The sequence below is a fragment of the Photobacterium sanctipauli genome (genome assembly GCF_003026495.1).
In the GTDB taxonomy this organism is placed as follows: domain Bacteria; phylum Pseudomonadota; class Gammaproteobacteria; order Enterobacterales; family Vibrionaceae; genus Photobacterium; species Photobacterium sanctipauli.
The window spans coordinates 1-52728 of sequence record NZ_PYMA01000027.1 but is presented as its reverse complement, the minus strand read 5'-3'; the positions used below and the strand labels follow the sequence as shown (position 1 = coordinate 52728).

The following is a 52728-nucleotide window of genomic DNA, read 5'->3' as shown; positions in this document are numbered from 1 at the left end:
AGTAATGAATGAATTGACTGTGCCGAATCTTGCGATTCGATTTGGTCACTCAGTTTCATTGATAAATCTTTTGACTATCATTTCACGAGTGCCCACACAGATTGCATGGTCAAATTGTTAAAGAACACTGACTCAACACTTCGTGTCGGTCGAGGCTGCGTATCTTACACCGCCAAAATCTCATGTCAATAACAAATTTCAAAAAATATTTTCAAAACTCTTTACTGACAAGGCTTACAAAAGTAAAAGGTGTTTTTTAAAGACCTAAAAACGATTTCGCAAGCAAGGCCGGCAATTCTAATTATTTAACCCTCACTGTCAAGCAGGAAACATCAAATAAAATTCACCAGACAAACCACCAACAAGTTATCCACAACTTGTAAATAGCTTACTAAGAAGCGCGTCCCTGTTGGTGAGGCGGCATTATAGGGAAGGTTTAACAGGAGGCAACTATTTTCTTTGTACTTTTTTATCGACTGCAGACAAAACAAGCATAAAAACGATAAAAACAACAGAAAACAGTCAACATTAATGGATAATCAGCACCACCCATATTTCAGCCGTAATTGTAAGCTTAGCTAATAATAGCGATGGTGCTGAGAAATTTAACAGAAAAGGTAAATTAGATTAGAGTGAAACAGTAAAAAACGGGTTCAGTAGCTCTTCCCGATGATAACTCAACACCTCTCCAGCAATATTCGTCACCTTCGCCCCTGCACTTTCGGCTATGCATTGTCCTGCTGCTGTATCCCACATCATCGTAGGCCCAAGTCTTGGGTAGTACTGCGCTCGTCCTTCAGCAACCAAGCAAAACTTCAATGATGACCCAACCTCAGCTAGCTTATGAGGGCCAATTTGTGTGAGAAAATCAGCTAACGCAGGGCTTGGGTGTGAGCGGCTTCCAACAACCGTTGGGATCTCAGCAGAACGTACACGTATTTTTTCTTTGCCAGCTTCACTCACCAGCCATGCCTGCTCACCATTCCCCAACCAAGCTTTACTCAGGGCCGGCGCATAAACAACCGCAAGGACAGGCTTCCCATTATCAATCAAAGCAATGTTAACGGTGAACTCTCCATTTTTACGGAGGAATTCTTTTGTTCCATCAAGTGGGTCCACCAGCCAAAACCTTTCCCAACTCTTTCTTTGCTCCCAACTAATAACGGCAGACTCTTCCGATAGAATAGGGATCTCTGGCGTCAGTTGGCGCAAATGCTGAACAATAACTTCGTTGGCCGCTAAATCAGCTGCCGTCACCGGACTTTTATCTGCTTTCTCCATAACGGCGACATGATCATGGTAATGCTCCATGATCACCTCGCCAGCTTGCAGCGCTATGCTATGAAGCGACTCTAATAACTTATCCATCCCCTTTCCTTGCTATTGGTTAAATGACTTGTTGTTTTCTCAATGCCTCAATACATATTGAGACCAGCGATTCGATATCATGCTCACCAGCAGAAAGGTGTATTTCTGGCTGTAAGGGCTTTTCATACTCTGAATCAATACCAGTGAACTGCCTGAGCTCCCCTGCTCGCGCTTTCTTATATAGCCCTTTGGGATCGCGTTGCTCACAAACATCGAGAGGCGTATCGACAAACACTTCAAAGAACTCTCCAGTAGGCAACAAGTCACGAACCAACTGCCTTTCTTGACGATGAGGTGAGATAAATGCACTTAACACAATTAACCCCGCATCGGCCATTAGCCTAGCAACCTCGCCAATCCGGCGGATATTCTCTCGTCGGTCTTCTGCGGAAAATCCAAGATCTTTGCACAAGCCATGGCGAACATTATCACCATCCAGCAAGTATGTATGATATCCCAATTCCGCAAGTCGGGACTCTAAGGCACCAGCGACGGTTGACTTCCCTGCGCCACTTAGCCCAGTAAACCACAGCACACAAGGCCGCTGCTTTTTTTGAGTGGACCTATAGGCTTTATCTACCTGATGAGTATGCCAAACAATATTTTCATTATCATGAGACTGCACTACCGAGCTCATCATCAACTCCATTTGTATCAATTATTAAAAAGGGAATAGCTGTGGGATCAAGGTTAAAACGACAATCGAATAGACCAAAGAAATAGGCAGCCCAACCCGAAGGTAGTCTTTCAGCTGATAGTTTCCAACGCTATAGACGAGTAAGTTTGTCTGATAACCATAAGGAGAAATAAAACTGGCACTTGCGCCAAACAGGATAGCCATAATGAATGGCATCGGATCTACCCCGTAGCTAATCGCTAAGCTATAAGCTATCGGAAATGACAGAGCCGCAGCTGCATTGTTGGTGACGAGTTCAGTTAACACCAAGGTTAATAGATAAACCGCAATCAATGCACCGTATATGCCAAAACCATTAAACGTGGACATCAGCATGCTCCCCATTCTTTCCGACAGCCCGCTTGATAACATCAATTGGGCCAGACTCAATGCAGAGCCAACAATCACCACTATATCTATTGGGAAGCGGCGCCTCAGTTCAGCAAAAGAGATTATGCCCGTAAAAATAAGCAGCATCAGATAGGCAGCCAAACCATTTATTATTGGAAGAACCTCCAATAACGCTGAGGCAATAACCGCCAAGAAACCAAGCAACACTGTGATGCTCTTGCGCCCATCTAGCTTTGCACTCGAATCAAGGCCATTCACCAAAACAAATTCACGATTCAGTTGCTGCTTTTTACTTTGGAACTCTTTTCCTGGCACAATAACCAAGGTATCACCAGCGTGGAGCTCTATATTGCCAAGCCCACCCGCCAACCTTTCATGGCCTCGACGTATGGCCACGACGACGGCATCGAAGCGTTCTCTAAATTTCACATCTTTTAATGTGCTACCCCGAATACCGGCTGATTGGCTTACTATCACTTCCAACATAGATTGGCCGTTGAGATGATGCTGACCAAACAATGTTAATCCTTTTATTTCCTGAAGCGTGGTGACACTTTCAATATCACCGCAGAACAGCAATCTATCCCCGGCCATCAATTGTGTATCGGGACACACTGGTGCTATGGTTTTGCCGTCCCTGATGATCTCAGCCAAAAACAATCTGCGTAACGCCCTTAAACCATTCGCAGCAACGCTTTTTCCCACCAACGCTGACCCATTTTCTACTTTCGCTTCCAAAAAGTAAGGCAATTCATCCTGGCTATGGTCATCATATACAGGCAATAAATAGCTTAACGGGATCAAAATCAGCAAACCCACGACCAATACCGCTAGCCCTATTGTTGTCGGGGCAAAGAACCCCAGGCTGGGCAACCCGGCATCCTCCACAAAGCTATTGATGATCAGATTGGTCGAAGTACCAATAAGGGTCAGTGTTCCGCCTAAAATCGCGGCATAGGATAATGGGATCAGCAACCGTGATGGTGCATGTTTTTGGTTACGCTTGATGGCCCCTATCAGCGAAACCACAACCGCAGTGTTATTTGTGAATGAAGACAAAAACGCAGTTGAAAGCCCCAACTTAGCCACCACGGTCGATTGTCCACCGCGAGATATCTGCGCCCCTACCCAGCTTATCAGCCGTGTTTTTTCTAAGGCGATAGAAACAAGGATCAGTAGCACCAATGTCAGTAGTGAGGAATTCGTGAAGTTGCCCGCCAGTGTCGGCAAATCAATCATTCCAGCCTGAAATCCCACAAACGCCGCACCAGCAAATAAATATGCTGGCTTGATTTTTGTTGTAAGAAGGCAGGTTACTATCGCCACCAGCATGGCGAGCACCATTCCTTGTTCCCATCCCATCATGATTACCCTAGCAGATTGCTAATATCCTTCGCATCCCAATGCGGGAAGTGCTTGCGGATAAGGGCATTAAGCTCAATTTCAAACGCTGAAACTGAAGGATTAGGCTGCGATTGCTCGGCACTCAGGGCTTCACGGATCATACCGGCACCAACTGTTACATTCGTTAGCCTATCGATAACAATGAAACCTCCGGTATCAGGGCTATCTTGGTAGGCATCGACAGCGATATTCTCTGTCAACGCTACTTCACACAACCCAATACCATTGAGCGGTAAGGATCCTGTATCAAAAGTATCGAGGTTATTGATGTCGACTTGATAGCGTATCGCCTGAACACTACCCACCGTCTTCTTCCCTGCCACTTTTATATCGTATTGGCGGCCGACCTCCAGTGGCGCTTCTGCCATCCATACTATATCCGCAAGCAATTGGTTACTTAGCGGCACAACCTCCCCGCTTGAAACAAGCGTGTCACCACGGCTGACATCTATCTCATCGGCAAGAGTCACGGTGACCGCCTGTCCCGAAAATGCGGTAGGCAAGTCGCCATCAAAAGTCACAATACGCTCGACAGTCGAGCTCTTACCTGAAGGCAACGCTGTTATGCTATCGCCAACGCTAATTTCACCGGCAGCAACCGTGCCTGCAAACCCTCTGAAGTCAAGATTCGGGCGGTTGACATACTGAACCGGCAAACGGAAGCCCACAGTCCCATTGCGGCTAGCAATATCGACCGACTCCAACAAAGACAACAGTGATTCACCGTTATACCAAGGTGTTTGTTCACTCAGGTCAACCACGTTATCGCCTTCTAAGGCAGAAAGGGGCACCAATTTAATATCGAGTGACGGGTTAAGCTTTTCAGCAAAGGCAAGGTACTCATCACGGATAGACTCAAAGCGAGATTGCTCAAAGCCAACGAGGTCCATTTTATTGATCGCCACAATGAAGTGACGGATCCCCAGCAGGTTAGCAATGAACGAGTGACGACGAGTTTGATCAAGCACGCCTTTACGGGCATCAATCAAGATGACAGCAACATCACAAGTCGAGGCCCCGGTTGCCATATTTCGGGTGTACTGCTCGTGCCCTGGCGTATCGGCAATAATAAATTTACGCTGCTTGGTCGAAAAGTAGCGATAGGCAACATCAATGGTAATTCCCTGCTCACGCTCAGCCTGCAGGCCATCAACAAGCAAAGCTAGATCGGGCTTGTCTCCTGTCGTACCGACTTTTTGGCTATCGGCATGGATAGCTGCAAGTTGATCTTCATATATTTGTTGAGAATCATGCAGCAAGCGGCCAATCAGGGTGCTTTTCCCATCATCTACCGACCCGCAAGTAAGGAAGCGGAGCAGTGACTTGTTCTGGTGCTGGTCAAGGTATGCTTCGATACCTAACTCAGCGACTTGTTGTTCAATAGAGCTGTTCATTATTCTCTCCTTAGAAGTATCCCTGACGTTTTTTCAGCTCCATCGAGCCAGATTGGTCGTGGTCTATCGCCCGCCCTTGGCGTTCACTCGAAGTCGCGACAAGCATCTCTTCGATGATCCCAGTTAGGGTATCCGCCTCAGACTCAATAGCCCCCGTCAGTGGATAGCAGCCTAGGGTACGGAAACGCACACTTTTCTGTTCGATCTGCTCGCCAGGTTTTAGCTTCATTCGGTCATCGTCGACCATGATCAGCATGCCATCACGCTCGACGACAGGGCGTACTGCCGATAAATAAAGAGGAACGATCTCGATACCTTCAAGGTAGATGTATTGCCATATGTCCAGCTCCGTCCAGTTTGATAATGGGAAGACACGAATACTCTCCCCTTTATTAATCTGGCCGTTGTAGGTCTTCCATAACTCTGGGCGCTGGTTTTTCGGGTCCCAGGTATGGTTTTGATCGCGGAAGGAATAAACGCGCTCCTTGGCTCGGGATTTTTCCTCGTCACGCCTCGCCCCACCAAAAGCGGCATCAAAGCCATACTTATTCAAGGCCTGCTTCAACCCTTGGGTTTTCATAATATCGGTATGCTTTGACGAGCCATGGGTAAACGGGCTTACTCCCATCGCTAACCCTTCCGGGTTTTTATGCACTAAGAGGTCAAAGCCATACTTTTGCGCCGTCCGGTCACGGAATTCAATCATCTCGCGGAATTTCCAATCCGTGTCCACATGCAACAGCGGGAAAGGTATTTTCCCCGGATAGAATGCCTTACGTGCAAGATGCAGCATCACAGAAGAGTCTTTGCCAATTGAATACATCATGACGGGATTATCAAACTCTGCTGCCACTTCACGGATAATATGAATACTTTCCGCTTCCAGCTGCTTGAGGTGGGTTAGTCGTTTCGGGTCCATTACTCTCTCCATACTAAGCCAGCTTTACTACAGACGGTTCAACACTGCCGTTGTGTAAATGCTGCTCCTGCTTACCGAACCAATGTAGTTTTTCTGAAAGTGTGACAACTTCACCCACAACAATGAGGGAAGGTGAAGCGGCCTGTTTAGCGAGTTCCGCCAGCCCACTTAGCTGGCCTTTAAGAATTTTTTGCGTTTGTTGAGTACCGCGCTCGATGATAGCGACTGGGGTAGTTTCATCTCGCCCATGAGCAATTAGCTGCTGCTGGATATCCGCTGAGTTCATCAGCCCCATATAGATGACAAGGGTTTGGTTCCCTCTCGCGAGAGTCGACCAGTCAAGCGCGCTGCCATCGGATTTAAGGTGGCCAGTGACAAACATGGCGGTTTGCGCATAGTCACGGTGGGTCAGCGGAATACCGGCATAAGCGGTGGCACCGGCCGCCGCGGTGACACCCGGTACCACTTGAAAAGGAATGCCAGCATCAAAAAGCACTTCCAGCTCTTCGCCCCCTCGGCCAAAGACAAAGGGATCGCCTCCTTTTAAGCGGACAACACGCTTGCCTTGGGCGGCATATTGCACAATCAGCTGGTTAGTTTTTTCCTGAGGCACACTGTGGAAACCGGCTTTTTTACCGACACACACCAATTCAGCATCACGGCGAACCAACACCATAACCTCATCAGACACCAAGTAGTCATATAGAACGACATCGGCTTGTTGCATTAATTGCAAGGCGCGCAGAGTAAGCAACCCCGCGTCTCCCGGCCCTGCGCCAATCAACGCAACTTCACCTGCCGTTTCGATACCACTAGATAGTTGCTCCAACTCCTGTTGTGCCTGCGCCTCTTGCCCGGTTGCAACAAGAGAAGCAAAGCGGCCTGAAAAGGCCTGCTCCCAGAAACGCCGGCGAGCAGAAAACGAACGCACTTTCGTGGCAAGGCGCGAGCGAAAACCACCCGCAATCTCGGCCATACGTCCCAAGTGTTGAGGCAATAGCGCTTCAAGCTGTTCGCGCACCAAACGGGCTAAAACCGGTGCTCTACCAGAAGATGACACCGCCACCATGATTGGCGAGCGGTCAATAATAGAAGGAATGATGAAACTGCAGCGCTGGGTATCATCGACAACATTGACTAACACCTGGCGTTGGTTGGCCGATTGATACACCAACGCATTGATAGCTTTGCGCCCTGTCGCGGCAATCGCCAAAAAGATGCCATTCAAATGCTCAGGTGAAAATTCACCGCCAATATATGCAACTTGCTTTGTCTCTATCGCATATTGAAAGTCCGGCGATAGCTCATCGGCAATAACCCTGACGTCGGCCCCTGCACTCAGCAACATTTTTGCTTTTCGCCAAGCGATATCGCCACCGCCCACCACCAAGCATGGGCGTCGCTTCAAGTCCGCAAATATTGGTAAATATTCCATTAATCAATGCACCTACAATTCCGTGATAGATGCACTATAGTTGTGGCCAAATATTACCTGAAATTCTTAAATTTCATTTTTTATACCAAAAAGTTTAACCACCAACGCCAGATTAGTAACAATTTGACATCACCTGAAAAAAACACCTAAAACCGGTGTCAGTGGCCCCATTTTGGCAGCAGAAAAGGCTGTATTCCCTCCTTGTTAGGCCAATTTCACTTATCTTATGCCTTTTTCGTCTACCTTTATGAGCAACGAAGATTGCCGAGAAAAAAGTCAGAGCGCACAAGAGCGCTGCTTTTTTGAAGAAAAAACGAGAGACCAAGCACATTCGTGCCAATAATGTACGTAACAATCGCCCCATTTTTGTTACTTTATGCACGCTTTCCTGTATCTATCATCGTGGAGAAAATCATGAAGTTATCAGCCAAACCATTGTCGCTAGCGATTTTGGGCGGCATGCTAGCCATCGCAGGCCCAGCTACTGCAGAAACCATCAAGCTACGTATCGTAGAAACCACTGATATTCATACTAATGTCATGGACTACGACTACTACAAAGACAAGCCAACTATGAAAACTGGCTTGGTACGTACTGCAACGCTAGTAAAGCAAGCACAGTCAGAAGTCACCAATAGCATTCTGGTTGATAACGGTGACCTGCTTCAAGGTAGCCCAATGGGCGACTACATGGCCGCAAAAGGCCTGGAAGTTGGTGAGATCCACCCGGTTTACAAAGCCATGAACCAGCTTGACTATGAAGTGGGTAACATTGGTAACCACGAATTCAACTACGGCCTAGAGTTCCTTGACCGCGCGGTAGCCGGTGCTGACTTCCCTTACATCAGCTCAAACGTTTATGACGCGAAAACGGGCGAACCGCTGTTCCAGCCTTACATCATCAAGACCCACACCTTCAAAGACACCGACGGTGCCGAGCACGAAGTGAAAGTCGGCTATATCGGCTTTGTTCCGCCACAAATCATGGTGTGGGATAAGAAGCACCTAGAAGGTAAAGTTGTCGCGAAAGACATCAAAGAGTCAGCTGAGAAGTATGTACCACAGATGAAAGCTGAAGGTGCAGACATCATCGTTGCGATCCCTCACTCGGGTGTTTCATCTGACCCATACAAGGCAATGGCTGAGAACTCGTCTTACTACCTAACAGAAGTTGAAGGTATTGATGCAATTGCCTTTGGCCACTCGCATGCGGTATTCCCAAGCGAAGGCTTTGCTAACTTACCAAATACCGACATCGAAAAAGGGACTATCAACGGTATCCCTGCCGTCATGCCAGGCCGTTGGGGTGACCACGTTGGTGTGATGGATCTTGTTCTAAAACAAGACGGTGAGAGCTGGAAAGTAACTGGCGCCCAGACTGAAGCACGCCCAATTTTCGATATGGCGAACAACAAGCCACTTGTTGATGCTGATGAAAAAATGGTGAAAGCCGTTGAAGCTGACCACAAAGGCACCCGCGAGTTTGTTAACCAGCCAATCGGTAAAGCTAGCGATGTGATGTACAGCTTCCTTGCGCTAGTGCAAGATGACCCAACAGTACAGATCGTTAGCCTTGCTCAGCAAGACTATGTTGAACGCTTCATCCAGGGCGACCCAGATCTAGACGGTATTCCAGTCCTATCTGCTGCTGCGCCATTTAAAGCCGGCGGCCGTGGTAACGATCCAACGAACTTTACCGAAGTTGAATCTGGTCAGCTGACCTTCCGTAACGCTGCAGACCTTTACCTATACCCGAATACGCTAGTCGCACTTAAAGTGACAGGTAAAGATGTGAAGAACTGGCTTGAGTGTTCTGCCGGTCAGTTTAACCAGATCGACCTAAATAGCACCGAACAGCAAGGCCTGATCAACTGGGATGGCTTCCGTACTTACAACTTCGACGTGATTGATGGTGTTAACTACAGCATTGATGTTTCTCAGCCAGCTCGCTTCGATGGTGACTGTAAACTGATTAACGACAAAGCAGAGCGTATCCAAAACCTAACGTTCAACGGCAAGCCTGTTGACCCAGACCAGCCGTTCATCATTGCGACCAACAACTACCGTGCATACAGTGGTAAGTTCGCTGGCACGGGCGAGGACTTCATCGCATTTGCTGCTCCGGATGAGAACCGCACCGTGGTTGCCAACTACATTAGCCGCGTAAGTAAAGAAGAAGGCCAAGTAGTACCAAGTGCAGATAACAACTGGAAATTTGCGCCTCTGAAGAGTGATAAGGAACTGAACATCACTTTTGAAACATCGCCTAGCGAGAAAGCGACGAAGTTCATCAAGGAGAAGGCACAATACCCAATGGAGAAAGTGGCTACTGATAAGATGGGCTTTGGTATCTACCGCATCGATCTTCAGAAGTAACCTCCTCATTACTTTTACATTCAACAATACCGCAGCATTCGCTGCGGTATTTTTTTGTTATGCTGATACCAACATTCCATTTTCATGGCCAAACGATGAAATCAGCCCTGACCGCCTTCTTGCGCCAGCACGGCGCCACCGACCACGAGATAGAGCAAGCCACTAACCAAGGCGAGCCCCTCGAGCTTCCTACTCGCCATATACTACTCAACCAAGGTGAAGAGCCCACCTATTGCTACTTCCTCCATGACGGTATTTGCCATGCCTGCTACCTTACCCCCGAGGGAAAGCAATTTAGCAAGGAGTTCTATTGGGATCAGGATGTCCTGATTGGTTTCGAAAGCCTGCTTGGCAATATGCCTTCACCGTTCTTACTGGAAACACTTAACGCCAGCCGGCTGATAGCCTTACCCATTGCCTTGCTTAAGGAATGGCGCCAACAGCACTCTGTCTTATACCGCACCCTGCTAGAGCGCCAATTACAGTTCAAAGAACACAAAGAGCGTTTCATGCTTATCCACAGTCCGGAAGAACGCTACTTGCTCTTTACCAGTAATTTTCCCGATCTAACCGAGAGACTGAGTGACTACCAGATCGCCTCCTACTTGGGGATCACTTCCACCAGCTTGAGCCGAATAAAGAAACGCTGCCAGCAACAAAATGACGAGAATTAAGCAGTACCTATTGCCTTTTGTTAATGAAAGGCAGCTAACAGCGGCTTATGATGGATAAAAAACGCTATACAAGGAAAACACATGCAATGGCAATGCCTGAGCTTCGAGCAGCTCGATACCCAACAACTCTACCAATTACTTAAGCTACGTTCGGATGTTTTTGTCGTCGAGCAAGAGTGCGCCTACCCCGACCTCGACAACCATGATTGCAATAATGGCACTTATCACTTGCTAGGTATTCGTGATGGCGAGCTGGTCGCCTACCTGAGATTATTGCCACCCGGGCTAACCTATGAGGATGTCAGTATCGGCCGGGTTGTAACTGCCGCTTCTGCTCGTGGCGATGGCCTTGGCCACCAGCTACTCGCCCAAGGCCTTATTGAAGCTGAACGACTATGGCCAAGCCACAGCATTGAGATTGGTGCCCAGTCCCACTTGCAGCATTACTATCAGAAATATGGCTTTACCGCCTGTTCTGACGAATACCTTGAGGACGGCATTCCCCATATCGATATGCGTATCGAAAAAGCCATTTCAACCAAGAACCTCGGCGCCTAAAAAAAGCCACATGATGTGGCTTTTTGTATTGCTTAAATCAGCAGTGAAGGTTACTGGCTTCTGGCAAAACTGCCATCCGAGCGACGGAAAAACATAATGGGATCACCACTGCGCCCTTCAATCTGCAGGGCGTCAAGATCCCCCTTGGCCGTTTGCTTGTAGCGCAATAGCTGACCCGCCTTCACCCGGCTTAACGGCTTATCATCACCTTCTATCGCCGCGACTGCGTACAAGTCGGCAAGCGGCAGTGCATGCTCACGAAAGATATTCGCAAGGGTTTGCCCCTTCTTCACTTCCACCTGCTCCCAGCTCAAAGGTTTTGACTGCACTTGTTGTGCTGGCTCAGGCTTGGCCTCCCGCACGGGTTGCGCCGTAGGGCGCTTTGGCGATGGCGGCTCTGGTCGCTCTCCGACTGCCACCGGTTCGGGTTGCTGCTTATTATCTAAATTAAGCACGAGTTCACGGCGTACCGTTTCCCCGCTATTGCTATTAGGCAATGGCGGACTTGAAGGCAGTAATGCCAATACCACCACCACAGGCACCAAAACGGCCAGTGCCCGACGGTGTAGTTTCGGCAGTTGCTGCCACTTCGACTCCAGCGGTGCAAACTTTGCTCGTAATGTCGCCCCGGCTTGCTTCAGTGCAGCCTTATCTAAGGCGATACGGGGAAAGGTAAATTCTTTTTTCTTCGAACGGCGTTTGGCCTGTCCCATAAACACACTCCAGCGTTTTCCATCTCACGCTATAAACAACATCTTGCCACAAAAGTTTACCCCAAGGGGAGGAAACTGTTATCCTGCTTGCTTTATTTACTCTAATTAAGAGATGACACCATGTCTGACGTTAAACTAGATACAGTTGAAACTAAAGCAAGCTACGGTATCGGTCTACAAATGGGCCAACAGCTAGCACAAAGTGGTCTTGAAGGCCTAAACGTTGCCGCTATCGCAAAAGGTATCGCGACTTCTCTAACTGGCGACATGCCAGAAATCGAAGTTGACGACATCAACAACGCTCTTCGTGATCTTCACACTCGCGCAGAAGCTGCTCGTCAAGAGCAAGCTAAAGCAGCGGCTGCAGACGGCGAAGCGTTCCTAAAAGATAACGCACTACGTTCAGAAGTAACAGTAACTGAATCTGGTCTACAGTACGAAGTACTTGTTGAAGGTACTGGTGAAATCCCAACTTCAGACAAGCAAGTTCGCGTTCACTACCACGGTGAGCTAACCGACGGTACTGTGTTCGACAGCTCTGTATCTCGCGGCCAGCCTGCTGAGTTCCCAGTAACTGGCGTTATCGCGGGTTGGGTTGAAGCGCTACAGATGATGCCTGTTGGCTCTAAGTGGAAACTATACATCCCACAAAACCTTGCATACGGCGAGCGCGGCGCAGGTGCTGCTATCCCTCCATATGCTGCACTAGTATTCGAAGTAGAACTACTAGACATCCTGTAATCATATCGCGGTTACTTGAAAAAACGGTGCTTCGGCGCCGTTTTTTATTTTAGGCTCCACCGCCCCATCCAACCGGCAGCACTTTTACTTTTTTATCTTGCCTATCATTATTTTGCCCACTTAGCCCATTCCTAACTAGACTTAACCTAGAACTCGCTCCAATTTCTTAAACGCTTTCAAGGAGGAATGGAATGGCACATCCTGCGCATTGGTATCAACGTATCTTGTTGGCCGCAACGGTTATCGGTACACTCACCGCCCCAATATCTAGCAGCGCTTTCAGCCTGTCTGACTTATTCGGAGGAGGTGATGAAGAAGCAGCACAAACCGCAGAGGCAGCGAACCCACTGACCTCGTTACTTAGCAGCCAACTGGGTATTACCCCAGAACAAGCAACCGGCGGTGCGGGGGCATTGCTGTCTATTGCCTCTAGCCAACTCGGTGGCGATCAAGCCTCGGAGCTCGCCAAAATCATCCCAGGGGCTGACGCCCTTGCCGATAGCCTTCCTCCCGGTATGGGTGCCTTACTGGGCAACATGGATACGATCAACCAAGTATTCAGTGCACTGGGGATGGATCCAAGCATGGTGAGCCAGTTTATTCCGGTTGTCATGCAGTTTCTTGGTGATCAAGGAGCCAGTGCCGGCTTAATGGAAAGCCTTGGCAATATCTGGAATCCAGCCAAAAGCTAATACCCCAGGCAACTAAGGGCGACTTTAAGCAAGGAAACAACGACTTGATCGCTGGCGAACAATACCCTGAGTCACCTTACGCTCTGTCATTATTGTGTGAAATTACTCGTTTATTACAGCAAATTCATTGTATTAACGAAAAACGCCTTACCACAGGGTAAGGCGTTTACTGTAAGGCGGTTAAACCAGCACTAGATCCCAGAGCCGTCCGACTCTACGTCACTTTCGTGCAGCCCACACTCACGCTTTAAACCAAAGAAACGCGTCTCTTCTTCCTTCATACCCGGCTCCCACTTCTTGGTGGTATGGGTATCGCCAACCGAGAGGTAACCTTGGTCCTTGAGCGGATGATACGGCAAGTCATGCTCAGCCAAGTAGCCATCGACCTGCTCGTTGCTCCAATCAATAAGCGGTAGAAACTTAAACAGGCCGTTTTGGATAGCGAGCACAGGGAGTGTTGCCCGGCTTTGTGCCTGCTCGCGGCGCAAACCCGAGAACCATGTGCCGACCGCTAGCTCATCCAACGCGCGACGCATCGGTTCCACTTTATTCAGTCGATTATACTGCTTGATCCCCTCCAGCCCTTGCTCCCATAACTTGCCATACCTTGCTTCTTGCCATTCGGGGCTTAGCTCAGCACGATAAACATGCAAGTTGAGGGACAACCGCTCAGTCAACTGATCAACAAATTGGTAGGTTTCCCCAAACAGGTAGCCGGTATCAGTGAGGATCACCGGAATATCGGCTTGCTCCCGGGTAACCAAATGCAACATCACCGCTGACTGAATACCAAAACTCGACGCGAGTGCAGCTTGCCCCGGCAAGTTTTCCAACGCCCAACGCACACGCTCAGGCGCTGACATCTGTTCGAGCTCAGCATTGATTGGCGCCATCGCCAAAATTTGTTCCACCTTGCTCTTGCCCAGCAAAGCCGAAAAGTCTGTCTTAGGCATAGAAGTCCCTCTTGGAGACGAGTACTGGTTCAATAATGCCAGCCCGTACCGTAAAGTCGCCAAAGCCTTCGTCCTGCTCTCGCTCATTTGCCCAGCGACCAACCAAACTGTCAATTTCAGCCAAGATGTCTGCAACAGTAATGTTCTCGCGGTACATTTTAGGCACGCGGGTACCATTACGGTTACCACCCAAGTGCAGGTTATAGCGACCAGGCGCCTTACCAACCAAGCCAATCTCTGCCAACATTGCCCGGCCGCAGCCATTAGGGCAGCCCGTTACCCGAAGGATAATATTGTCATCTTCCGGTAGCCCATGCTTCTCCAGCAGTTGCTCCACATCAGTCACGAATTCCGGCAAGAAGCGTTCAGCTTCAGCCATCGCCAGCGGACAAGTAGGCAACGCCACACAAGCCATGGAGTTTTTGCGCTGCTCAGATACGCCATCGTCGATCAGGCCGTGATCACGGGCGATCTTTTCGATCTTGCTTTTATCCTTTGCCGCCACGCCCGCAATGATGATGTTTTGGTTTGCCGTCATACGGAAATCCCCTTTATGGATTTTCGCAATTTCCGCCATCCCAGTTTTCAAAGGCTTGCCCGGGTAGTCGAGCAGGCGACCGTTTTCGACAAACAATGCCAAGTGATGCTTGCCATCAATACCCTCAACCCAGCCCAGGCGATCACCACGATCGGTAAACTCATACGGGCGGCTTTCCTCAAAGGCAATGCCGGCACGCTTTTCTACCTCGGCCTTAAAGACATCAGCACCGACACGATCCAGGGTATATTTAGTTTTGGCATTCTTACGGTTGGAGCGGTTACCCCAATCTCGCTGAGTTGTCACCACCGCAGCGGCTACGTCCAACGTCTTGGCCAGCGGGATAAAACCAAAGTCGTCGGCACGGCGTGGATAAGTAGACTTATCACCATGGGTCATCGCCAAGCCGCCGCCCACCAATACGTTAAAGCCAACCAATTTGCCCTTCTCGGCAATGGCGACAAAGTTCAGGTCGTTGGCATGCACATCCACATCATTCTGCGGTGGGATCACAACCGTGGTCTTGAACTTACGCGGCAAGTAATTGCTACCTAAAATAGGCTCTTCGTCCGTTGTCTCAAGCTTTTCGCCGTCTAGCCAGATCTCGGCGTAAGCACGGGTTTTCGGTAACAAGTGCTCACTGATCTTCTTTGCCCACTCGTAGGCTTCTTGGTGCAACTCTGATTCAACCGGGTTGGTGGTACACAATACGTTTCGGTTCACATCACCTGCAGTGGCAATTGAATCGATACCAATGCTGTTAAGCGTTTGGTGCATCAGCTTAATATTGGGTTTTAGCACCCCGTGGAACTGAAATGTCTGACGGGTCGTCAAACGAATGCTCCCGTACAGGGTATGCTCCTCGGCAAACTTGTCGATAGCCAACCATTGCTTTGGCGTGATCACCCCACCCGGCATACGGGCACGCAACATCACATTGTGCAAGGGCTCAAGTTTTTGCTTGGCGCGCTCGGCACGAATATCGCGATCATCTTGCTGGTACATGCCATGGAAGCGAATAAGCTGAAAGTTATCAGCTGTGAAGCCACCGGTGATCCGATCGCCCAGATCTTCCACAATCGTGCCGCGTAAGAAATTACTTTCGCGCTTCAGGCGTTCGTTATCTGATAATTTTTGCTCGCTCATTAGTACACATCCTTTTGATAACGCTTGCTCTTACGAAGCTCATTGAAGTATTGCTCAGCCTGCTCCCGGCTGTATTGCCCTTGCTGCTCGGCGATAGTAACCAATGCATCATGGACATCTTTCGCCATACGGTTCGCATCACCACACACGTATAGGTGGGCACCATCTTGCAGCCACTGCCACACACCGGCAGCATGTTCTAACAGGCGGTGTTGGACATACACTTTCTCTGCTTGATCACGGCTGAAAGCCACATCCAACTGGCTCAAAACACCAGACTTCAGGTATTTCTGCCATTCAACCTGGTACAAGAAGTCCTCGGTAAACGTACGATCACCAAAGAATAACCAGTTCTTGCCTTCGGCATCGCGATTCTCACGCTCTTGGACAAACGCGCGGAATGGGGCGATCCCCGTCCCAGGACCAATCATGATCACCGGCGTATTGTCGTCTTCCGGTAGCTTGAAATGTTTGTTCTCTTCGACAAACACTTTCACATTGCCACCTTCCTCAAGTCGCTGCGCCAAGTAGCTCGAAGCACCACCCTGTCGGGTTTCTTGGCCCTTGTCGTACTCCACCAAGCCGACAGTAAGGTGCACTTCTTCGCCCACTTCTTCTTGGCTTGATGCAATCGAGTACAAGCGAGGAGTAAGGCGACGCAGTAAGCCGCTAAGCTGCTCAGCGCTTAGCGTCGTTTTCTTCTCACCAAGCACATCAACCACTTGGGTATTGGCCGCGTATTCCCGCAACTTGTCTTTATCTGCCACCAGCTTTTCAAGCTTCTTACTGCCCGATAACTCGGCAAAGCGCGTCACCAACTGCGGGTTAGCAGCCGTAATTTCATAGCTGTTAACCAAAGCGTTTAACAGCGAAGTGGCCGAACCATCAACTTCAACCGGCTCTTCGCCCGTTAAGCCAACCTTGGCTGCTACAGCTTTCGCCAGCGCAGGATCATTGTCGTACCATACCCCCAATGCATCGCCAGGCTGGTAAGTGATCCCGGAGCCTTCCAAGTCAATTTCAACATGGCGAACATCCTTACCGGAGCTTCGTCCGGTAATTTTCTGGCTTAGCAACAAACTGGCCTCGTAAGGCTTCTGCTTAGTGTACGAAACCGACGCAGCACTTTGGCCTACCGGTAGCTGAACAACCTCTGCTTCGTCACCGCCGATGGTTTCCGCGACTTTATCCAAGGCTTTGGCGCGCCACTCAGCGGCCGGTGCATCGTAGTCAACATCACAGTCCAAACGGTCAAGCATCGGCTTCGCGCCCAACTTACCCAGGTAGGCATCAAAATCCTTGGCCGTTTGGCAGAAAAACTCATAGCTCGAATCACCCAAGCCAATAACGGCATATTGGAGGTTGGGTAATTTCGGCGCCTTCTTCGACTGCAAGAATTCATGCAGTTCAATGGCATCATCCGGTGCCTCGCCCTCGCCATGGGTTGACGCCACGATAATCGCGTGGGTCTCCTTGGCAAGGTTCTTACCTTTATAATCGCTCGCGGCAAACAGCTCAGCCGCAATACCCGCGGCATCGGCTTCTTCTTTCAGCGCTTGGGCAACACCCTTGGCATTCCCCGTTTGCGAGGCATAAATAATAACCAGCTTACCTGCCGGACGAGCGGCAATGGCCGCAGCAACAGGCTGCTGGGCTGGCACAGACTGGGCTGGCGCCTGGTTTTGGCTTAGCCCCCAAAAATATCCACTGATCCACGCCATCTGCTGTGGCGAAAGCTCGGCAGAAGCCTGCTGTAACTGATCGAGTTGTTGATCATTGAGCGGGCTTGCCAAAGCTGAGGTTTCCTTTAGTAACATGACACGACGATCCCTATACATTGCGTACGGGTTAGATTAGCTACTGAATGAAATAACAAGAAAGAATAGATAAGAATGTTTTATAACGATTTGTATGAATCGAAATAAAAAACTGGAGCCAGTGACTCCAGTTTAGAAAGGTCGCTCCGAGAATGGAGGTTAGAAGGTATCTGCGATTCTGACTTGGTGGAAGCCCACCTCAAACGCACGCTCCGTTGCTGTATCGATGTCGTGGTAGCACTTCTCACTACCGGCTCCGTCGGTCAAAGGAACAAATCCTCCCCGACGGTGGCGAAACTCTACTATCCATCCATTCGCCTGTATCGAAGGCTCAATCACGGCTTCTACGATATCACTGGATGAGTAAAGGTTCTGCAATTCAGTTAATGTCATAAGCCACTTCCCGATCGTCTTACCCCTTTAAAAATGGTACAAAAATCGAGAAACAGGCAACAAAAAAGCCACGATAAGTCGTGGCTTTGGAATAGAGATTTAGCTATTTGCTTGATTAGATGTCGATTTCAACACCCAAGAACCAGCCGTCAGTTTTGAATTCACCTGCGCTGCTCTTCACGAAATCAAAGTCGTAATCCATCACACGGTAGCCACCGCGTAGGTTTAGATCCGCTGCCACCAATGGGATGGACCACTTCATACCTAGCTGGCCATCGATAGTGGTTGTGCTGTCGTATTTGCCGTAGTTTAGGTCACCAAATACAGATAGGAAGGTCATAGGGATACCCACTTCCACGTTACCGTATAGGCTCGGCTGCCACTCGCTGAATGACTCACCAGCAAACTTACCTGAGTTGAACTTAGTCATGTTCACACCGATATCGAACGCAACTGCGTCGTTATCCAGGATTTCGTAGTACGCGGTGTAATCAGTCTGGCCGAAAGATACGTTGCCGTTATCCACATCAGTGTAGCGTAGACGCACATTTGGGATCAGTGGGATGAAGTGCTCAAGTGCAATGTAGTATGAGCCTGATGTGTTGCTATCAGAAGCGATTGCACCGTTATCAATTTTCGCATCAGTAAACCATGCATCAGCACCGGCTTTTACCCCTAAAAGCGTTGCTGCCTGAGCAGGTAGTGCTGCTGACAGAGCGACAGCTGCAGCAACCGCAGAAAGCGCTAATTTTTTCATTTCGAGTCTCCGCTCATTATTAGTATGTTCAAACGGCGAAGACTATACCAGATGCTGTTCAAAAAAACTGCTCTTAGGACATGATGCAAGTATTTTCAATGTAAAAATTTATATCCCTTCCTATTCAGGAAACGACTATATAAATAACCTTGATTTAACGAAAATATTTCTCACGATGACGCTTTTCCGCATTGCGTTCGCGGTAGAACCAAATCACCACCGCAATCAATATTAACCAAGGTAACATCTTAAACATCACCCCAATCATACCGGCGATAGCCATCACCACAAACCCTGCCGCCACGGCCAGCACCATACCAATCATACTGATACCGGAAAAAAACAACACAATCGCAAAGGCGATCAAAAATAGTAGTTCAACCATCTTATGTCCCTCTCTCAACCCAATATAGAACCTTTATGACTACCCATAGAGAGTGCACGAAATAGGCCAACCTAGAGAAAATACTAAAAGCTGTTAAAAATCAGGCATTAAAAAAGGCACATGATGTAATCACATGTGCCTCCTTACTATAAGCATGGTCTTTTTAGCCAAACCTAATGGCTAAGATGACTAATATTTGGTGATGTTAAACATCTAAATGAGCAGGGATTTTCGCCATTGCTTGCTCTAACACCTCAATACCAGCGCCCGGCTTATGGGCATTCTCACTGATATGTCGACGCCATTGGCGGGCACCCGGCATATTCTGGAATAAACCCAGCATATGGCGAGAAATATGGCCAAGGTACGAGCCATTTGCCAACTGGCGCTCGATATATGGATACATGGCTTCCACAATCTCACGGCGCTTTTTAACCGGCTTATCAGAGCCAAATAGACGCTGGTCGATTTCAGCCAATAAGTATGGATTCTGGTATGCCTCGCGCCCTACCATCACACCGTCAAGGTGCACCAGGTGCGCTTCGATTTCTTCCATGGTTTTCACACCGCCGTTCACTGCCATTGTCAGGTGCGGGAAGTCACGCTTTAACTGGTAAACACGCGGGTAATCCAACGGTGGGATTTCACGGTTTTCTTTCGGGCTCAAGCCACTTAGCCAAGCTTTACGTGCATGGATAGTAAAGTCCTGGCAGCCGCTTTTTTCACTGACTGTCGAAATGAAATCGGTTAGAAACTCGTAAGAGTCCTGATCATCAATACCAATTCGGGTTTTCACGGTAACAGGAATATCGACCACTTCGCGCATTGCCGACACACACTGGGCGACCAAGTCAGCCTCACCCATCAAGCAAGCACCAAAGCGGCCATTTTTTACGCGGTCAGATGGGCAGCCCACATTTAGGTTCACTTCATCATAGCCTCGCTCTTGCGCCAATTTGGCACAATGCGCCAGATCAGCAGGGTTCGAGCCGCCAAGTTGTAGTACCAACGGATGCTCTTCTTCGTTGTAGGCAAGGTAATCGGCTTTACCATGGATAATCGCGCCGGTTGTCACCATTTCAGTGTACAACTGAGTGTTCTCACTCAATAGGCGATGGAAGTAGCGACAGTGGCGATCGGTCCAATCGAGCATTGGCGCAACAGAAAACCGGCACGCAGGGTGCTCAACTTTCGCTGCAACTTGTGCTGCTTGTTCATTCGTTACCATCACGCTATCTGTCATCTGAAACCTCGTTGTTGACCCGCTTTACCTGCATCGCTTGGCATCCATTGTGATACCAAGTGTTCATACTGCCCTGCTTTTCCGCATCTAGGGCGAAATATAGCTCAAACAGAAAAGAGAGCGGATTCTACCCTATAACTCACACGATCCCAAATTTACAGTAAAAAGATCACTATGTGATTTTTGCTTTCACAACTAATCGTTAAAGGCGTACTTATACAAGTAAAAAGAACATCATAGGCAGATAATTTAATACAAATAAACCATTTAAAATCATAATATTAAGTAGGTGAAACTCTGTCATGTACAGCTAAAATACCTTTTTTACACCAATAGGCTAAATAGTCTGTACACCGTATTAGTACCATTTATAAATCAACTAATTAGCGACCGCACGATCCTTCTATTCATACATGCCAATAGCAATATGGTTAAAAAACACAAAAAACCTGTACACGCCATACCGAGTAAAAACAACATGACAGGCTAATCGAATTTAACGCTTTGATTTTAAAAACAAAAAAACCATGCGTTCAGCTTTTTTAGTTAATAGGCAAAAACATCCCAAAAGCTGTACACGCCTTTTCAACCCTTAATAATCAATAACTTATAGCCTTAAGCCATTACTCACAATCAACCACGAACAACAAAAAGCATGAATTACACCTATTCGCTGTACAATAGTGATGAGACTAGGAGCTATTATTTGACGTGATCTAGCACCCGCTTTTTCCCGTTAATCGCGCTAGAAAACCTATAACTAAGGTACGTTTAGCCGTGAATATGCTAGAATGCTGTACTTATCGCTTGTTTTTTGAGGTCATATGTCTAATCAAACGCAGCTGCTGGAAAAAGCACAACAGCTATGCGAAGAAAGGGGAGTAAGGCTGACACCTCAAAGGCTGAAAGTCCTTGAACTGATCATCACTCACCATAGTTCGATCAGTGCCTACGAACTCCTGGATCTACTTCGGGAAACCGAACCACAAGCGAAACCGCCGACGGTTTACCGTGCCCTCGATTTTCTCCTCGCTCAGGGTTTTGTGCATAAGGTCGAATCAACCAACAGCTACATTGCTTGTTGTGTTCTCGGACATGCGGATCATTGCTCTCAGCTGCTTATTTGTGATGAGTGCGGCACGGTAGAAGAATGCCACGATGATGGATTGGCGAAGTTGCTACGCCAAAAAGCGGAACAACATGGATTTGAAGTGTCGAACCATGTTGTTGAAAGCCATGGCATTTGCCAGCAATGCAAAAGTAAGTGAATTATTTAATTTAAAGCAGTCGTTATAAATTATGCGAGCAGAATTCGTAAACCCCTTCTTAGCGTCACTTTTGAATGTTCTCAAAACAATGGCGTCCATGGAGCTTGCTCCACAAAAACCTCGATTGAAAAAAGATGAAGTCGCCCGCGGTGATGTTTCTGGTTTGATCGGCATGATTGGTCCGCAAACAAAAGGCTCAATGTCTATTACGTTTGACGAAGGGTTAGCCTTGGAAATCATGCAGCGTATGTTGGGTGAGCGCCCACATGGCGTAAATGAGGAAGTCACTGACATGGTTGGTGAGATCACCAATATGGTCACAGGCGGTGCCAAGCGTATCCTGTCTGACAAAGGCTATGAGTTTGAAATGGCAACCCCGGCTGTTGTTTCCGGGCGTGGCCACACCATTACCCACAAGTGCGATGGCGCAATCATTATCATGCCTTTTGACTCCGAGTACGGCAAAGCCTTTATCGAGATTTGCTTCGACGGTTAAGGTTGCCAGCACTGCCAAGGGGCAATCTCAGCCGGTGTTTTCCGGCTGATTGCCTTGATAGCTAATATCAAGTTTATCACTTTGATTTTTCTGTGAAGTTGCCACAATTATCGGACAAAAAACTACCAACTGTCATACAATCGATCTAGACTGACTATGCTGGATAAGCATCTGAGCTCGTATGTTTTGATGCCCCTTGCAGCGTCATTTTGCTTGCCTGCTCAGGGCCAGCAAGGAAATATCTCATTCAAAGGAAAGATCGTAACATGAACAAACTGACTGGAACCGTTAAATGGTTCAACGATGAAAAAGGCTTTGGCTTCATTTCAGGTGCTGACGGCAAAGATGTATTCGTTCACTTCAGTGCTATTCAAGCTCAAGGCCGCCGTACCTTGCATGAAGGCCAGAATGTTGAATTTATCGTGACAGATGGTCAGAAAGGTCCACAGGCTAGCGAAGTTGTTGCTTTGTCTTAATTGCCTGCAAGGTGCCAGCTATAAAAAAACGCCGCTATGCGGCGTTTTTTATTGGCAAAAGGGAAGCAGGGCCTCCCTTTGTCACAATCGGCGATACCTTATGCACGCCATTGTTTGAATGCGTTGATCAAACCGTTCGTTGAGCTGTCGTGGCTAGCAATCGCCTCGTCACCGCCCAGTTCAGGCAAAATGTTGTTTGCTAGCTGCTTACCGAGTTCAACACCCCACTGATCAAAGCTGAAGATATTCCAAATCACACCTTGGGTGAAGATCTTGTGCTCGTAAAGCGCAATCAGCGAGCCCAGTACCGCAGGGGTCACTTGCTTCACCAAAATAGAGTTGGTTGGGCGGTTGCCATCAAATACCTTGAATGGTACTAGATCGGCAACTTCTTCCAGTGACTTACCAGCAGCCACGAACTCCGCTTCCACCTGCTCTTTAGTTTTACCGAATGCCAAAGCTTCAGTTTGGGCAAAGAAGTTTGCCATCAACTTAGGATGGTGATCGCTTAGTGGGTTGTGGCTGATTGCCGGCGCAATGAAGTCACATGGGATCAGCTTGGTACCTTGGTGGATCAACTGGTAGAACGCGTGCTGGCCGTTTGTGCCAGGCTCACCCCAGATGATAGGGCCAGTTTGGTAATTGATTGGGTTGCCGCCACGGTCAACGCACTTACCGTTCGATTCCATGTTGCCCTGCTGGAAGTAGGCAGCAAAGCGGTGCAGGTACTGGTCGTACGGCAAGATAGCTTCAGACTCAGCACCGTGGAAGTTGTTGTACCAAATACCGATTAGGGCAAGGATAACAGGCAGGTTCTGCTCAAGCGGCGCCTCAGCAAAGTGTTTATCCATCGCGTGGGCACCATCAAGTAGCGCCACAAAATTGTCGAAGCCAACAGCCAGGCTAATTGACAGGCCGATTGCCGAGCATAGCGAGTAACGGCCACCGACCCAGTCCCAAAATTCGAACATGTTGTCGGTATCAATACCGAACTCTGAAACCGACTTGGCGTTGGTTGACAGGGCCGCGAAGTGCTTAGCAACGTGTGCTTGATCGCCTGCTGACGCTAGGAACCAATCGCGGGCAGAGTGCGCGTTGGTCATGGTTTCTTGCGTGGTGAATGTTTTTGACGCGATTAGGAACAGTGTCGTTTCCGGGTTAAGCGGCTTCAGCGTTTCAGCAATGTGCGTACCATCAACATTAGACACAAAGTGCATGTTCAGGCGTGTTTTATATGGCGCCAGCGCTTCAGTCACCATGTAAGGGCCAAGATCCGAACCACCAATTCCGATGTTCACAACATCTGTGATTTCTTTCCCTGTGTAACCTTTCCACTCACCATCAACGATGCGAGCCGTGAATGCTGCCATTTTCTCAAGGACGGCATTCACTTTCGGCATGACGTCTTCGCCATCTACCATGATAGGTGTATTGCTGCGGTTACGCAGTGCAGAGTGCAATACCGCACGGTCTTCAGTCTGGTTGATCTTCTCACCGCTGAAAAGCTCACCGATCGCTGCTTTCACTTCCGTTTGCTCGGCTAGAGCAAACAGCTTAGCCATGGTCTCTTCAGTGATTAGGTTCTTAGAGTAATCAAGCAGGATATCGCTGCCAAACTCGGCAGAGAACTTTGCAAAACGCTCGCCGTCTTGGGCAAACAGTTCGCTTAGCTGAAGATCTTGAGCATCTTCAAAGTGCGCAGTCAGCGCTTTCCACGCTTCGGTATGGGTCGGATTGATGTTTTTCAACATGGTGAAGTTCCTGATTTTTAATTGTTAATCCATTAGCATTGTCAAAATCATCCAAGCTATGGATCCCCGATCTAAGTGAATGTTGTCTAGTGTAGACCAACTAAAGCAGTCGGCTAAATTTTTGTAATTTTACAACTTATGAATAATTATGACTTGAAGCGGCGCTTACCTTCATTGCGTCAGGTCACGAAAACCAAGAGTAAATGATTGGGCGGAATAAGTGCAACAGATCCGGTAGAGATTACGCTTTTTACGCTATCACAACCAAAAGGGAAGCAACCATGTGGTACCAGAAAACTATCCAGCTCCGTGCTCGCCAACGCGGATTTCACCTTGTTAGCGATGAAATTGAACAACAAATTCCAGAGCTCGACCAATTCAATGTCGGGCTGGCACATATCTTTATCCAGCACACCTCGGCCAGCCTAACCCTGAATGAAAATGCCGATCCGACGGTACGCAGCGATATGGAAGCCCATTTCAATCGCGCGGTGCCCGAGCGTGCCCCTTACTACCAGCACACCTATGAGGGTGACGACGATATGCCGGCGCACATCAAGGCCTCGTTGCTCGGCAACAGCGTTACGCTTCCAATTTGCAATGGCCAATTGGCATTGGGAACCTGGCAAGGCATCTACCTAGGGGAACACCGGGACCATGGCGGTAGCCGCCGCTTGGTGATCACCTTGCAGGGCGAATAGCAACCAAAGAAAAAGGCAAGCGTTCACACGCTTGCCTTGATAGGGGCTTAGAAAGGCTGGTTTATCATCACCCGGAACAGGCTGTCTTCACTGCCCCAGGCCATTTCGGTTCTCACCACGATACCTTCGACCTGAAAACGAATGGCAGCACCGGCACTCCATTTCATGTCCTTGTGCAGCTCGGCCAAGTCATACTCATCGGCTACCCGGCCAACGTCGACAAATGCCACCCACTGCCACCAAGGCACGTCATACCATTCGAACACCGGCCATTCTTCCAGCGGCTGCCAATCCGGCAGCACGCGGTATTCCATGCTATAGCTCAGGGCAGAACGATCGACAAAGCGCCCACCAGAAAAGCTTCTCAAACGGTATAATCCGCCAAGGCGGGTACCGGCATACGCCGGGGGACGACGAAACTCCTCTTTGCCGTTAACCGTTTCAGTCTTGTTCCAGCTTGGGGTGTCGCCGGTATAGAAGTTAAATGCAAAGACCTGCTTATCAATCAACTCACCGAAGTTGCCAAGATCCCAGAACCAGCTTTGGTTCAGCTCCCACTTCCACCAACTGGCATGATCCGAACTGCCCGGATCGACCGACACACTGAACTGGCTGCGGCTACCCTTGGTTGGGTTACGGCTGTTATCACGGTTATCCCAATCAAGGCGCGTTTCCAGCCCCCACACACTTTCCACTTCGCTAAACCCAGCCGTCGCAGACGTATCCGCTAGATCTCGCGATTGATAGAACGGCCTAAACTCGATGGACGTCACCCCGCTTTGCCAAGGCGTGCTACCTGTGACTTCGCGAAATGGCCGGATAGCAGCCAGCATCCCCTCATCTTTTGCCGCTCCCAGCGGAAAGATATAACGCATCGACAGTCGATACTGCGACTCCGTGGCATCCGACACAATCTTATCATCCGCACTGGAGTCATTACTGGTGGCATCCCCCAAGTAATAATCAAACTGCTTATAGTCGGCGGAAAACAATTCGGCACCGAAAATCCAACGGCTATCGAGCCCGAATGTGTAATTGTTAGCCCCGAGATAAGCCAGCCAAGTGCCCTTATCGGTCACCACGCCCGCCCCCAGCAATGCCGCCTGGGGCTGGCCCGCCCCTTTGAGCAAGCCAGCTGCCCCGACAGACAACCCCATCGAGTCGGTGGAAAAGGCAAAAGGCACCACTGCGGTTTCCGGCTCCCAGGCCGGCCAACCATCTGCATGGGCCGAAGCAGTAAACGAGAAAGCCGCAACAACTGCTGCGGCTTTAAAATTCTTTAATATCGACAAAACTCAATTTCTATTTAATTTACGAATATGCCATTGCTACACGAGATGTTAGCTTCGTTACTAGTTCATAGGCAATGGTTCCGATGTGCTCGGCCACAATTTCTGCCGGCAACCCGTCACCCCACAAAATTACTTCGTCACCGACTTTATCGGTTGTATCTGGGCCCAGATCAACCGTCAGCATATCCATCGACACCCGTCCAGCCATTGGCACCACACGGCCATTCACCAGTACAGGCGTGCCATTGGGTGCCGTACGCGGGTAGCCATCACCATAACCAATCGCTATCACACCAATTTTGGTGTCACGCTCGCTGGTCCATATCCCGCCATAGCCAACCGACTCGCCTTTTTTCACCTCCCTCACCGCAATCAGGCTGGAGGTTAAGGTCATCACGGGCTTCATGTTGAATGCTTCAGCCGAGCGTTCGGGTTCAATAAATGGCGACACGCCATACATGATGATCCCCGGCCTGATCCATTCCAACTGGCTCTGCGGCCAAGCCAAAATCCCCGCCGATGCTGCCAGCGAGCGCTCACCACGGCAACCTTCGGTCAATGCCAAAAAAGTATCGATCTGCTGCTGGGTCACCGTGCTCCCCATTTCGTCGGCACAGCCAAAATGGCTCATATAACGTAACGGCTTCGCGACGTTGCTACACGCATGCAGTCGTTCAACGAACTCGGCATACTGCTCCGGGCGCACGCCAAGGCGGTGCATACCGGTATCTATCTTCAACCACACTACAACAGGCGCATCGAGCTCGGTCTGCTCTAGGGCTTCTAGCTGCTCGATCGAATGCACAACGGTGTGGATATTATTGGTCACCAATACAGGTAAGTCCGAAGGGGCATAGAAGCCTTCAAGCAACAGCACGGGTTTTACGATGCCACCAGCACGCAACGTTAGCGCTTCTTCGATACGGGCAACACCAAAGCCATCGACATCCGGCAGGTTGCGGGCAACTTCGGCCAAGCCATGGCCGTAGCCATTGGCCTTCACCACAGCCAATAGCTTGCTGCTCGGTGCCTTGGCACGCAGCTCGCTAATGTTGTGCGCCAAGGCTTGGGTGTTGATATATGCTGTTGCCGCTTTCATTAAAATTCCTACTGTATTACTCGGCTATACGTGAAGCCACCATGAGCAACGAATATTGTTACTCTTCATCAAACGCCGGGCCGGCGTAGTTATCAAAGCGAGAAAATTGCCCCTGGAAGGTCAAACGCACGGTACCGATAGGACCATTACGCTGCTTACCTAGAATGATTTCGGCGATCCCCTTCAGGGCGCTGTCTTCGTGGTAAACCTCGTCACGGTAGATGAACATGATCAAGTCGGCATCCTGCTCGATTGCCCCCGATTCACGCAAGTCCGAGTTCACCGGGCGCTTGTCGGCACGTTGCTCCAACGAGCGGTTTAGCTGGGACAGGGCAACCACAGGCACGTTCAACTCTTTCGCCAGGGCTTTCAACGAGCGGGAAATCTCCGCGATTTCCAAGGTACGGTTATCCTGCAGGCTAGGCACGCGCATAAGCTGAAGGTAGTCGATCATGATGAGGCTGAGGCCGCCATTGTCGCGTGCAATACGGCGCGCGCGGGAGCGTACTTCTGTCGGGGTCAGGCCAGAGCTATCATCGATATACATATTCTTCTTTTCCATCAGAATACCCATGGTCGATGAGATCCTCGCCCAGTCCTCGTCATCCAACTGACCGGTACGGATCTTGGTCTGGTCTACCCGAGAGAGCGACGCCAGCATACGCATCATGATCTGTTCCGATGGCATCTCCAACGAGAAGATTAGCACCGGCTTTTCCTGCTCCATCGCGGCATTTTCACACAAGTTCATCGCAAACGTGGTCTTACCCATCGACGGACGCGCCGCCACGATGATCAGGTCGGAGCCCTGCAGGCCCGCCGTTTTCTTGTTGAGATCAGTAAAGCCCGTCGAGACACCAGTAACACCATCTTGCGGAGACTGGTAAAGGATTTCGATACGCTCTAGCGTCTTTTCCAGAATAGTATCAACGTTTTGCGGCCCTTCGTTCTCCGAAGTACGCTGTTCGGCAATGGCGAAAACCTTACTTTCCGCCATATCAAGCAGCTCTTCACTGTCTCGCCCTTGCGGATCATAACCGGCATCAGCGATTTCGTTCGCCACCCCGATCATGTCACGGATCAAGGCACGTTCGCGTACAATCTCGGCATAGGCAGAAATGTTTGCCGCCGACGGCGTATTCTTCGCCAGCTCGGCCAGGTAAGCAAAGCCGCCCACATCATCGAGTTGGTCTGCTCGCTCAAGGTGCTCAGAGAGTGTAATCAAATCAAGTGGTTGCCCACCTTCAAGGAGTACAGAGGCGCCCTCGAAAATAATACGGTGAGGTCGGCTGTAGAAGTCCTTGGCAACCACCTTCTCGGCGACAGCATCCCACTTTTCATTGTCCAACATCAAGCCGCCGAGCACCGACTGTTCGGCCTCTAGCGAGTGCGGAGGCATTTTAATTGCATCCATCTTGGTATCTTTGGGTTTGTTAGGTCTGCTGTTTTCTGCCATAGGAATTGAAATGATTGCCGGAAACTGAGCCGAGCATTATACCTGAAATCGCCGTGAGTCTATCTAACAATATAGTGCCGAAAAACAATTTCCCCTCGATTGTTTGCATATTAAAGAACAAAGACTGCGAATCATCAGCCTCTCGCACTATTCTTGACCAAATGTTGACATAAATAGGGTAAAATGCAGCGTTTAATTGATTTGCTATGGGTTATTTTCAGAGGAGGCCGCTTGGCAAGAAACATCCTAGCCTTATTGCTACTTGCCAGCACAGCTGCTCAAGCAACTGATGACGACAGGCCAACCCCGATCCCGCCACCGTGGACCAGTGAAATTGAATTTGGCTACCATGCGCTCGGCGGCAACTCAGATTCCGAAACGCTTAACAGCCGTGTTGGTTTTACCTACGTTAAAAACCAATACCGCCAAACGGCCGAGGCCAAGTACCTGCTGGCCGAGAAAGACGGTGAGGAAGACAAGCGCAAGGGGCAAATCGAGCTCCAGAGCGATATGAAGATCAACGAGCGGACCTATGTCTTGGGCAATGCCAACTATGTCGACGATCGCTATGGTCCCTACTTTACCGACTTCACCCTATCAACCGGTTTGGGTTACCAGCTAATTCGCCGTGAAACTTTCCAGATGGAAGTGGAAGCCGGCCCGGGTTACCGCCACCAAGAACCAAACATCGACGAGATCGACGACGACGATATCATCATTCCCGAAACCGTCGACGAGTTGATTATTCGTGGTAGTGCCAAGTTTATCTGGAAGCCATCGAAAAACGTCGAGGTCAACGCCCGGGCAACCGGAATCGGCGGCAACAGTAACAGCACGCTGGAAACCGAGCTCAATGTCACCACCGCCATCAACGACCACGTTGCCCTTAAGTTCAGCAACAGCCAGAAGGTCAACAGTTGGGTACCCGACGGGCTGAAAAAGCGCGACTCTACCATGAGCGTGAGCGTGCTGTTCAAGATCAACTAGCCAAACAACCAAGCCTGCTACAATGCCAGATGACAGGCATAAAAAAACCAGCCCGAAGGCTGGTTTTTTCATATCGACACTAAGCGTTATTAGTCTTCAGCAACAACGTTTAGGTTGATAGATGCGAATACTTCAGAGTGCAGCTGGATGCTGATCTCGAATTCGCCAGTCGTGCGTAGAGCACCTTCTGGTAGGCGAACTTCGCTCTTCACTACTTCAACGCCAGCCGCAGTAATTGCGTCAGCGATATCACGAGTACCGATAGAACCGAATAGTTTACCTTCGTCACCAGCTTTAGATGCGATAACTACAGCTTCTAGAGCGTTTAGTTTTTCTGCACGAGCTTCAGCAGCAGCTAGTTGCTCAGCAACTTTAGCTTCTAGCTCAGCACGACGTGCTTCAAACATTTCAACGTTAGCTTTAGTTGCCATTACAGCCTTACCCTGTGGGATAAGGAAGTTACGTGCAAAACCCGCTTTAACGTTAACCTGATCGCCAAGGCCACCTAGGTTACCGATTTTATCAAGTAGAATAACTTGCATTATCTTGTCCTCTTAAACTTAATTAAACCGCTACCGATTACTGATGCTTGTCAGTGTATGGTAGAAGTGCTAGGTAACGAGAACGCTTGATAGCGCGAGCTAGCTGACGCTGGTATTTAGCGCGAGTACCAGTGATACGGCTTGGTACAATTTTACCAGCTTCAGTGATGTAGTTTTTTAGAGTTGCTACGTCTTTGTAGTCAATCTCTTGTACGCCTTCTGCAGTGAAACGGCAGAATTTACGACGACGGAAGAAACGTGCCATGGGCTTATCTCCTGAATCAAATTTTTTCAATGTGGTCGGCATGTAACACTAATTTCCCGATACCGTTTCGGCCGGTTTGGTAGGAAACAAAGCCCGCTACCTTAATGTGACTGCCAACAGCTAAATCTTGAGTGAGTACTTGTTGACCTTGCCCGCTAACTACCACGTTAATGTAGCAATACACTTGCCGTGGTAAGTCGGCTTCCTGCTGGTAAGAACGGTGCTCAAGCACAAAGTGACAATGAGGTATTCCCGCCAGCGATTTGCTTCGTTTGGGGTCCTTGGCGATAACACCAGATAACTCCAGACGATTGGTCATTCAAAAATTACTCAGCTGCTGCTTCGCCTTCAGATTGTGCTGGAGCTGGTTGCTCTGCACGCTCTTCACGACGTGGGGCACGCTCTTCTTTAGCCTTCATCATTGGAGATGGCTCAGTGATAGCGCCTTTAGTACGCATGATCATGTTACGGATCACAGCATCGTTGAAGCGGAAGTTAGACTCTAGCTCGTCGATTGCAGACTGCTCAGCTTCAACGTTCATTAGAACGTAGTGTGCTTTGTGCAGTTTGTTGATTGGGTAAGCCATTTGACGACGACCCCAATCTTCTAGACGGTGAATCTGACCACCAGTATCTTTGATAGCAGCAGTGTAACGCTCGATCATGCCAGCAACCTGTTCGCTTTGATCAGGGTGCACCATGAATACGATTTCGTAATGACGCATTGGTTGCTCCTTACGGATTAATCAGCTTCCTGAGTTGGCTCGGTTATCCAGAGGAAGCAAGGAACTAAAATAGAACCGAGAATTTGGACGCTGAATAGTACAGAGATTGGACAATCTTAGCAAGTAAAATTTACAGCTACAGATGCAAGCTTCTCCGCCCCCTAAACGCAACAAACCCCATGGGCTAGCAAGTCTGTACCCGACTCATTCGCCCACAGGGTTTCGTTATCGAAGCGGGGTTAACCGCTACCCGACTCCGCTCTCACTATCGGGCCCCAGCCCCATAGTGAGATGTCTCATTTTGCTATCTTACTGGCGCTGACGCACGGCTTCAAACAGGCAAATACCCGTTGCAACAGAGACGTTCAAGCTCGATACCGAGCCCGCCATTGGGATTTTGATCAGATCATCACAAGTTTCGCGAGTAAGGCGGCGCATGCCCTCACCTTCCGCGCCCATGACGATAGCCAAAGGCCCGGTCAATTTGCTTTGGTAGATATCATGCGTAGCCTCGCCCGCCGTACCCACCACCCACACACCCTTGTCCTGCAATGCGCGCAGCGTGCGTGCCAAGTTGGTCACGCGTACCAACGGCATCACTTCTGCCGCACCACAAGCTACCTTGCTGGCTGTTGCGTTTAACTGGGCCGAACGATCTTTCGGGACAATCACCGCCGTGGCACCGGCTGCATCAGCATTACGCAGACAAGCACCGAGGTTGTGCGGATCGGTCACCCCGTCCAGCACCAACAGCAGCGGGTTTTCTTGTCCTGCCAACAAATCATCTAGATCATTTTCGTTGTACTGCTTGCCCGGGCGAACGCGCGCGATGATGCCTTGGTGCGATGCCCCTTTGGCCTTGTCGTCTAGCGCCTTGCGGCCTGCCTGCTGGATAGTGATACCCAACATCTGCAATTCATTCAGTACCGGCAGCAAACGATCGTCCTGACGCCCCTTCAGTACGAATACCTCGATAAAACGTGCCGGATCCGATGCTAGTACGGCGTTAACGGCGTGGATGCCGAAAATAATGTCATTACTCATGGGTTATTTCTTCTTTGCTGCCCGTTCTTTCTTACCAGCACGCTGCTTCTTGCTGCGTGCCTTGGTCGATTTTTTCTTCGCCTTCGGCTTTCCGCCTGATTTAGGCTTCTTGCCGTCCGGCGCCTTGTCTTCCTCGAATTTAGGAATTGCCCCCGCTTTCAGCTTCTGGCGCACCGAGCTACGCTCTTTTTTCGATTTTGACCGACGCTCTTGCTGCGCTTCGCCATCTTCGACCCGGAACACTTTCAAGCTTTGGCGTTGCATACCTTCCGCTTTACGCATGCGCTGTTTTTTCTCGCGGTTTTTAGCGGTTTTGCCTTCCCCGCGGGGCTTACGGTTGCTGCCTACGATATCAAAATCGATCTGGCGATCGTTTAGGTTGATGGATGCAACCTTCACTTTCACCGTGTCACCAAGACGATAAACCTGACCCGAGCTATCACCAATTAAGCGCTGGCCGATAGGATCATACTGATAGTAATCATTGGCCAAGTTCGAAATATGCACCAAGCCATCAATATTCAGTTCATTAAGGCGTACAAAGAAGCCGAAGCCTGTAACATTGGCAATCACACCGTCGAACTCATCGCCCACGTGATCCTGCATGTATTCACACTTGAGCCAATCGGCCACATCACGGGTTGCATCATCAGCCCGGCGTTCAGAAGTTGAACACTGTTCGCCAATGACGTCGATGTCATCAAAAGAGTAGTGGTAGCCACCCGTCGGTGTCCAGCGATCTTTATTGGTCCCTTCCTGCTTGGCAATCAAGTACTTGATTGCACGGTGCAAGGTTAAATCCGGGTAACGGCGGATAGGCGAGGTAAAGTGGGCATACTGCTTCAGCGCCAAACCAAAGTGGCCGATATTATCTGCTTGGTAAACCGCCTGCTTCATTGAGCGAAGCAGCATAGTCTGGATAAGCTCTTTGTCCGGACGGTTCTGGATCAGGCTTGCCAGCGCCGCGTAATCTTTCGGGGACGGCTCCAAGCCACCGGACAACTGGAGGCTTAGCTCGCCCAAGAAATCACGGAAGCCCATCAGGCGTTCTTCGCCCGGGGTATCGTGGACACGGTACAAGGCCGGCTCTTTAGCCTTTTCGACAAAACGCGCCGAAGCAATGTTGGCCAAAATCATACATTCTTCGATGATCTTATGGGCATCATTACGCTCAGCCGGAACAATACGGTCAATCTTGCGATCGGCATTGAAGATGAACTGGGTTTCCACCGTTTCGAATTCAATGGCACCACGCTCTTCACGGGCACCTTTTAGCACCTTGTACATGCTATACAGCTCTTCAAGGTGCGGTACCAATGGCGCATAGCGCTCACGCAGCTCCTCATCCCCTTCCAGCATTTTGCTGACCTTGGTATAGGTCAGTCGGGCATGGGAGTTCATCACCGCCTCATAGTGCTTGTAGCCCGACAGTTTGCCGGCTTCTGAGATGGTCATCTCACACACCATACACAGGCGATCAACTTGCGGATTCAGCGAGCACAGACCATTGGACAGCACTTCCGGCAGCATCGGGATCACTTGCGACGGGAAGTATACCGAGTTGCCGCGCTTCACCGCCTCGTTATCCAACGCCGAGCCCTGGCGTACATAGTGGCTCACATCGGCAATCGCAACCCATAGGCGCCAGCCACCGGACTTTTTGCGCTCACAGTACACCGCATCATCGAAATCGCGGGCATCTTCGCCATCGATGGTCACCAAGGGTAAGTCGCGCAGATCGACACGGCCGGTCTTGGCCTCTTCTGGTACTTCTTCGCCAAGCCCTTCAATCTGCTTTTCAACTTCTGCCGGCCATTCGTGCGGGATGTCATGGGTGCGCAAGGCAATTTCAATTTCCATGCCCGGTGCCATGTTCTCGCCCAGCACTTCCACCACTTTCCCCACGGCGTTGTACTGACGGGTAGCGCGTTGGCTGATTTCAACCACCACAACGTTACCCATGCGCGCGCCCAAACGCTGGTCGTTAGGGATCACGATATCCTGCGCGATGCGGGAGTCGTCCGGTACCACATAGCCCATGCCGTCTTCGATAAAGAAGCGGCCGACTATTTGCCCTTCGTAGTGCTTGAGCACACGAACAACACGGCCCTCGCGGCGGCCACGCTTATCGGTGCCGTCAACTTGAGCCAAAATGTAATCACCGTGGATCACACCACGCATCTGATGGTGAGGCAGCAGCAAGTCTTCTTCCTTGCTGTGGGTGCCTTCTGGGCGCAAAAAGCCGAAGCCATCACGGTGGCCAATCACATGGCCTTTGATTAAGTCCAGTCGCTCAGGCAAGGCGTAACACTGGCGGCGCGTGAAGATCAACTGGCCATCGCGCTCCATCGCCCGCAAGCGGCGGCGCAGGCCTTCATATTGGTCATCGCCTTCAAGCTTAAGCTCGGTAAATAGCTGATCACGGCTCACTGGAGTAGAAAACCCACGGATCACTTCCAGCAGCATCTCTCGGCTGGGAATCGGGTTTTCGTAGTTTGAAGCTTCGCGATCGCGAAAAGGGTCGACCGGTAAATCGGTAGTACCTTTTGACATAGATTAGATCCAAGTTAGCGAAGATATAACTCTAGTATATCTTCGCCCTAGGTGAACAGACGGGAGCAAAGTCAAATTCTTTACTCCGTAAAGGAGATTTCGAAGTTATTGATTTGCTTATTAAGCCACAGGTTGATCCAGCAACACACGGAGTGGTGGATTATCGTCGATGAGACCGGCAAGTGTATGTTGGTCTAGCTCAGCCAAAAATGCCTGGCGAGCAGAGAACAGCACGCCCTTCAGGCGGCACGCAGCAGTTATATGGCAGAAGTCTTCATTACAATTCACAATCTGCAACGGTTCGATAGCACGTACCACATCGCCAATCACAATTTGGTCGGCAGGCATTCCCAAACGAATACCACCGTTTTTGCCGCGCACGGTTTCGACATACCCCAACTGACCAAGCTTGTTGATGATCTTCACCATATGGTTACGCGATACACCGTACACTTCAGTTACTTTGGTAATACTGGCAAGCTCCCCTTGTGGCAGGGTCGCAAGATAAATCAGGGCACGCAGGCCATAATCGGTAAAACTAGTCAGTTGCACAATAACTCCTCCTGCTGGCATTTTAATCTTCTTATTGACTAAAAGATACAGATAAGATACAACTTAAAACATGCATTACAAATATAAGTTTAAACATAGGAAAGCGTAATGATCAGCCAGAAAACCATTGATACCGTAAAAGCAACTGCTCCTTTGCTAGCCCAAACAGGCCCGGCCCTAACAGCACACTTCTACGATCGCATGTTCACCCACAACCCTGAGCTCAAAGATATCTTTAACATGAGCAACCAGCGCAACGGTGATCAGCGTGAAGCCCTGTTCAACGCCATTTGTGCTTATGCCAACAATATCGAGAACTTGGCAGCACTGCTTCCTGCCGTGGAGAAAATTGCCCACAAGCACACCAGCTTCATGATCACTGCCGAGCAATACGCGATTGTCGGCGGCCACCTGCTTGGCACCATTGATGAGCTATTCTCGCCAGGCCAGGAAGTATTGGATGCATGGGCAGAAGCTTATGGCGTGCTGGCTGATGTATTTATCAAGCGCGAAGAAGAGATCTACCAAGAAAACGAAGGCAAGTCCGGCGGCTGGCGCGGTACCCGCGAATTCGAGGTTATCGCCAAAACACAAGAAAGCGATGTCATTACCAGCTTCACCTTCAAGCCAACCGATGGCGGTGAGGTGGCAGCCTTCAAGCCAGGCCAATACCTAGGTATCTACCTGCAGCCAGAAGGTTTCGAAAACCAGGAAATCCGCCAATACAGCCTGTCAGCTGCCCCGCAAAAAGATCAATACCGTATTTCGGTGAAGCGCGAAGACGGCGGCAAAGTATCGAACTACCTGCACAACAGCCTGAGCGTCGGCGATAAAGTGCAGCTTGCACCGCCAGCAGGCGACTTCTTCCTTGAAGTTGAGCCTGCCACCCCGGTTACGCTGATTTCTGCGGGCGTGGGCCTGACGCCAACCCTGTCCATGCTAGAAACACTGACAGGCCATCAAGCGGAAGTACGCTGGCTACACGCTGCTGAAAACGGCGCGCAGCATGCTTTCAAGGCAGAAGTCGCAGCCATTGCCTCGCAACATGACCATGTTTCAAGCGCGGTGTGGTACCGCGAGCCGCTCAACACGGATCGCCCAGCGGAAGACTTCGACCACCAAGGACTGATCGACTTAACCAAGCTAAAGGCAGAGCTGGCTACGCCAAACATGCAGTTCTACTTCTGCGGCCCGGTAGGTTTCATGCAGCATGTTGCCAAGCAGCTGCTTGAGATGGGCATTGCCGAAGAGCAGCTACATTACGAGTGCTTCGGCCCGCATAAGGTACTTTAAGTCCCCGTTCGGCAGCCATCCGCTTGCCAGACAGCTGTACAACAAATGCAAAAAGAGAGGCCTCGGCCTCTCTTTTTTGTCAGTGTTCATCAATACTGCGCTTACCAGAACGTATCACGGCGCTTGGCCCGGGCTATCACATTGGCCGGCATCCGGTTTTCTAGCCCTTGGCGCAAACGGGCAATCTGACGGTGATCCTGCTGGTTGGCTGTCACGGTATTGTATAGCCAACGATAGGCATCCTCGAAATCGAGCGGGCTACCGTAATCACTGAGCAGCAACTCCGCAAGCTGGATGCGCGCCGCCACATTTCCCATGGCTGCCGCTTCTCGCAAATAAGGAATGGCTCGCTCCTTGTCTTGCTGCACCAAGGTCCCACGCGAGTAATACCGCCCCAACTGCTCCAGTGCTGCTGGCGAGCCCTGATGAGCCGCCGACTGCATATAATGGACCCCAAGCTCGACATCACGCTCGACGCACACCCCCCAAGCCAGCATATCGCCGTAGAGGAACTGGTAGGACGGCGATTCAACGCGGATTGCACGGGCCTCGATATCTTGCACCAGCTGGCAGTCGTCCGCTTGCACTTGGCGCAAGTGGCTATTGGTGTCGAACATCCGGTTGAGCTCGTTCTCGGTATAGACAGGCACCGCATCACCGACATCCTCTAATGCCATAGCAGGTGTCGCCGCCAGCAATGTAGTCAGTAACAAGGTACGCAGTATCATTTGCAGATCTCTATCCGAACGTAAAAGCTGTATCGGCGTGCAACAGTCAAACTTTAATGCAATTCACAACAAAAACGGCATTTTTTTGCCGATTTGATCCTTAGTGCGAAAAGATTTTGACGCAAGTATTGGAGGGAAAATTTGGGAGCAAAGCCCATTATTGGGTACGAATACCAACCGCTGGGGCTGAAAAACAACAAAGCCAGCACTGAGGCTGGCTTTGAACATTCAACGTTACCGCTAGCGATTATTCGCCGTATGGGTGAACCTTGATGATTGTCTCGTTACGGTCAGGACCGGTAGAGATGATGTCGATTGGCACACCAGTTAGCTCTTCGATACGTGCGATGTAATCAAGCGCTGTCTGCGGAAGTGCGTCTAGAGACTTGGCACCAAAAGTCGTTTCAGACCAGCCCGGTACAGTTTCGTAGATTGGCTCGATATCTTCGTAAGCGTCAGCCGCCATTGGAGATACTTCTAGGATTTGGCCATCTTTGGTCTTGTAACCAGTACAGATCTTGATCTCTTCCAGGCCATCCAGTACGTCTAGCTTGGTTAGGCAGAAGCCTGAGATTGAGTTGATCTGAATCGCACGGCGCATCGCCACTGCATCAAACCAACCAGTACGGCGTAGGCGACCTGTTGTAGCGCCAAACTCGTTACCCACTTCACCTAGGTGCTTACCAACTGGGTCTTGCTTGTCTAGACCGTCGTATAGCTCAGTCGGGAACGGACCTGCACCAACACGTGTGCAGTATGCTTTCGCGATACCTAGGATGTAGCCAAGGTGGCGAGGACCGAAGCCAGAACCTGCCGCAACACCACCAGCGGTAGTGTTTGAAGAGGTTACGTACGGGTAAGTACCGTGGTCGATATCAAGCAGTGTACCTTGCGCACCTTCGAACATGATCTTGTCGCCACGTAGACGCGCGTCGTCAAGCTCTTTAGTTACATCGATAACCATTGCCGTCAGGATATCAGCCTGGGCCATGATGTTCTCAAGTACTTCTTCGTAGCTTACCGGCTCAGCATTGTAGTAATGCTCAAGCTGGAAGTTGTGGTAAGCCATTACTTCTTTAAGCTTCTCAGCAAATGCTTCTTTGTCGAATAGGTCGCCAACACGTAGGCCACGGCGAGCAACTTTATCTTCGTAAGCTGGACCGATACCACGGCCAGTTGTACCGATAGCTTTCTTACCGCGAGCGATTTCACGCGCTTGGTCAAGAGCAATGTGGTATGGAAGAATTAGCGGACAAGCTTCTGACAGGAACAGACGTTCGCGCACTGGGATACCACGTTCTTCTAGTGGGCCCATTTCTTTCATCAGCGCGTCAGGAGAAAGTACAACACCGTTACCGATGATACATTTAACGTTGTCACGTAGGATACCTGATGGGATCAGGTGAAGGACAGTTTTTTCACCATCAATGACAAGGGTGTGACCGGCGTTGTGACCACCTTGGTAGCGCACTACGTATTTTGCATCTTCGGTCAACAGATCAACGATCTTACCCTTACCTTCGTCACCCCATTGGGTGCCAAGAACGACTACATTATTTGCCATCTTTCTTCGTCTATCAGTAGTTAAAAAGGGATTCTAGCACCTTAAACGGCGCCTTGCAGTCATTTTTTGACCATGAGCCCAATTTCTGCAAGAAGAGTGTCACGCTAACGTGCTAGAGCGATTTACATACTAGTGTACATCATATAAGCAATGACACTGCCGCTGACGACCAAACAGCCGCCGATACGGCGCAGGGTATTATCGTCCTGCTGACTCAGCTGGCTAACCATCTCTCGCCAGCCCTTTGGCGCCAATAATGGACCAAGCCCTTCAAAAACCAGCACTAACCCCAAGGCCAGCCATATTGCCTTTGTCATAACGACTCCATGAAAACCCGAAAAAACGAGGGGATTATACGCTGATGGCCAAACGCAGGACAAAAAAAAGCAAGACCGAAGTCTTGCTTTTCTCAATTCGGCTTTTGCTTAGTTAGCAACGCCCGATGACTCTTTCATGTACTTGAAGAAGTCAGTGTTCGGGTCAACAACCAGAATATCGTTCTTCGAGTTGAAGCTGTTCTCGTAGGCCTTCAGTGAACGCAAGAAGTTGTAGAACTCAGGGTTCTTGTTGAAAGCACCAGAGTAGATTTCAGCTGTCTTCGCATCTGCGGCACCGCGAACAACACGCGCTTCACGGTCAGCATCGGCAATGATCTTCGCCACTTCTAGCTCAGACTGTGCACGGATAACTTCCGCTTTCTCACGACCTTGTGAACGGTGCTTACGGGCAACCGACTCACGCTCGGCACGCATACGGCGGTAGATAGACTCACTGATTTCGTCAGGCAGGTTGATTTTCTTCATACGGAAGTCAACCACTTCAACACCCAAGTCTTTCATTGCGCTTACTTTGATGTCAGCCAATACGTTTGCCATGATCTGGTCACGCTGGCCTTCCACCTCTTTGCGCGGCGCAACTTCAGCAACAATTTCAGTTGCCGGCGCGTCATCTTCGACTACCGCGTCAGCGTTATCGATCTGGGCACCACGGTCTGGGCCAGAAACGATCTGCTTGATTTCACGGGAACCGATTTCCGCACGCAGGCTATCAACCACTTTACGCTTCAATAGCGCCTGTGCCGTCGAGGCATCGCCACCACCTGTCGTCAGGTAGTACTGGCCGAAATCTTCGATACGCCACTTCACGTAGGTATCGATGATCACGTCTTTTTTCTCAGACGTTACGAAACGGTCAGCTTGGTCATCCATTGTCTGGATACGCGCATCAAGGGTACGAACACGGTCGAATACCGGCACTTTAAAGTGCAGGCCAGGCTCGTAGATCCGAGCCACGTCCGAGTTGGTATCTTTCAAGATACGACCGAAACGTACAACGATTCCGCGCTCACCTTCCGGTACCACGAACACCGACATCAATAGAGTTGCAATGAAAACCACAATCACTGGGATCATTAACTTACGCATAATTAATATCTCCCCTGACGGCCAGTATCTGAACGCGGTGCGGTTGATACTGGTACTGGTTCAACTTTTTCCAACTCAATATCGTAATTCGATGAAGAGCCCTTGCCTGATGACTTGCCACCTTGCTCAGAAGGGTTGATCAGCTTATCCAACGGCAAGTACAGCAGGTTACCACTCGAGTTCGAGTCAACCATGACTTTGCTGGTGTTCGAGTAAACACGTTCCATCGTCTCTAGGTACAGACGGTTACGGGTTACTTCTTGTGCAGCCAGGTATTCCGGTAGCAGCTTCTCAAACTGTGCCACTTCACCGAGTGCACCGTTGATCACACGCTCCGAGTAACCTTCCGCTTCCTTCTTCAGACGCTCAGCACGACCCGTTGCTTTCGGCAAGATATCGTTACTGTAGGCTTCTGCTTCACGAACGAAACGCTCCTCATCCTCTCGCGCGGCGATAGCATCATCGAATGCATCTTTCACCGCTTCCGGCGGACGAGCAGACTGGAAGTTGACGTCGACAACCATCAGACCCATGTCGTAGTTCTGAATGATCTTGTCAATCGCTTCCTGCGTGTAGGCACGGATAGACTGACGACCGGTTGTCAGCGCCTCGTCCATCGTCGAGTCACCAATAACCGCACGCAGCGCAGAATCAGTTGCCTGACGCAGACTGTCGTCAGCATTGGTTACGCTGAACAGGTATTTCTGAGGCTCAGCCACACGGTACTGAACATCCATTTCAACTTTCAGTACGTTTTCGTCTTTCGTCAGCATCAAACCTGAGCTGCGTAGAGAACGAATCGCCTGTACGTTGACAGGAGTCACCTCATCGATAAATGTCGGCTTCCAGTTAAGACCCGGATCAACCATCTCGTAAAACTTACCGAAGCGCAGTACGACGCCTCGCTCAGCTTCACCAATGGTGTAGAAACCAGAGAAACCCCACACCGCAGTCGCAAGCACTGCCACAACCCCTAGACCAGCAGCGCTGCCGCCAGTTGAAGGACCCTTTTTATTCCCAAAAATGCCACCGAACTTACGACTCAGTTTTGAGAAAACTTCATCGAGATCAGGTGGACCTTGATCACGACCACCGCGATTGTTATTACCCCAAGGGTCTTTATCACGGCCGCCGTTGTTACCAGGCTCATTCCACGCCATTATAGAACTCCATCAATATGATATGACGACAGTTTTTTTTATTACTCTAGCAGTCCATTAAGCAACGATAAAGTCATCTAACGAAGTACTTTCTCTTTTTTGTAACCGAGACCACTCTGCCAGGGGCAATCTGATGTCGATTTTTAGGCTGCCATCAGTGTCATATTCTTCCCTGACAATACAGCCCAGTTGATAAAACTTACTTCGGTAACGGCCAATGTGTTGCGGAGGCAGGCACAAAGTATGCTTTACCATGGTGCCGGATAAACGTTCGGTTAAGGCTTCGAACAACAAGTCGATGCCCAGCCCTTCCATCGCGGATACCCAAACCCGACGCGGCACGCCGTCGTCGTCTCGCTCGATGCGCGGCTTCGCCCCTTCCAAGTTGTCAATTTTGTTCATGACAATCAAGGTCGGCACTTCACTGGCATCAATTTCTTCCAATACGCTATCTACCGCCTCGATGTTCTCACGGAAGCGGTCGTCACTCGCGTCAACTACATGCAACAATAGGCTCGCGTCTTGCGTCTCTTTCAAGGTCGCTTTAAACGCCGCCACCAGATCATGCGGTAGGTGGCGGATAAACCCAACGGTGTCGGCCAAAATTGACGTCCCAACATCGGCAATATCAATTTTGCGCAATGTCGGATCCAAGGTAGCAAACAACTGGTCGGCGGCATATACCCCGGCATCGGTCACCCGGTTAAACAAGGTCGACTTACCGGCGTTGGTATAACCCACCAGCGAGATTGTTGGGATTTCAGCACGGTTACGTGCCCGGCGCCCCTGATCACGCTGCTTGGCGACTTTCTCGAGACGACGCAAAATCGTCTTGATCCGCTCACGTAGCAAACGACGGTCAGTTTCTAGCTGAGTTTCACCCGGCCCCCGTAAACCGATCCCGCCCTTCTGTCGTTCAAGGTGGGTCCAACCACGGATTAATCGAGTGGAAATGTGACGCAACTGTGCCAGCTCGACTTGCAACTTACCCTCATGGGTACGTGCACGCTGGGCAAAGATATCCAGGATAAGACCGGTGCGATCTAGTACCCTGCATTTGCAAATCTGCTCCAGATTTCGCTCTTGCGCTGGAGATAGAGAATGGTTGAATATCACGATGTCGGCTTCTTCAGCCCGAACCGCTTCGGCAATTTCCTGCGCTTTACCTTCTCCCACGTAATATTTAGGGTGGGGAGTTTTACGACTACCTGTCACGACACGTAGCGTATTGACTCCCGCCGAGGAGACCAGCATTTCAAATTCGCTTAAGTCTTCCCATTCCCCTTCTTGCGTGAAGTTGATATGAACAAGAATTGCCTGCTCACCGGATTCATAACGGTCAAACAAGCAATCAACTCCTTATTGAAGAACTGTTATTCTTCAGTTTTTTCCTGTGAACGCTCAGCAGGTGCCTGACGATCGCCTGCATGGTGGTGGTTTACTGGACGCGCCGGTACCACCGTAGAAATTGCATGCTTGTACACCATCTGGTTAACAGTGTTCTTCAATAGGATCACGAACTGATCAAAAGATTCAATCTGACCCTGCAGCTTGATGCCGTTTACTAGGTAGATTGATACTGGGATTCTTTCACGACGCAAAGCGTTCAAAAACGGGTCTTGCAAAGATTGCCCCTTAGCCATTATTTCTTTTCCTTATTTGTTTGTAGTTGTAGTTAGCAACGAACAACATTAAAAATACGCAAAACAGTAATCAGTATACACGCTATTTAAACGCCACATCTAATTGAGTTTGTGACGGTTTGTAACGCGGATTCCACATCACTGCTATCCAACCACGTCAGGTCTTTCCAGCTTCTCAGCCAAGTTATCTGACGCTTTGCCAATTGACGAGTTGCGCAGATCCCGCGGAAAACCGCTTCGTCTAAATCGCACTTCCCGTCCAAATATTCCCACATCTGACGGTAACCAACACAACGTATTGAAGGAAGATCTGGGTGCAGATCACCTCGTTCATACAAAGCACGAACTTCCTGTTCAAAACCTGCTTCGATCATTTTTTCAAAACGCAGCTCGATCCGTTGATGCAGTACAGCCCTATCCTTGGGAGTTATTGCAAATTGGTGAACCTTGTAAGGCAAGGCATCACCTTGAGTTTTCGTAAGCTCAGTTAAAGTTTTACCCGAAATACGAAAAACTTCCAATGCGCGTGATAAACGCTGAGGATCATTCGGGTGTATCCGTGCCCCCGACACAGGATCCACCTTCACCAATTCCTCATGCAAAGCCTGCCAGCCTTTTTCTGCCGCTTCTTGCTCAATCTGAGCTCTGATGGCAGGATCCGCCGCAGGCAATGGCGATAAACCTTCCAATAATGCCTTGTAGTACAACATAGTACCACCCACCAACATTGGAATTCGCCCTGCTGCAACTATATCAGCCATTTCCTTTAGTGCATCAGCACGAAAGTCCGCAGCTGAATAACTTTGCGCTGGATCACGAATATCAATAAGGCGATGAGGCGCCAAGGCTAATTCACGGTCATCGGGCTTTGCCGTTCCGATGTCCATTCCTTTATAGATAAGGGCGGAATCGACACTTATCAACTCCACTGGCAACTGTTGGCGCAAACGAATGGCCAAATCAGTTTTTCCAGATGCCGTTGGCCCCATAAGAAAGATGGCCTGAGGTAGTGGCTTAGTCATAATCAAATGCTTCTATTGCTGCGCCCACATCAACTGCGCGCAACAAGTTTGGGTAATAATTTTCAAGTTCGCTGCCCCATAACTGCTCCAACTCGGTAACGAGCTGGATTGCTTGGGACAAACTATAGGCATCAGCTGGGATCACAAGTTGCTGCGCCAACCACTCCAACAGCTTATCCCACCCCTGCTGTTCAGGGTCTTCTGCAATGGCTGCCAAGTAGCTGACTAATGCCGGGATTAACTGCTGCAAGTTCTGCTGTCGCAACGGCTGGCACACCGACATGATAATCAAGTGGCTTTTGCCTTTCGCTTTTAGCTGAATGCCTAGCTGTTTAAGCAGTAATGCATGCTGTTCGGCACATTCTATCATACCCGCATCAACAGGTACTGAATGGGGGATCAGCAAGGGTTGGGGTTTCAGGCCTTCGGTTTGTGCGAGGCGCAGTTGCCCTTTGACGCGCAGTGCCATCGCCTTATCTAGCGCCAGCAATGCCACCCCTTCGTCACGGTTGAGCAGCAAGTACTTTTGCTGGACCAAACACAACGCTTTGCCAAGGCCAACCCCATTGGTGGTATCCACCGCATCTTGCCGCGTTGGCGCCAATGGAGCCTGTTGCTGCGCGACCGGGGTTGCCGTTGGCTGCGTTGCAGCAGGCGCTGGCTGGCAAGACGTTGTTGGTGGCACCGACCGAGGCGGTTCTCGGTATTGCGACTGGTGCCCCGGCGCCGGGTTTGAGATTGGGTTTGGGGCAACTGTCGGCGCAGGCTTTGGCTCCGAGTCCACGGTTCGCATCAACTGCTGGTATGCCGCCACTTCTTGTTCGGTCGGTCCATCTTCACCGTAGCGCGAAGCAGCGCTCCCCTTGTTGCTACCACCGTGGGGACGGCTGGTACTGGGGCCCGTTGAAGGCTTAGGCTGATACTGCGGTGCCGATTGGCGCGGGGGCTCGGCCGCGCTCTCCCTTCGAGCGCCTGCTTGTTGCCCTCCCGACGATAGCCACTCGCGCGCCGGCGCTTTATTTGGGTAGTCGGGAGTGCGTGCCACTGCTGCCAAGGCCGAGTCAGGTTCTGACACGTTATAAGACGGAGTGGGTGCCGCGCTGTATTCCGTCGCCTGCGCACTGGCCCGTGGCGCTGGGGCCACCACGGCCTCATGCTCATCGGCACCTTGTATTAACGCGCTCTGCAAGCCTTGGCAAATGAAGTCATGCACCAAACGGGCTTGATGGAAACGCACCTCATGCTTAGCCGGGTGTACATTGACATCGACCTGGTGCGGGTCAACCTCGATAAACAGCGCATACGCCGCATAGCGATCCGGCGGCAGGCTGGTTTCATAGGCTTGGCGGATCGCATGGTTGATCAGCTTGTCTTTCATCATGCGGCCGTTGACATAACAATACTGGATATCGTTTTGCGAACGGGCACCTTGCGGGCTGCATATCCAACCCGACAATTTCAAATCACCGTGGGCCAACTCAACCGCAAGGGCATGGTTTAAAAATTGGCTACCGCATACCGCTGCCAAGCGGCGCTCCTTTTGTACCTGGGTACTGGCGGCACGGTACTGACGAATCGTCTTGCCGTTGTGGCGCAGATTGATGGTCACATCCATCCGGCTTAAGGCAATACGCTTTAGCAACTCGTCGATATGGCCGAATTCCGTTTTCTCAGTTCGCAAGAACTTACGTCTCGCCGGGGTGTTGAAAAACAGATCCAACACTTCCAACGTGGTACCAACCGGGTGTGCTGCAGGCTTGAGTTGAACATCCATATCCCGCCCTTCGGCATAAGCCGACCACGCTTCTTCTTGCTCAGCGGTTCGAGACGTCAGGGTCAACCGGGATACGGAGCTAATACTCGCCAAGGCCTCGCCACGAAAACCGAGGCTGACAATGGCTTCCAGGTCATCAAGGGTGGAGATCTTGGAGGTCGCATGGCGGCTTAGCGCCAGACTCAATTCATCTTTCGGGATCCCTTTACCGTTATCCCGAATACGGATGGTGCGGCTACCACCCTTATCGATATCGATATCGATGCGGGTCGCACCCGCATCGAGGCTATTTTCTACCAGCTCCTTCACCACCGAGGCTGGGCGTTCAACCACCTCACCCGCGGCTATCTGGTTGGCAAGGCGGGCAGGAAGGATCTGTATAGGCATAGTTAACTACTTGGTATGGTTAGTTTCTGTCCAACGGCCAGTTTATCAGAACGAAGCTTGTTGGCCTGGCGCAGGCTGTTCACGCTGACACCATAACGGGCGGCGATTTTTCCAAGGAACTCGCCTCGCTGCACGGTATGCTGAACCGCCTTGCGGCCACTGACGTTTATCTTCAACTTCTGGCCAATCGCCAACTCATCTGAGCGTAGGTTGTTGGCCTGGCGAATGCTACTCACCGTCACGCCATACTGGCTGGCAATCTTACCCAAAAACTCACCGCGCTGGACGGTATGAGTAATAATTTTAGGTGAACTTACCGCCACCGTAGACGATTTCGGCGCACTAGATGCGGCCGGTACTTGGCCAGGGATAGTCAACACCTGGCCTATTCGCAAGGTGTTCGACTTCAGGTTATTCGCCGACTTAAGCGCAGAAACAGAAACACCGTACTTGTTGGCGATCACACTGAGCGACTGGCCACTGGTCACCTTGTGCTTCACCCCTTGCTTACGGGAAGCAAACAAAGTGCCCTCTGGCGGCTTCTCATTGAAATAGGACAAGATCCCCTTGTAGACGGCATCGGCCAGCTTATTCTGGTGCGATCTTGCATTTAGCAAGCGCTCTTCCTGCGGGTTGGTAATAAAACCCGTTTCAACCAGCAGGGAAGGAATATCCGGCGACTTCAATACCGCCAGGCTCGCGTGCTCTGGCTTGCTCTTGTGGAGCGTCGTCACCTTGCTCATTTCTCGCAATACACGGGTGGCCACGTCGTAGCCTTCTTTTTGCGAGTGGCTAAACTGCAGATCCAATACCGCCATGCTCAGGTACTGGTCGTCGTTACCACCAGATAACACATCGCCACCACCAAGCAATTCTGATTGCTTTTCGTGCTGCTCTAGCCAGCGGCCAATTTCACTATTGGCGCGACGGGTATTCAATACCCACACCGACGCCCCTCGCGGCTGCGGCTTATGGAAGCCGTCGGCATGGATGGAAACAAGTAAATGCGCTTTGTTTCTGCGCGCTATCTCAGAGCGCTTGTTTAGGTTTACAAAGTAATCGCCAGTACGGGTCAGTACCGCTTTCATCCCTGGCGTCGCATTAATACGGGCTGCCACCTTTCGTGACACATCCATATTAACGTTCTTTTCATACTTGCGTGTCGGGCCGATAGAGCCAGGGTCTTCACCACCATGGCCAGGGTCAATAGCAACGATAATATCGTCGGTACCGTAAGGCAAAATAGCCTGTTGATTGGCAACCGGCTTTTTCGGCGCAGGCGCCACGGCCTTCACCGCTTGCTTCTTATGGGGAAGATCCAAAACCAAACGATGGCTGTAATGGCCATCAGGGGTTGGGTCTAGGGTGAAGAGTTTAGGCGTTGTCCCGGTCTTGATTTCAAAAACCAAGCGGTAGGTACCTTTTTCAGGCGCGCCACTGCTACGGATTTTGCTCAGGATCGCACTGTTCTTCACCGTTACAGGCAATTTCGTTTTCAGCGTCGTTTTCTTGAGATCAACAACTAAGCGATCGGGCTTGGTCAGGGTAAAGTAGCTATATTGCGCTTTATCCTGCATATCAAGCACGACACGTGTTTCATCCGGGGCGGGCCAAACGCGAACACCTTCCAGTTCATTGGCCGACAGCCAAGTACTGAACAACAACCCCACCCCAAAAACTACAGTATGAAAAAAAGCCCGTAACGACATCCTATCAACACAACTCCAAACGCTTGATCAATGCTGTACCGTATTCATTGTTTGCTGTCATAGTGACTCTTCGCTGCTCACCCTCGTAGCGCATATCCAGCTCTAGATCTGGGGCAGGCAACAAGCCATCACCTTTTTCTGGCCACTCAACCAAGCAAATGGCATCCGGCGTAAAGTAGTCACGGATCCCCATGAACTCCAACTCTTCAGGATCAGCCAACCGGTACAAGTCAAAGTGGTAAACCTGCCACGGTGGCAGCTCATACGGCTCTACCAAAGTATAAGTAGGGCTTTTGACATTACCATTATGGCCCAAAGCACGGATAAAACCGCGACTAAATGTGGTTTTACCCGCACCAAGATCACCGTGAAGGTAGATGGTTGTTTGGCGATCACACGCATGAGCAAGCTGGTGACCTAAACCCACTGTGGCCTGCTCGTCGGCAAGCAAAGTTTCAACTGTTTGCATTATGTTCTTAATTTCGGATTTACTAATTGTCGAATATGAGGAAATAAATCGCTAGCTAGCATACCACGCTCTCCGTCCATCGCACATCGATCTGCCGCCATGCTATGGATCAATACACCAACCCGAGCCGCGTCAGTCAGCGACAAGCCTTGGGCAACCAAAGCACCGATGACACCCGACAGCACATCCCCCATGCCACCTGTTGCCATCCCCGGATTACCAGCCGCGCACAACCAGCAATCCGTGCCATTATCAATCAGGCTACCAGCGCCTTTCAGCACTACTACCCCACCATACTTTTGCTGCAGTGCCCTCACAGCCGCAAAGCGGTCAGCTTCAACGTCTGCAACACTGCAATTGAGCAAGCGAGCCGCCTCGCCTGGATGGGGAGTTATTATACGGTTATTTTTATAGTCAGGCGAAAGGGCCAATAAGTTCAATCCATCGGCGTCTAGCACCAAATTTTTATCGGTGGCCGCGATGTAGAAAAAAAGCGCCTTACTCCAATCAGACTGGCCAAGCCCCGGCCCCAAGACAACCACATTGGCCCATGCTAGCTTTTGGCTTACCTCGTGGGCTTTCTCTTGCCAGCCTTTTGCCATTATTTCAGGTATCGCGCTGACAATTGACAACACATTGTCAGGTTGCGTTAAGACCGCAGTCAGCCCAGCACCGCTTCGTGCAGCCGCTTCGGCAGCCAAACGGATCGCGCCTCCCATCCCGTGATCACCGCCGACACATAAGATCCTGCCATGATCCCCCTTGTGGGCGGTTCGATCCCGAATACCCAAACATTGGGCAACATCATCCTCCGTTACCCGGCCAACTGCCGGCTGGCAAACAGAGTGAAAAGCAGACTCGACATCCAAACCAGCAAATAGCAACTCCCCAACATAATTTGCCGCTTTACCGGTCAGCAAGCCTTGCTTGCACCCTATAAAGGTCACCGTCGCCTGCGCTCGAATGGCTGCACCTAGCACCTGGCCGGTATCAGCACACAGGCCAGAGGGGATATCGACTGAAAGGATTGGGAGGGAAGAGCGGTTCAATAGCCGAATTAAGTCGGCGGCATTTTCCCTCACCGGGCCATTCAAGCCAGTACCAAGCAGGGCATCAACCACCACCCCGGCAGACGGCGGCAGCTCTGAAGCTGGCGGGGTGATTTGACCACCAGCATCCAGCCAAGCTTGCCGCGCAATTGCAGCATCCCCAGTCAGGTTTGCCGAATCACCTAGCCCCCACAGGATCACTTTGTACCCAGCCTCTAAAGCAAGCCTCGCAACAACATACCCATCACCGCCGTTATTCCCCCCACCGCAACAAACTAACACCGTTGTCGATGCAGGATATGCCTGGACTAGGTGTTCAAAGACCGCAGCCCCAGCCCTTTCCATTAAGCGATACATATCAAGCCCGAGCATCGCTGCTGCCTTTTGCTCTCCAGTACGCACTTGCTCAGCGGTATATAGCTGGATCGGTAATTGTGCCTGCTCCATCTAACGGACTCCCTCACATAACCCTGGCTTACCAGTTCTCATCTCTTGATAGTGCCGAACAATGAATCTAGGCACAATGATCATCTGGATCAATGCAGGGATATTTTGATCATCCACACACCAAATTCTCCTCAACATCCAAAATGATTGTGGTACACTTCGGCCCCCAGCATTACCAAGCAAGATCATCATGACTATCGACTATCGTGAGCTCACTGTAAAAATCAAGCAATGGGGCCGTGAACTGGGCTTCCAGCATGTGGGGATCTGCGATGTCGACCTGCGCCAACACGAAGCCCAGCTGCAACGCTGGCTGGATGCTGGCTACCATGGTGAAATGGACTGGATGGCACGTCACGGTATGATGCGTGCACACCCTGACGAGTTGCACCCGGGTACGGTCAGGGTGATCAGCGCAAGAATGGATTACCTACCGCCAGAAGCCAGCTTTGCCCAAAGCCTAAATAAACCGGAAAGCGCCTACATCAGCCGTTATTCGCTGGGACGTGATTACCACAAGCTCATTCGCAACCGCCTAAAAAGGCTGGGACAGCTTATTGAGCAAGAAACCGGGCCTTTTGGCTATCGCCCTTTTGTGGATTCAGCTCCTATTCTAGAACGCCCCCTGGCAGAAAAAGCGGGATTGGGTTGGACTGGCAAGCACTCTTTGCTCTTGAGCAAGGAAGCGGGGTCTTGGTTTTTTCTCGGCGAGCTGCTGATTGACTTACCACTTCCTGTTGATGAGCCGGAAGAAAATCAATGCGGTAAGTGCGTCGCTTGCATGACCAGCTGCCCGACTGGGGCAATCGTAGAGGAAGGCATTGTTGACGCCCGCCGTTGTATCTCCTACCTCACCATCGAGTTTGACGGCGTGATCCCAGAGGAATTCCGAGAGGCGATCGGTAACCGTATCTACGGTTGCGATGATTGCCAACTGGTGTGCCCATTCAACCGCTTCTCCAGCGTTACAGAGGAAGCCGACTACCATTGTCGAGACTCACTGTACCAACAATCGCTGACGACACTCTACCAGTGGACAGAAGCACAGTTTCTTAAAAACACAGAAGGCTCTGCGATTCGCCGTATTGGCCACACCCAATGGTTACGCAATCTCACCGTTGCAATGGGCAACGCCCCTTACGATAGCGATATTGTAAAGACACTGGAGCAACGCCGAGGCGAAAGCAAATTACTCGATACGCATATAGATTGGGCATTAAAAAAGCAGCATGAACGCTGCCAGTCTATCGAGATTAATGTCTTGCCCGCCAAAACACAGCGTCTGATCAGGATTGTGGAAAAAGGCTTACCACGGGATGCCTAACGAAAATTGTTCGCCGACCACCATGCTGCAACATGCATATTAGTTATTGCACAAAATGAGAGCTGAGCCAGAGTTCCTTCCTCATGTGGAAAACATTTCTCCTATCCCACTTTTATACCCAGATAGAAATATTAAACACAGGCAAAAAAAGCCCGCCAAATAAAAGTTATCCAAGTATCCACCTAGTGGATCAAGTTGTATATAAAAATGGGATAAATGATAAAAATCCAATTATTTTCATGCACTTAAACTGTTGATAAATTACCAACAGTTTTTTATTTCTGTGTATGAGAAAAGATAAATACAGACTTGTTCACACGGTATCGGCACACGTAATTAACCAACTTACCCACAAGTTATATTTGTGGATAACTCTGTGCGCAATCACATTAATTTTCCCCAAAGAAGGGCACTAGCCCAAGAATGACAAGGCATTCCAGCTAGATAAGTCTGGGATAAATAGAGCAGATACGATTCACAGCTCCCTGTTGGTAATGTCGAACCATTACCTGTATCAGCTGAACAAAGAGCATGTGTCGTCAATAGACACCAATACGATATGTATTGATCACAGAGCATCGTATATTTGCGTCATAACGACGAACAGCCTATTAAGGCTGTAAAGCAAATACTTGATGTTGTTTACGAAGCTGATTGCTTCTATGGTTCCCGATAACAATTGTTATGGAACATTGAGTCAACACACAAGGCTATCGGTAGTCGAGTAACCCAGGAATGCTGCAATTGAACTAATACTTCACAGTAGTAGCTTTGCCGTTCCACCGCATCATGCAGTGGCAGCAGAAAATGGAGCGACGCGACCAGCTTGGGCACGAGGTTCCTCGTGTTTGGTCTCATCGTTCAAAATTTGGAGCGACACACGAGGTTCGAACTCGTGACCTCAACCTTGGCAAGGTTGCGCTCTACCAGCTGAGCTAGTGTCGCTTTGGTTGCGGGGGCCGGATTTGAACCGACGACCTTCGGGTTATGAGCCC

49 protein-coding genes and 1 tRNA gene are annotated in these 52728 nt (G+C 50.1%); 12 read left to right on the top strand and 38 right to left on the bottom strand.

Translation table 11 applies throughout. The annotated features are described in order from the left end of the window. Positions 1 to 627: 627 nt before the first annotated feature. From cysQ to cysG, 6 genes are read right to left on the bottom strand one after another with little or no spacing between them, the layout of a single operon-like run. Positions 628 to 1368, bottom strand: a complete 741-nt coding sequence (gene cysQ, locus C9I98_RS25205; protein ID WP_036823799.1) for a 3'(2'),5'-bisphosphate nucleotidase CysQ — start codon at positions 1366 to 1368, stop codon at positions 628 to 630. Between the two features lie 19 nt (positions 1369 to 1387). Continuing rightward, entirely contained in the window at positions 1388 to 2008 is a 621-nt protein-coding gene (cysC, locus tag C9I98_RS25200; protein WP_420848097.1) for an adenylyl-sulfate kinase, read from the bottom strand. 21 nt (positions 2009 to 2029) lie between these two features. Continuing rightward, positions 2030 to 3757, bottom strand: a complete 1728-nt coding sequence (locus tag C9I98_RS25195) for an SLC13 family permease (RefSeq protein WP_107272629.1) — start codon at positions 3755 to 3757, stop codon at positions 2030 to 2032. A 5-nt stretch (positions 3758 to 3762) separates the two neighbouring features. Next, entirely contained in the window at positions 3763 to 5193 is a 1431-nt protein-coding gene (cysN, locus tag C9I98_RS25190; RefSeq protein ID WP_107272626.1) for a sulfate adenylyltransferase subunit CysN, read from the bottom strand. Positions 5194 to 5203: 10 nt separating this feature from the next. Further along, positions 5204 to 6112, bottom strand: coding sequence for a sulfate adenylyltransferase subunit CysD (gene cysD / locus C9I98_RS25185; RefSeq protein WP_107272625.1), 909 nt, complete (start codon positions 6110 to 6112; stop codon positions 5204 to 5206). A gap of 13 nt (positions 6113 to 6125) precedes the next feature. Further along, on the bottom strand, positions 6126 to 7547 hold the full coding sequence (gene cysG, locus C9I98_RS25180; protein WP_036815934.1) for a siroheme synthase CysG: 1422 nt from the start codon (positions 7545 to 7547) through the stop codon (positions 6126 to 6128). A 414-nt stretch (positions 7548 to 7961) separates the two neighbouring features. On the opposite strand from cysG, the gene C9I98_RS25175 reads away from it, so the two are divergent. The 3 genes from C9I98_RS25175 to C9I98_RS25165 all read left to right on the top strand — a co-directional run bounded on the left by C9I98_RS25175 (position 7962) and on the right by C9I98_RS25165 (position 11155). Then, positions 7962 to 9923, top strand: a complete 1962-nt coding sequence (locus C9I98_RS25175) for a bifunctional 2',3'-cyclic-nucleotide 2'-phosphodiesterase/3'-nucleotidase (protein WP_036815952.1) — start codon at positions 7962 to 7964, stop codon at positions 9921 to 9923. A 95-nt stretch (positions 9924 to 10018) separates the two neighbouring features. Further along, on the top strand, positions 10019 to 10597 hold the full coding sequence (locus tag C9I98_RS25170; RefSeq protein WP_036815935.1) for a Crp/Fnr family transcriptional regulator: 579 nt from the start codon (positions 10019 to 10021) through the stop codon (positions 10595 to 10597). Positions 10598 to 10678: 81 nt separating this feature from the next. Then, complete coding sequence (locus C9I98_RS25165; protein WP_036815936.1) at positions 10679 to 11155, top strand: GNAT family N-acetyltransferase; 477 nt, start codon at positions 10679 to 10681, stop codon at positions 11153 to 11155. 50 nt (positions 11156 to 11205) lie between these two features. Here C9I98_RS25165 and C9I98_RS25160 read toward each other — a convergent pair whose 3' ends face one another. Continuing rightward, positions 11206 to 11868: a LysM-like peptidoglycan-binding domain-containing protein gene (locus C9I98_RS25160; RefSeq protein WP_036815937.1), complete on the bottom strand. Its 663-nt coding sequence runs from the start codon at positions 11866 to 11868 to the stop codon at positions 11206 to 11208. Between the two features lie 120 nt (positions 11869 to 11988). Here C9I98_RS25160 and bamJ point away from each other — a divergent pair, with 120 nt between their 5' ends. Together bamJ and C9I98_RS25150 are read left to right on the top strand one after the other, a co-directional pair. Next, positions 11989 to 12609 (top strand): BamJ family beta-barrel-assembly machinery protein, encoded by a 621-nt coding sequence (bamJ, locus tag C9I98_RS25155; RefSeq protein ID WP_036815938.1) that lies wholly within the window; start codon positions 11989 to 11991, stop codon positions 12607 to 12609. 191 nt (positions 12610 to 12800) lie between these two features. Continuing rightward, complete coding sequence (locus C9I98_RS25150; RefSeq protein WP_036815940.1) at positions 12801 to 13301, top strand: DUF2780 domain-containing protein; 501 nt, start codon at positions 12801 to 12803, stop codon at positions 13299 to 13301. 191 nt (positions 13302 to 13492) lie between these two features. On the opposite strand, the gene C9I98_RS25145 is transcribed toward C9I98_RS25150, so the two are convergent. From C9I98_RS25145 to dusA, 7 genes are all read right to left on the bottom strand, one after another. After that, the gene (locus C9I98_RS25145; RefSeq protein WP_036815942.1) at positions 13493 to 14254 is read right to left on the bottom strand and encodes a phosphoadenylyl-sulfate reductase; all 762 of its coding nucleotides are present in this window, start codon (positions 14252 to 14254) and stop codon (positions 13493 to 13495) included. Next, positions 14247 to 15938, bottom strand: coding sequence for an assimilatory sulfite reductase (NADPH) hemoprotein subunit (gene cysI, locus C9I98_RS25140; protein WP_036815945.1), 1692 nt, complete (start codon positions 15936 to 15938; stop codon positions 14247 to 14249). Before cysI ends, C9I98_RS25145 begins: the two co-directional genes overlap by 8 nt. Further along, positions 15938 to 17755: an assimilatory sulfite reductase (NADPH) flavoprotein subunit gene (locus C9I98_RS25135; protein ID WP_036815947.1), complete on the bottom strand. Its 1818-nt coding sequence runs from the start codon at positions 17753 to 17755 to the stop codon at positions 15938 to 15940. Before C9I98_RS25135 ends, cysI begins: the two co-directional genes overlap by 1 nt. 159 nt (positions 17756 to 17914) lie before the next feature. Further along, on the bottom strand, positions 17915 to 18148 hold the full coding sequence (locus C9I98_RS25130; RefSeq protein WP_036815949.1) for a hypothetical protein: 234 nt from the start codon (positions 18146 to 18148) through the stop codon (positions 17915 to 17917). 115 nt (positions 18149 to 18263) lie between these two features. Then, positions 18264 to 18905 carry a TIGR04219 family outer membrane beta-barrel protein gene (locus tag C9I98_RS25125; protein WP_107272624.1) on the bottom strand — a complete coding sequence of 214 codons (642 nt, stop codon included), beginning with the start codon at positions 18903 to 18905 and terminating at the stop codon, positions 18264 to 18266. Between the two features lie 154 nt (positions 18906 to 19059). Beyond that, a complete protein-coding gene (pspG, locus tag C9I98_RS25120) occupies positions 19060 to 19290 on the bottom strand; it encodes an envelope stress response protein PspG (RefSeq protein WP_036826936.1) in 231 nt (76 codons plus the stop codon). Between the two features lie 205 nt (positions 19291 to 19495). After that, on the bottom strand, positions 19496 to 20518 hold the full coding sequence (gene dusA / locus C9I98_RS25115) for a tRNA dihydrouridine(20/20a) synthase DusA (protein WP_107272628.1): 1023 nt from the start codon (positions 20516 to 20518) through the stop codon (positions 19496 to 19498). A gap of 839 nt (positions 20519 to 21357) precedes the next feature. Here dusA and zur point away from each other — a divergent pair. The 3 genes from zur to C9I98_RS25100 all read left to right on the top strand — a co-directional run bounded on the left by zur (position 21358) and on the right by C9I98_RS25100 (position 22773). Beyond that, on the top strand, positions 21358 to 21801 hold the full coding sequence (gene zur / locus C9I98_RS25110; RefSeq protein WP_036822842.1) for a zinc uptake transcriptional repressor Zur: 444 nt from the start codon (positions 21358 to 21360) through the stop codon (positions 21799 to 21801). Between the two features lie 31 nt (positions 21802 to 21832). Then, positions 21833 to 22297, top strand: a complete 465-nt coding sequence (locus C9I98_RS25105; RefSeq protein WP_036822840.1) for a chemotaxis protein CheX — start codon at positions 21833 to 21835, stop codon at positions 22295 to 22297. A 266-nt stretch (positions 22298 to 22563) separates the two neighbouring features. Continuing rightward, the gene (locus tag C9I98_RS25100) at positions 22564 to 22773 is read left to right on the top strand and encodes a cold-shock protein (RefSeq protein ID WP_036822839.1); all 210 of its coding nucleotides are present in this window, start codon (positions 22564 to 22566) and stop codon (positions 22771 to 22773) included. A gap of 98 nt (positions 22774 to 22871) precedes the next feature. Here the strand turns inward: C9I98_RS25100 and pgi are convergent, their stop codons facing one another. Continuing rightward, a complete protein-coding gene (gene pgi, locus C9I98_RS25095) occupies positions 22872 to 24524 on the bottom strand; it encodes a glucose-6-phosphate isomerase (protein WP_036822837.1) in 1653 nt (550 codons plus the stop codon). 281 nt (positions 24525 to 24805) lie between these two features. On the opposite strand from pgi, the gene C9I98_RS25090 reads away from it, so the two are divergent. Further along, positions 24806 to 25225 carry a secondary thiamine-phosphate synthase enzyme YjbQ gene (locus C9I98_RS25090; RefSeq protein ID WP_036822834.1) on the top strand — a complete coding sequence of 140 codons (420 nt, stop codon included), beginning with the start codon at positions 24806 to 24808 and terminating at the stop codon, positions 25223 to 25225. Between the two features lie 47 nt (positions 25226 to 25272). On the opposite strand, the gene C9I98_RS25085 is transcribed toward C9I98_RS25090, so the two are convergent. From C9I98_RS25085 to C9I98_RS25075, 3 genes are read right to left on the bottom strand one after another with little or no spacing between them, the layout of a single operon-like run. Beyond that, a complete protein-coding gene (locus tag C9I98_RS25085; RefSeq protein WP_107272623.1) occupies positions 25273 to 26517 on the bottom strand; it encodes a BamA/TamA family outer membrane protein in 1245 nt (414 codons plus the stop codon). A 19-nt stretch (positions 26518 to 26536) separates the two neighbouring features. Further along, complete coding sequence (gene alr / locus C9I98_RS25080; protein ID WP_036827667.1) at positions 26537 to 27616, bottom strand: alanine racemase; 1080 nt, start codon at positions 27614 to 27616, stop codon at positions 26537 to 26539. Positions 27617 to 27674: 58 nt separating this feature from the next. Beyond that, positions 27675 to 29072 carry a replicative DNA helicase gene (locus C9I98_RS25075; protein WP_036827664.1) on the bottom strand — a complete coding sequence of 466 codons (1398 nt, stop codon included), beginning with the start codon at positions 29070 to 29072 and terminating at the stop codon, positions 27675 to 27677. A gap of 231 nt (positions 29073 to 29303) precedes the next feature. Between C9I98_RS25075 and C9I98_RS25070 the strand changes: the two genes are divergently transcribed. Beyond that, the gene (locus tag C9I98_RS25070) at positions 29304 to 30059 is read left to right on the top strand and encodes a DUF481 domain-containing protein (protein ID WP_107272627.1); all 756 of its coding nucleotides are present in this window, start codon (positions 29304 to 29306) and stop codon (positions 30057 to 30059) included. Between the two features lie 89 nt (positions 30060 to 30148). Here C9I98_RS25070 and rplI read toward each other — a convergent pair whose 3' ends face one another. The 7 genes from rplI to nsrR form a co-directional block, all read right to left on the bottom strand. Then, positions 30149 to 30601 (bottom strand): 50S ribosomal protein L9, encoded by a 453-nt coding sequence (rplI, locus tag C9I98_RS25065; RefSeq protein ID WP_036832297.1) that lies wholly within the window; start codon positions 30599 to 30601, stop codon positions 30149 to 30151. 37 nt (positions 30602 to 30638) lie between these two features. Then, positions 30639 to 30866 (bottom strand): 30S ribosomal protein S18, encoded by a 228-nt coding sequence (rpsR, locus tag C9I98_RS25060; protein ID WP_002539422.1) that lies wholly within the window; start codon positions 30864 to 30866, stop codon positions 30639 to 30641. 16 nt (positions 30867 to 30882) lie between these two features. Continuing rightward, a complete protein-coding gene (gene priB / locus C9I98_RS25055; RefSeq protein WP_036832300.1) occupies positions 30883 to 31185 on the bottom strand; it encodes a primosomal replication protein N in 303 nt (100 codons plus the stop codon). Positions 31186 to 31192: 7 nt separating this feature from the next. Continuing rightward, positions 31193 to 31591, bottom strand: coding sequence for a 30S ribosomal protein S6 (gene rpsF / locus C9I98_RS25050; RefSeq protein ID WP_036832303.1), 399 nt, complete (start codon positions 31589 to 31591; stop codon positions 31193 to 31195). Between the two features lie 309 nt (positions 31592 to 31900). Further along, positions 31901 to 32635 carry a 23S rRNA (guanosine(2251)-2'-O)-methyltransferase RlmB gene (gene rlmB / locus C9I98_RS25045; RefSeq protein ID WP_036832306.1) on the bottom strand — a complete coding sequence of 245 codons (735 nt, stop codon included), beginning with the start codon at positions 32633 to 32635 and terminating at the stop codon, positions 31901 to 31903. A gap of 3 nt (positions 32636 to 32638) precedes the next feature. Continuing rightward, entirely contained in the window at positions 32639 to 35188 is a 2550-nt protein-coding gene (rnr, locus tag C9I98_RS25040; RefSeq protein ID WP_036832309.1) for a ribonuclease R, read from the bottom strand. Between the two features lie 120 nt (positions 35189 to 35308). Continuing rightward, on the bottom strand, positions 35309 to 35740 hold the full coding sequence (nsrR, locus tag C9I98_RS25035; protein WP_036832334.1) for a nitric oxide-sensing transcriptional repressor NsrR: 432 nt from the start codon (positions 35738 to 35740) through the stop codon (positions 35309 to 35311). Between the two features lie 108 nt (positions 35741 to 35848). Here nsrR and hmpA point away from each other — a divergent pair, with 108 nt between their 5' ends. Beyond that, a complete protein-coding gene (gene hmpA / locus C9I98_RS25030) occupies positions 35849 to 37033 on the top strand; it encodes an NO-inducible flavohemoprotein (RefSeq protein WP_036832312.1) in 1185 nt (394 codons plus the stop codon). Between the two features lie 101 nt (positions 37034 to 37134). Here the strand turns inward: hmpA and motX are convergent, their stop codons facing one another. The 12 genes from motX to C9I98_RS24970 all read right to left on the bottom strand — a co-directional run bounded on the left by motX (position 37135) and on the right by C9I98_RS24970 (position 50409). Next, positions 37135 to 37761, bottom strand: coding sequence for a flagellar protein MotX (gene motX / locus C9I98_RS25025; protein ID WP_036832315.1), 627 nt, complete (start codon positions 37759 to 37761; stop codon positions 37135 to 37137). A 247-nt stretch (positions 37762 to 38008) separates the two neighbouring features. Then, positions 38009 to 39325, bottom strand: a complete 1317-nt coding sequence (locus tag C9I98_RS25020) for an adenylosuccinate synthase (RefSeq protein ID WP_036832317.1) — start codon at positions 39323 to 39325, stop codon at positions 38009 to 38011. A 122-nt stretch (positions 39326 to 39447) separates the two neighbouring features. Next, complete coding sequence (locus C9I98_RS25015) at positions 39448 to 39642, bottom strand: DUF2065 domain-containing protein (RefSeq protein ID WP_036832320.1); 195 nt, start codon at positions 39640 to 39642, stop codon at positions 39448 to 39450. 108 nt (positions 39643 to 39750) lie between these two features. Further along, positions 39751 to 40749, bottom strand: coding sequence for a protease modulator HflC (gene hflC / locus C9I98_RS25010; RefSeq protein WP_036832322.1), 999 nt, complete (start codon positions 40747 to 40749; stop codon positions 39751 to 39753). A gap of 2 nt (positions 40750 to 40751) precedes the next feature. Then, positions 40752 to 41909, bottom strand: a complete 1158-nt coding sequence (gene hflK, locus C9I98_RS25005) for an FtsH protease activity modulator HflK (RefSeq protein ID WP_036832324.1) — start codon at positions 41907 to 41909, stop codon at positions 40752 to 40754. A 57-nt stretch (positions 41910 to 41966) separates the two neighbouring features. Then, a complete protein-coding gene (gene hflX, locus C9I98_RS25000) occupies positions 41967 to 43256 on the bottom strand; it encodes a ribosome rescue GTPase HflX (RefSeq protein WP_036832326.1) in 1290 nt (429 codons plus the stop codon). 26 nt (positions 43257 to 43282) lie between these two features. Further along, entirely contained in the window at positions 43283 to 43552 is a 270-nt protein-coding gene (gene hfq, locus C9I98_RS24995; protein ID WP_036832328.1) for an RNA chaperone Hfq, read from the bottom strand. Positions 43553 to 43638: 86 nt separating this feature from the next. Next, positions 43639 to 44574 carry a tRNA (adenosine(37)-N6)-dimethylallyltransferase MiaA gene (gene miaA, locus C9I98_RS24990; RefSeq protein ID WP_036832329.1) on the bottom strand — a complete coding sequence of 312 codons (936 nt, stop codon included), beginning with the start codon at positions 44572 to 44574 and terminating at the stop codon, positions 43639 to 43641. After that, complete coding sequence (mutL, locus tag C9I98_RS24985; RefSeq protein ID WP_107272622.1) at positions 44567 to 46735, bottom strand: DNA mismatch repair endonuclease MutL; 2169 nt, start codon at positions 46733 to 46735, stop codon at positions 44567 to 44569. Before mutL ends, miaA begins: the two co-directional genes overlap by 8 nt. 2 nt (positions 46736 to 46737) lie before the next feature. Further along, positions 46738 to 48444, bottom strand: a complete 1707-nt coding sequence (locus tag C9I98_RS24980; protein WP_107272621.1) for a LysM peptidoglycan-binding domain-containing protein — start codon at positions 48442 to 48444, stop codon at positions 46738 to 46740. Positions 48445 to 48448: 4 nt separating this feature from the next. Further along, positions 48449 to 48913, bottom strand: a complete 465-nt coding sequence (gene tsaE / locus C9I98_RS24975) for a tRNA (adenosine(37)-N6)-threonylcarbamoyltransferase complex ATPase subunit type 1 TsaE (protein ID WP_036820575.1) — start codon at positions 48911 to 48913, stop codon at positions 48449 to 48451. Continuing rightward, positions 48913 to 50409, bottom strand: a complete 1497-nt coding sequence (locus tag C9I98_RS24970) for a bifunctional ADP-dependent NAD(P)H-hydrate dehydratase/NAD(P)H-hydrate epimerase (RefSeq protein ID WP_036820571.1) — start codon at positions 50407 to 50409, stop codon at positions 48913 to 48915. Before C9I98_RS24970 ends, tsaE begins: the two co-directional genes overlap by 1 nt. Positions 50410 to 50599: 190 nt before the next feature. Between C9I98_RS24970 and queG the strand changes: the two genes are divergently transcribed. Next, entirely contained in the window at positions 50600 to 51733 is a 1134-nt protein-coding gene (gene queG, locus C9I98_RS24965; protein WP_107272620.1) for a tRNA epoxyqueuosine(34) reductase QueG, read from the top strand. An 869-nt stretch (positions 51734 to 52602) separates the two neighbouring features. On the opposite strand, the gene C9I98_RS24960 is transcribed toward queG, so the two are convergent. Beyond that, positions 52603 to 52678: transfer RNA gene (locus C9I98_RS24960), tRNA-Gly, on the bottom strand. Between the last annotated feature and the right edge of the window lie 50 nt (positions 52679 to 52728).

Coding starts and splice junctions, on each gene's coding strand:
- cysQ (WP_036823799.1), bottom strand. CDS start 1,368: ATGGATAAGTTATTAGAGTCGCTTCATAGCATAGCGCTGCAAGCTGGC.
- C9I98_RS25145 (WP_036815942.1), bottom strand. CDS start 14,254: ATGCCTAAGACAGACTTTTCGGCTTTGCTGGGCAAGAGCAAGGTGGAA.
- rlmB (WP_036832306.1), bottom strand. CDS start 32,635: ATGAGTAATGACATTATTTTCGGCATCCACGCCGTTAACGCCGTACTA.
- dusA (WP_107272628.1), bottom strand. CDS start 20,518: ATGGTAACGAATGAACAAGCAGCACAAGTTGCAGCGAAAGTTGAGCAC.
- motX (WP_036832315.1), bottom strand. CDS start 37,761: ATGATACTGCGTACCTTGTTACTGACTACATTGCTGGCGGCGACACCT.
- C9I98_RS25090 (WP_036822834.1), top strand. CDS start 24,806: ATGTGGTACCAGAAAACTATCCAGCTCCGTGCTCGCCAACGCGGATTT.
- miaA (WP_036832329.1), bottom strand. CDS start 44,574: ATGACTAAGCCACTACCTCAGGCCATCTTTCTTATGGGGCCAACGGCA.
- alr (WP_036827667.1), bottom strand. CDS start 27,616: ATGAAAGCGGCAACAGCATATATCAACACCCAAGCCTTGGCGCACAAC.
- C9I98_RS25135 (WP_036815947.1), bottom strand. CDS start 17,755: ATGTTACTAAAGGAAACCTCAGCTTTGGCAAGCCCGCTCAATGATCAA.
- C9I98_RS25160 (WP_036815937.1), bottom strand. CDS start 11,868: ATGGGACAGGCCAAACGCCGTTCGAAGAAAAAAGAATTTACCTTTCCC.
- hflC (WP_036832322.1), bottom strand. CDS start 40,749: ATGCGTAAGTTAATGATCCCAGTGATTGTGGTTTTCATTGCAACTCTA.
- bamJ (WP_036815938.1), top strand. CDS start 11,989: ATGTCTGACGTTAAACTAGATACAGTTGAAACTAAAGCAAGCTACGGT.
- C9I98_RS25125 (WP_107272624.1), bottom strand. CDS start 18,905: ATGAAAAAATTAGCGCTTTCTGCGGTTGCTGCAGCTGTCGCTCTGTCA.
- tsaE (WP_036820575.1), bottom strand. CDS start 48,913: ATGCAAACAGTTGAAACTTTGCTTGCCGACGAGCAGGCCACAGTGGGT.
- C9I98_RS25170 (WP_036815935.1), top strand. CDS start 10,019: ATGAAATCAGCCCTGACCGCCTTCTTGCGCCAGCACGGCGCCACCGAC.
- C9I98_RS25150 (WP_036815940.1), top strand. CDS start 12,801: ATGGCACATCCTGCGCATTGGTATCAACGTATCTTGTTGGCCGCAACG.
- hmpA (WP_036832312.1), top strand. CDS start 35,849: ATGATCAGCCAGAAAACCATTGATACCGTAAAAGCAACTGCTCCTTTG.
- C9I98_RS25175 (WP_036815952.1), top strand. CDS start 7,962: ATGAAGTTATCAGCCAAACCATTGTCGCTAGCGATTTTGGGCGGCATG.
- C9I98_RS25100 (WP_036822839.1), top strand. CDS start 22,564: ATGAACAAACTGACTGGAACCGTTAAATGGTTCAACGATGAAAAAGGC.
- rplI (WP_036832297.1), bottom strand. CDS start 30,601: ATGCAAGTTATTCTACTTGATAAAATCGGTAACCTAGGTGGCCTTGGC.
- cysG (WP_036815934.1), bottom strand. CDS start 7,547: ATGGAATATTTACCAATATTTGCGGACTTGAAGCGACGCCCATGCTTG.
- zur (WP_036822842.1), top strand. CDS start 21,358: ATGTCTAATCAAACGCAGCTGCTGGAAAAAGCACAACAGCTATGCGAA.
- pspG (WP_036826936.1), bottom strand. CDS start 19,290: ATGGTTGAACTACTATTTTTGATCGCCTTTGCGATTGTGTTGTTTTTT.
- C9I98_RS25015 (WP_036832320.1), bottom strand. CDS start 39,642: ATGACAAAGGCAATATGGCTGGCCTTGGGGTTAGTGCTGGTTTTTGAA.
- queG (WP_107272620.1), top strand. CDS start 50,600: ATGACTATCGACTATCGTGAGCTCACTGTAAAAATCAAGCAATGGGGC.
- C9I98_RS25075 (WP_036827664.1), bottom strand. CDS start 29,072: ATGGCAGAAAACAGCAGACCTAACAAACCCAAAGATACCAAGATGGAT.
- C9I98_RS25195 (WP_107272629.1), bottom strand. CDS start 3,757: ATGGGATGGGAACAAGGAATGGTGCTCGCCATGCTGGTGGCGATAGTA.
- cysI (WP_036815945.1), bottom strand. CDS start 15,938: ATGAGCGAGCAAAAATTATCAGATAACGAACGCCTGAAGCGCGAAAGT.
- cysD (WP_107272625.1), bottom strand. CDS start 6,112: ATGGACCCGAAACGACTAACCCACCTCAAGCAGCTGGAAGCGGAAAGT.
- rnr (WP_036832309.1), bottom strand. CDS start 35,188: ATGTCAAAAGGTACTACCGATTTACCGGTCGACCCTTTTCGCGATCGC.
- cysN (WP_107272626.1), bottom strand. CDS start 5,193: ATGAACAGCTCTATTGAACAACAAGTCGCTGAGTTAGGTATCGAAGCA.
- cysC (WP_420848097.1), bottom strand. CDS start 2,008: ATGATGAGCTCGGTAGTGCAGTCTCATGATAATGAAAATATTGTTTGG.
- pgi (WP_036822837.1), bottom strand. CDS start 24,524: ATGTTGAAAAACATCAATCCGACCCATACCGAAGCGTGGAAAGCGCTG.
- C9I98_RS24980 (WP_107272621.1), bottom strand. CDS start 48,444: ATGTCGTTACGGGCTTTTTTTCATACTGTAGTTTTTGGGGTGGGGTTG.
- priB (WP_036832300.1), bottom strand. CDS start 31,185: ATGACCAATCGTCTGGAGTTATCTGGTGTTATCGCCAAGGACCCCAAA.
- hfq (WP_036832328.1), bottom strand. CDS start 43,552: ATGGCTAAGGGGCAATCTTTGCAAGACCCGTTTTTGAACGCTTTGCGT.
- C9I98_RS25165 (WP_036815936.1), top strand. CDS start 10,679: ATGCAATGGCAATGCCTGAGCTTCGAGCAGCTCGATACCCAACAACTC.
- rpsF (WP_036832303.1), bottom strand. CDS start 31,591: ATGCGTCATTACGAAATCGTATTCATGGTGCACCCTGATCAAAGCGAA.
- C9I98_RS25105 (WP_036822840.1), top strand. CDS start 21,833: ATGCGAGCAGAATTCGTAAACCCCTTCTTAGCGTCACTTTTGAATGTT.
- hflK (WP_036832324.1), bottom strand. CDS start 41,909: ATGGCGTGGAATGAGCCTGGTAACAACGGCGGCCGTGATAAAGACCCT.
- C9I98_RS25130 (WP_036815949.1), bottom strand. CDS start 18,148: ATGACATTAACTGAATTGCAGAACCTTTACTCATCCAGTGATATCGTA.
- rpsR (WP_002539422.1), bottom strand. CDS start 30,866: ATGGCACGTTTCTTCCGTCGTCGTAAATTCTGCCGTTTCACTGCAGAA.
- C9I98_RS24970 (WP_036820571.1), bottom strand. CDS start 50,409: ATGGAGCAGGCACAATTACCGATCCAGCTATATACCGCTGAGCAAGTG.
- mutL (WP_107272622.1), bottom strand. CDS start 46,735: ATGCCTATACAGATCCTTCCTGCCCGCCTTGCCAACCAGATAGCCGCG.
- C9I98_RS25020 (WP_036832317.1), bottom strand. CDS start 39,325: ATGGCAAATAATGTAGTCGTTCTTGGCACCCAATGGGGTGACGAAGGT.